A 56922-nucleotide genomic window follows, 5' to 3' on the forward strand; every position below is an offset into this window, starting at 1 on the left:
GGTCATGATCGGCGGCCAGTCATTCACGGTCTTCGATATGGCGGCCATGGGGCCGGGGCGCAAACGGCTGGACTTCGCGTCCGGGGAGTCGTTCGTCATGGGCCGGACGACGGTCCTGTGGGCGGCCCGCCGGGTCTCCCCCCGGCTGCGGCGCCGCTAGCGCAGGGGCGCGGGAGGGGCGCGCGTCGGCTTGTGTGCATGGCTGGCACGCCCCCAAAGTTACCCACAGGGCACCTGTGGACAACGGCCCGCGGCTCGCGAACGGACGAACGCGCAGCGCTCTGACCAGGGGTTCTTTGAAAGGGACAACTTGTCACTTTCAAAAAGCGAGTTATCCACAGGCAGCCGTTCGGCCGCCTCCCGTGACCGTATGACTATCCCCGTCGTTGGGCAGGGTGCGCGGAGGCGACTGGAGTACGAGACGTCGAGGGTTCGTGAAGTGGTGGTAGCCGGCGGCGGCGAGTCCGCGCCGGTAGTGCAGTGAGTGGCGCGTAGGGCAGATCTCCGCTCCTGGGCCCTGGATACGGGCGAATCCCACCATGCCCGTACGAGACCGGAAGGGGTCTCTCCGTCATGCACGAAGAACAAGTGCTGCTGGAGTCGCGCACACTGCGCGACCGTTACACAGAGCAAGTGGAAGTGCTCGACAAGGTCAAGGCACTCGCACTGCTGCCCGATGGACTGCACGTGACGACGGAGGCCGTGGCGGCCTACTTCGTTATCCACAGGTCGGTCATCCGCAAGGTCGTCGAGCGCCACCGGGAGGAGCTGAGCGAGAACGGCCTGACCGTGCTCCGGGGCTCTGACCTGCAAGTATTTGAGAGTGACAACATGTCACTCTCAAAGCAGAGTTATCCACAGGGCAGGGCCCATCTCACCCTCTACACCCGCCGGACGGTGCTCAACATCGCGATGCTGCTGCGCGACAGCGCCGTGGCGCGGCGGGTGCGGAGGTACCTGCTCGACGCGGAGGAGACCGGCATGCGTCCGGGCGGTGACGTCTCGCGGGCCGTTCGGGAAATCGGTGGCGTGCTGGCCGAGTTGGGGCCGGTTATCCACAGGATGTCCGTTCGACTGGAGCGTGTGGAAAGGCGTGTGGACAACACGGAGCGTGTCGTCTGCGCGATGAGCGAGCGCCTCGCCACCCTCCAGGAACGCCGGCTTCCGTAACAGCCGGTCACCGGCCCCGGCCATCCGGCCGGGGCCGGGCCGGGTCCCGGCATTCCGCCCGGCGCTCCAGCGCCGGGCGGATTCTGTTGACCCCGTTGCCCGCGGCGGCCTACAATTTCCATTGTTTTTCCCGGAATTCAGAGACGATCCGGCCGGCGCGCTCACACCCGGAGGACCAGGTGGCGCTACGAGATGTAATCAACGAAAATGACGAAGTCATCGGCCAGGCCGAGAAGGAGGAGATCCAGCAGAAAAAGCTGATCTGCCGGGTCGCGTTCGTCATCATCGTCAACTCTGCGCAGGAGCTCCTCCTCCAGCAGCGTTCCGCCCGCAAGAAGGCGTACCCCCTCTACTGGTCCGGCGCCGCGGCCGGCCATGTGCACAGCGGCGAGACGTACGAACAGGCGGCGGCACGGGAGTTGAAGGAGGAGCTGGGCGTCACCGCCCCCCTCCGCTATCTGGGCAAGCACTTCTCGGCGGAGGACAGGGAGATGGTGGCCTCGTTCCTCGCCTTTCACGACGGCCCCTACAACATCGAGCGTCATGAGATCGAGAAAATCGACTTCTTCACTCTCGAACGCTTGCGGCAGGAGATGCCCGGCATGAAAGTCACCAGCTTCCTGGAAAGGGCGCTGCCGCTCATCGACGGGAAGCTCGGCTAGGTCGCGGGCCGACGCGCGCCGCGCGAGGGCTGCGCCGGTTTCAGCGCCACCATCTTGATGTGGCTGTGCGCGTGCGTCTCCATGTCCTGGTGGGCTACTTCGAGGCGGTTCCGCTCGTAGTAGTGCAGCAGTTTGTCCCAGTCGCGGTACGCATGCGTGATGGCGCCGTCCTCGTCGTCGGGGAACGTGGGCACGACCTGGTGGCCGGGCGGGACGGGCGTGAAGGTGCTCCACGAGGAGACGGCATGGCACCCGCCGGGCGCGGTCATCTCCTGTATGCGGGCGATCAGTTGCTCCTTGGCCGCCACGTAGTGGAGCAGGCCGTTGCACACGACGAGGTCGTAACCGCCGGCGGAGTCGAAGGCCAGCGCATCGGTTCGGTGCACGGTCACCCGGGCACCGGCCTCGTACGCGAACCGCTCGATCTTCTTCGCCCCGACGTCGCTGATCTCCACCGCGTCGACCTCCCAGCCCAGCAGCGCCATGCGGATGGCGTCCGTACCCTCGCCGCTGCCCAGGTCCAGGGCCCGCCCCGGCGGCAGCCCGCGGACATGGCGCAGGACGACCTGCGTGATCAGCGAGGCCGGGTGGTCGGCCGGATCGGCGGAGTACCGCCGCTGTTTCCGCCACCAGTACCGTTCCGTCGCGCCATAGGCCGCGTCGAAGAATTCCCTGACTTCCATCCGGAGCGTTCCTCTCACACCTCGATCGGCAGGGCGGTCACCATGTCCTCGCTCTCATAGCACGACTTGAGGTCGAGGACGGCCCGCCGCCGCACGGGGTCGTCGGCGAGCTCGGAGAGCACGCGGGCGGCGGATGCCACGCCGACCGCGGCGTACACGGGAAGAATGTCGGTGAAGAAGCTGCGGTACTGGAGCCCGGCGAGTCCGGCCAGGTGCAGCTCGCGCCCGGCCGAGTAGCGGCTGAGCTCCGACGCGTCCACGAGGGGCCGCAGCTCGTCGGCGAGCTGCTGCCGCGCACGCTCCCGCGGCGGGCATTCCGCGACGCGTTCCGCGAGCGCCGCGTGACCGTGCAGGAGCAGGTTCAGCGAGGCGATTCTCCCGGCGATGGCCCGCTGGGCGGCCGTGAGGTGCTCGTCGGTGAGAGCGAGCACCGCATTGCCCAGCACCTGGTGCTCGCGGACCCGCAGCAGGTCCCCGACCGTCCACGCATGCATCTGAACGCTCGGCACGAATCCCGTCTCCGCGGACAATTCTGTCTCGAATATGTAGAAGTACAGATTCTCCTTGTCCGGATAGTAGAACGGCACCGTGCCCGTGAGGCGCGGCGCGCCCCTGGGATGGTGCACGCCCAATTCGTCGATGAGTTCGCGGCGGACCGCGGCTTCCGCCGTGTCCCGTCCGAGCAGAAAATGCGACGGTGCACGGCCCGAGTCCGCGCGGTCGCGTGTACCGTGATCCCGCTGGTTGATGTACCCGCTCAGGTGGGAGACCTTACCCAGCTCCCGCGTCGAATTCTTCGGGGTGTTTATTTCGAGCAGCGGCTCGACCTGATCCTCGCGCCTGCGCCAGGTGATGACGATGACAGCGGGCAGCCAGTCGTGGGTGTTCTGGTGGGGAATCATGACGCCCCTGCGAAACCGTGCGCCGTAGCACGAGAAACTCCCGCCGTCCCAGGTGGGGCGCCCCACGAGCACGACCTCGTGGTCCTCTTCGCCGTGCTCCACGATCTCGTTGAATATCGACTCGAAGCGCTGATCGGGCAGGTCCTCGAATTCCACGCGGGGTGCTTCCGGGCCTGCCAGGTGGGAGGGGGAGGCGGCCAGCTGGACGAAGACGCGGCCGTCACCCATGCGCAGGACCGCGCCCTGCAGCGGCATCAGCCCGCGGTGCGCGTACACCTTCCAGCGCCCGGGAACACCGCGCCGCAGGAGCAGCGACATCACCGTCCGTCGTGCGAGTGCCGCGCGCTGCCTGCGTTCCCGCGCCGCCGCCTCCGGGTCGGGGAACTGGGCCGTGAGATCGTCCCGCACGAGGTGGAGCAGATCGTCGGTCAGGAAGACGACGCAGAGCTCGTCCCAGAACGCTGCCTCCCCGTACCGCTCGCGCTTGCGCAGCAGCGCCCGCTCCAGCAGCTCCGCCAGGTCACGGTGGACGGGGTCGACAATGACCACCCGCACGGCGTCGGCGAGCCGGTCGAGGAGGAGCCCAGGACCCACGGCGGTGTGCACGGCACGGCCGCCCGCCTCGGGAGCGGGGCCGGGCAGGGGAACCGGTACGGCGCCTTCCGCCTGCGGAGCAGGGGCCGGCGCGCGGTCCGGTTCTGGCGCCGGGGCTCGGGCGGCCAAAGCGGCCAGGATCTCCTCGGCCACCTGCTCGCAGATGGTCACCTCGTAGGTCTTCCGGAAATGGTCCGTCGTCACCCCGCACTGCTCGGCGGCCTTCTTCCGCCTTTGCTGCGCCGGCCAGGCGCGGGTCCCGGGAGCGAGACCGAAGGTGTACTCGGCGGCATCACCGAGTTCGCCGCCGCCGATGCCGGACACCGCCATTCTGAGCAGATTTTCGATGGCGGTCTGCGACGAAGGCGTTGCCGAGGGAACGAGGCCGCTCAGCCGCGCGGCCTTTTCCAGAGCGTCGAATCGGTGTCTGCGGACTTGGGTGAGCCCCTTTTCCCGCAGTTTCTTCAGGTCGGCGACAAGCCGGGGGTAGTCCGGCCCCCTCGATTCCTCCGGCATATCCCGATGGTCCCCGAATCACCACCGGGTGACAACCGGGTGACGCCGCATCAGGCGTGTTTCGATCGAAGTCGGCGCCTTCCTTTCCACTTGCAGAGAAGGGGATCAAGACCAGATGTCCAGGGAACTCTCAGGTCTCGTCCTGCGGTACGCCGCCCGCACCGTCGTCTGGTACCAGGCCGGCGCCGAACCGGCACACCTGCTGGTGACAGGGCTGTTCGAGCTGGCCGTGCTGCTCCTCCGGCGCCGCGCGCGGGGCGCGCCGCCCGGACCGGGCGGCGCACCGCCCGCATCCGCCGCGGACCGGGACGCAGGCACCGCCCGGTGAACCGGCCGGGCGGGCGGCCCGCACCGGACCGCCCGCCCGGCTACCCGGCCATCCGGCCATCGGCCGGACAGGGCCTAGGTCCTGTCCTGTCGATCTTGTCGGATAAGCCCGCGGCGTCAGATGCGGTGCATCGCAAGGCGCCGGATCGCAGCTCATACCTGTCCGTATTCGCGCGATTCGGTAACGCAGCGAGGTGACGTAGCTGGCGTCGCGGGCCCGGCAAGATCGGCCGGACAGGGCCTAGTCGTCGCCCGCCACCTTCAGGCTTCGCAGGCGTTCGCCCGCGTACCAGGTGCCGAGCACTGTGGCGACCACGAGGAGGATCATCGCGGTGGGCAGGGCGACGTCGGAGGAGATGTCGGCGCCGTCGGCGGCGATGCGCTCGGCCAGGGAGAGCGACCACTGCTGGATGGACAGCACGCGGGCGCCGGGGACGAGGTTGCCGAAGAGTGCCTCCCAGACCATGGCGTAGATCAGGCCGAGGACCACCGCGTTCCGCGAAAGGGTGCCGAGCAGCAGGAAGACCGCGCTGTAGGCGACGGAGGCGACGATGGCGGCCACGGTGAACGCGGTGGCGATCTGCTGGCTGTTGCCGTTGAGGATGATGCCGGCGATCAGGATGGGCACGACCGTGAACGCGAGGGAGACGCCGATCGCCACGAACAGTTTGGTGGTGACGATGGTCCGCCGGTTCAGCGGCTTGGACAGCAGGTAGACGATGGACCCGTCGTCGATCTCCGGGGCGATGGCGCCCGTGCCCGCGATGACGCCGATCAGCGGGACCAGGGTGGCGAGCGCGAGGCCGCCGAGGATCTCGGTCGCGGCCCGGTCGTCGACGCCGGCGAACGCGCGCACGGCGACGGCGATGACCAGCAGCAGGGCGGGCAGCGCGCAGAGGATCAGGGCGCGGCGGCGCCCGAGCAGGGCACGGTAGGTGAGCCGGGCGACGGTGTGGTTGTACAGCATCGTGTCGAGTCCTTAACGGCTGACCAGGTAGGAGAAGACGCTTTCCAGCGACTCGTCGGACGGGGAGACCGTCAGCAGCCGGATGCCGTGGTCCTTTGCCAGCCGGGGCAGTTGGGTGGTGAAGCGGCCGAAGTCGACGGCCTGTACGCGCAGTGCGTTCTCCGCCGTGTCGAACTCGATGCCGCTGGTGGACCTGTCGGCGATCAGCGCGGCGGCCAGGGCCCGGTCGTCGCTGGAACGCACCAGGTAGCGGTGCGGCCGGTCGGTCATCAGGCGGCGGATCTTGCGGTAGTCGCCGGAGGCCGCGTGGCGACCGGCGACGATGACCTCGATGTGGGTGGCGAGCTGTTCGACCTCTTCGAGGATGTGCGAGGAGAACAGCACGGTGCGGCCGTCGTTCCCCATCTTGCGCAGCAGCTCCATCAGGTGCATGCGCTGGCGCGGGTCCATGCCGTTGAACGGCTCGTCGAGCAGCAGCACGGACGGCTCGTGGACGAGGGCGGAGGCCATTTTGACGCGCTGGCGCATGCCCTTGCTGTAGGTGGCGATGCGGCGGTCGGCGGCGTGCGCCATGTCCACCGTGTCCAGGGCGGCGCGGGCGGCCGAGCCCGGGTCGGCCAGGCCGTGCAGCTCCGCGTTGGCCAGGACGAACTCGCCGCCGGTGAGGTAGTCGTACATGCCCTCGCGTTCGGGGACCAGGCCGATCTCGCTGTAGACCGGCGCGTTGCGCCAGATCGTGCGGTCGTCGAGGGTGACGGTGCCCGAGGAGGGGGCGAGGAAGCCGCTCATCATGTGGATGAGGGTGGACTTGCCGGCGCCGTTGGGGCCGAGCAGCCCGGTGACGCCGGGCGCGATCTCCATGGTGACGTCGTTGACGGCGACGACGTTGCCGAACCAGCGGGAGGTCTTGGTGATGCGGATGGTGGTCACTTAGCCCGCCTTCCGGTAGCGGCGCGTCAGCAGGAAGTAGCACAGCGCGATGATGGCGGCGATGACCACGACGTACGCGGCGCCCGCCGCGTTGGTGAGCATCTGGTCGCCGGGGAACTCCAGCTCGCCGCCGAGGAATTTGGCCTGAAAGCCCTCAAGCAGGGAGCCGGGCGAGAACAGCCCGATCCAGCCCACCGCGTCGGGGCTGCCCTGCTCGTCCGCGACGACCATGAGGGAGATCACGGCGAAGTACGGGATGGTGAGCACCGAGATGATCGCGGCGACGCCGAAGCCGCGCCGGGGGGTCATCGAGGCGATCAGCAGGCCGATGGCGGCGTGCAGCACGGCGAACACCGCGGTGGCGACCAGGCCGCGGGCGAACGCGGTGGTCTGGTCCGCGAAGTCCAGCTTGGCGAGGAGGCTGCCGACGTAGGAGATGAGCAGCGGAATGCCGACGAAGAGGAACAGCGAAGCGGTCAGCGAGGCGAACTTGGCGATCACGTAGTCGCCGCGTTCGATCGGGCGGGAGAAGTACAGCGGGATCGTCTTGTACCGCAGGTCGAGCGACACCATCTGCGGCGCGGCGAGCGCGAGATAGAGGCCGAAGATCGGCTGCATGAACACGCCGTAGGCGGTGTACTCGATCGGCAGCTCGTCCCGCCCCGTGGTCATCACGACCGCGACCATCACCACCGCGGGAGCGCACATGATCACGAACAGGCCGATGGGCAGCATCTTGGAGCGCGCGGAACGGCCGAGCCCGTAGGCGCCGCGGAGCGAGTGGACGAACAGGGAGCACCGGGCGTACATGGCGCCGAGCCGCTCGCCCTCGTAGCGGCGGTAGCCGATGTCGTGGATGCGTGCGTCGGGCGCTGGGGGGGCAGTCATGAGCGGACCTCTTCCCGGCCGTCCTGGAAGACCTCGGCGATGCGGTGGCGGCGCTGTTCCATGCGGATGAGCCCGAGGCCCAGGTCCGCGACGACGTCGCGGACGGCATCGTGCACCACGTCCTGCACCGCCTCCTGCGCGGCTTCGGGTCCGGGGCCGGCCGCCGGGGCGGGCTCGGGGGCGTCGATGTGCACGATGTGGCCGGTGCCCGCGGTGGCCGTGAGGCCGCGGGCGGCGAGCGCGTCCAGCAGGGCCCTGGTGCCGTCCGGGTGGGTGTCGCTGTCGGTGACCTCGACCGCCAGGGAGGCGGTCGCCTCGGTGAAGCCGGCGATGCTCTGGGCGCGCAGCAGCTTCCCGCCGTCGATGACGACGACGTGGTCGCTGATGCGCTCCAGCTCGCCCAGCAGGTGCGAGGTGACGAGCACCGATATGCCGAACTCGGCGTGGATGCGGCGGATCAGCCCGAGCATCTCGTCCCGCCCCGCGGGGTCGAGGCCGTTCGTCGGCTCGTCGAGCAGCACCAGCTTCGGGTCGTGCACGAGCGCCTGGGCGAGCTTCACCCGCTGCTTCATGCCGGTGGAGTAGCCGCCCATCGGCCGGTACCGCTCCTCGTACAGCCCGACGTGCCGCAACGTGTCGGCGGTCCGCTCGCGGGCCGAGGTACGCGGCAGCCCCGACATGCGGGCCATGTGCACGACGAACTCGGTCGCCGAGACGTCCGGTGGCAGGCAGTCGTGCTCGGGCATGTAGCCGACCTGCTCCCTGATGGCGCCGCCCTCGTGCGCGGCATTTCTGCCGAGCACGGTGGCGGTGCCGTCGCTGGCCGGGGCCAGTCCCAGGAGGATCTTGATCAAGGTCGACTTTCCGGCCCCGTTGGCACCCACAAGACCGGTCACACCCGGCCCGATGTCCACGGTCAGCCGGTCCAGCGCGGTCACCCTCGGGTACCGCTTGGTCAGGCTCTCGGTCTGAATCACGCTCACCCGGGTGACGCTAGTGTCTTTGTGCGGGAGCGCGCGTCACACTTTGGTAGGGCAGTGGCGAACTTTGGTAGGGCCCTGCCCCGGGTCGATCCCCTAGGGGAGAGTCACTCGGCCCGCAGGAAGGCGCTGGTCGTCACCTTGCCGATCTTCGTCAGCCGGGTGCTGCCGCTCGCGAGGTGCTCGTCGGTGGCCTCCTTCACGCCCGGCCACACGTGGTCGTCGTAGTCGTCGATGACCACGACCGCGCCCGGCGCGGCGAGCTCCTCGACCCACTCCAGGTCCGCCTTGACGCCCTTCGCCGAGTGGTCGCCGTCCACGACGATGACACCGAACTTGCCGCCGGCGAGCGACGCGTGGATGTCCGCGTCCGTGGAGTAGCCGCGCAGCAGCCGCACGCGGTCCGGCAGCACCCCGGCGAAGTGGAGGTTGGCGCGGACGATCTCCTCGTTGATCGGCGTGGCGGAGGCGTCCGCGGTGATCTCCATGCCCTCCTGGAGCTGCACCGGGGCGATCGGGTCGACGATCGTCAGCTGGTACGGGATGCCGGCCCGCAGCATCTGGCGCGCGAGGCAGCCCGCGAACAGCCCGTACAGGGTGCCGATCTCCAGCACGTCCCCGTTCGGCGGCTTCAGCAGCGGGGTCGTGGCCAGCTTCCCCAGGATGTTGGAGGTGCCGCCGGCGAGCCGCCCGACCCCCCGGTTCTCGACCTCGACCAGGGTGCGGTACGCCTGGATGACGGCACGGCGCGCATGCTTTTCACCGGTGACCTCGCCGACCTGCTTGGCCACGGCGCCGAGCTGGGCGGGCCCCGGGTGGCGGTTGAAGCGGCGGCCGTCACTGCCGAGGAGCAGCTCGATGCTGTGCTGCTGCTCCTTGAGGCGCTTCAGCTCGTCCTTGGTATCGCGCAGCTCCTTGCGTACCTTCCGGTCGATGCGCTGGTCGATACGCCTGAGGACAGGGCGAGCGGTTCTGCGGAGGAGACTCATGGTCCGACGCTAATGCGCGCCGGGCCATTCGGCTATCACATCATCCGAACGGAACAAGGCCCTGGAACACTTTTCACCCGGCGTTCAACTTCGCCGAAGATCACGGACGTTGATCATCCACGCGGCGGTCGGCCGTCACCCGGCCAGCTGCGGCAGGCCCTCGGTGACGACCCGCTCGAAAACGTCCAGGTCGGCGGCGAACACCGAGTCCGGGATCGGCCAGTGCAGCACCAGCTCGGTGAAGCCGAGATCGGCGCACGCACCGGCGTAGTCGACGAACGCGGCGACCGAGGCCAGCGGGTCGATGCCCGGCGGGGTGCTGCTGGCGTCGAGCAGGACCTTGCCGAGCCCGGCGGGCTCGCGGCCCGCCTCCTCGCACACGCCCTCCAGGTGCTCGATCTGCCGCGCGAGTCCGGCCATGAAGTCGGCCGCGGAGCCGTCGAACGTCCGCGGATCGCCCGTCGTCACCCATGCCTGCCCGTGCCGGGCGGCCAGCCGCAGCCCGCGCCGACCGGTCGCCGCCACCGCGAACGGCAACCGGGGCCGCTGCACGCAGCCGGGCACCGTGCGCACCTCGTGCGCCGAGTAGAACTCGCCCCGGTAGGAGATGCCGCCGCTGCCGCCCTCGCTCAGCAGCCGGTCGAGCAGCCGGACGAACTCCTCGAACCGGTCGGCCCGCTCCCGCGGCGGCCACGCCTCGTTCCCCAGCGCCGTCGCGTCGAAGCCGGTGCCGCCGGAGCCGATGCCGAGGGTGACCCGCCCCTGCGCCACGTCGTCCAGCGTGATCAGCTCCTTGGCCAGCGTGACCGGATGCCGGAAGTTCGGCGAGGTGACCATCGTGCCCAGGCGCATCCGCTCGGTGACCGCGGCGGCGGCCGTCAGCGTCGGCAGCGCGCCGAACCAGGTGCGGTCGCGGAAGCTGCGCCACGAGAGGTGGTCATAGGTGTAGGCGGCGTGGAAGCCCAGCTCCTCGGCGCGCTGCCAGATCCTTCTGCCCTCCTGGGACCAGCGGTGGACCGGCAGGATCACGGTGGAGAGCCGCAGCGGAAGCTCGGGAGAGGCAGCCATGGGCAGCAAGCGTAGGCCCTTTCCGGCCAGTGTTCCGCCGCTTCACGAAGCACGCCGGGGCGCGGGCACAGCTGAGTGCTCCTCCGCACGCATGTGCGCGCATATGCTGGTGGATTGTGCCCCCTCCCACTCCGCCTTCCCCTCCCTCTCCCCGCCTCATCGCCACCGACCTCGACGGCACCCTGCTGCGCAACGACAAGACCGTCTCCCCCCGCACCGTCGCCGCCCTCGCCGCGGCGGAGCGCGCCGGAATCCACGTCATCTTCGTCACCGGCAGGCCCGCACGCTGGATGGGCGTGGTCAGCGCGCACGTACACGGCCACGGCCTGGCCATCTGCGGGAACGGTGCGGCCGTCGCCGACCTGCACCGCGGCGGCGAGCTGGTCGAGACCCGCCCGCTCGCCCCGGAGAACGCGCTGGCGGTCGTGCACGCGCTGCGCCGGGCCGCGCCCGGCGTGAGCTTCGCCGTCGAACGCACCGGCGGCATCCACCACGAGCCCGCCTACCCTCCGCTGAGCATGGACCCCGCCTCCGAGGTGGCGCCCGTGGAGAAGCTGCTCGCGCCGCCGCAGGACCGCCAGGAGCACCCGGTGCTGAAGCTCCTCGCCCACCACGGCGGCCTCGACCCCGACGAGTTCCTGCGGCTCGGCCGCGAAGCCGCGGGGGAGCACGGCGAGTTCACCCGTTCCAGCCCCACCGCACTGCTGGAGATCAGCGCGCCGGGCGTCAGCAAGGCCAGCACGCTCGCGCAGCGCTGCCGCCGCTACGGCATCAGGCCCGACGAGGTGGTGGCGTTCGGCGACATGCCCAACGACCTGGAGATGCTGGGCTGGGCCGGCACCGGCTACGCCATGGCCAACGCGCATCCCGCGGTGCTCGCGGCGGCGCACCGGCACACCGTCTCCAACGAGGAGGACGGGGTCGCGGTCGTCATCGAGGACCTGCTCGGCCGCACGGCCTGAGCCCGGCCGCCCGCCCCGCCGCCGCGGTCAGTCGCGGTCGGCGCCGCCCTCCGCGGGCGAGGAGAACGTGGGACCTGAGAAGTCCGGGTGCCCGAACCGCGGCCTGGCGCCGTCCCCGCCGTCGGCCGGGCTGGAGAAATCGGGCGAGGAGAACTCCGGCTGCGCCGCGTCCTGATCGTCGTCGGCCGGGCTGGAGAAGTCGGGCGAGGAGAAGTCCGGCGAGGAGAACTCGGTCCTGCCGTAGCGCGGGGCGGCTGACGACCCGCCGCCGCGGCTGGAGAATTCCGGCGAGCTGAAGTCGGGGGAGGAGAACCGCAGCCGGGGGCTGCGCCCCTGCCGCTCGTGGTCGGCCCCCGCGGCGTGCTCCCGCAGGAACGGCGCGATGCCGCGCTCCAGCAGCGCGCGCCGCCACTCCTCGCGGGCGCGGGCCAGCTGGTCCTGCCCGGTGGCGGTGGCGCGGATCGACGTCGCGCCGTTCCGCACGGCGGCGACCACCAGACCGCCGACCGCGACCAGCAGTCCGGCCGCGGCGATCACGGCGAACACCCAGCCGGCACTCCGCATCGGCGCGGCCATCGCGGGCTCGGGGTCGGCGACGCGCAGCGCGTAGCCCAGGAGCAGGAAGACCACCGCGGCGATGGCCGCGAGCACCGGAACCAGCGCGAAGAACACCGTGATCACGCCGCTCCCGCCACCCGGCCCGTCCGGCCCGTCCGGCCCGTCCGGCCGCCCGGACGCGGGCCCGGGCGCGCGGCCCTCGGTCCGCGGCTGGAGGCGCAGCCGCACCAGCCGTTCGTACTCGGGCGCGGCGGCGGCCGTGATCTGTGGCAGCGCGTCGACCGCCAGGCCGCGCAGCGCTTCGATGCGATCCGTGTCGGCGTGCGTGGTGAGCCGGGCCGAACGCAACGCATGGTCCAGGATCTGCTCGTACTCGGTGCGGTCCTCCGGTGACAAGCCGTCAAGGCTGCTCATAGGCGTCCCCCAGATACTTCTCCGGCAGAGAGCTGGTGAGCGGGCCATGATGGTAGAGCCCATCCGGCGTGTTGTGACAGAGAATTACCGGAATCTTCTCAACCTTCAGCCCTGCTCGACAATTACGTCCCCCCTTCCCGCTGACTTCGTTCGCACGCGGGTTGACGCCGAGTTGACCGTGAGGAGAAGACTCCGGATGGGGCTCACTCCGCCAACGGCAGCCGTGCGACCAGGAGTTTGCCCGCCATGGTGACGCCGCCGTCCATCGCGATGGCGAGCGCGTCGGCGTAGACGTGCGGCCCCTCCACGCGTGGTGTGCTGTCCGCCCCGGCCTCGCCCTGGGCGTCCGAGTCGGCCCCGCCGGTCTCGCCGGTGAGGTAGGGAATCGGGCTGTGTCCGTGGACCACGCGCCGCCCGCCGTAGGTGTCGAGCAGCTCCCGCACGGCCTGCGGCCCGCCCTCGTCGCGGAAGGCGAAGCGCTTGGTGAACTTGCGGAACAGGTCCCAGGTCTCCTCCGCGTCATTGCGCTGGAGTGCCTGCCAGATCGCGTCGTTGACGTCGTCGACCGTGCCGCCGTACTCCAGGTAGGCGGTGGTGTCCGAGTGCAGCAGCAGGTGGCCGTCCGCCAGGGCCATCGAGTCCAGCCGCGACATCCACTGGATGTGGTGATCGCGCAGCCGCTCCATGTCCGTCCGCTGCCCGCCGTTGAGCAGCCACGCCGCCTGGAACGTGGCCGTCCCCGCCGCCGAGTCCACCGGGGTGTCGCCGAACCGGCTGGCGCCGAGCAGCAGCAGTTCGTGGTTGCCCAGGAGCGCCTTGCAGTAGCCGCCGGCCGCGGCGGCCTCCGCGGAAAGCCGCATCACCAGATCGATCACGCCGACCCCGTCGGGCCCGCGGTCGGTGAAGTCGCCGAGGAACCACAGGCGCGTCGTGCCCGCGGCCCACCGGTCCTCGGCGTCCGTCAGCCCGGCCTCGCGCAGCGCGACGCGCAGCTCGTCGAGGTATCCGTGCACGTCACCGACGACGTAGAGCGGTCCGGCCCCGTCGATCACGGGCAGGTCGGGCACCGTTGGGGAGTAGACGGCGTCGGGCTCCTCCGAGCCGTCCCGCTCCTCGCCCTGCCACGCATCCGGTCCCTGGCCGGCCCCCTGAGTCATCGACCCCTCCACCACTACGCGCCGCCTCGCCTTCACGACCTGACCGTCCGGCCAGGTCACGGTGCCATTCGCCCATCATAGGAATCCCGGTGCCGGGCGTTGACACACCCGGGGCACCGTCGGCTGCCGGATAACTGTCTACCCGAAACTACTGGTCGACGGCAGGGGGTGTACGAGGGGCTGCCAATGTGGCGTGCGGGAGACGGGGTGCGGGACACCTCGCGCGCTGGGATGAGGCGCGCACGATCAGCTCGGTCGGCATCACCTGGTGGCTGCCCTGTGCCCGGCCGGCGGCCCCCTCGATGGCGTCGATGAGGAGGTGGATGACGGCGGTGCCGATACGGCCCGGCTTCAGCGAGAGCGTGGTGATCGGGGGCTCGGTCGTCGCGTAGACGCCGGACTCGCTGCAGCAGACGAGGAGCAGGTCGTCGGGGACGCGCAGCCCGTAGCGGCGGGCGGCGGCGAGCAGGTCGGTGCCGTTGGGGTCGAAGAGCCCGTACACGGCGTCGGGCCGGTCGGCGCGGGCCAGCAGCCGGTCGGCGGCGACGGCGCTGGCGCACGGGTCGTGCGCGGGGTACGCCTCGTAGACCGGGTCCTGGCGGGCGCGGGCGCACCAGTCGAGGTAGGCGGTGGTGGACAGCCGGGTGTAGGTGTCGGTGCTGGTGCCGGTCAGCAGGCCGATGCGGCGGGCGCCGGCCGCGGCGAGGTGGTCGAGCAGACCGGTGACGGCGGCCTCGTGGTCGTTGTCCACCCAGGCGGTGACGGGCAGGCTGCCGCCCGGCCTGCCGTCGGAGACGACGGGGATGCCCTGGCGGACCAGCTCGGTGACCACCGGGTCGTGGTCGGAGGGGTCGATGACGACGGTGCCGTCGAGCGCCACGTTGGACCACACGTCGAAGTCGCGGCGCTGCGAGGTGGCGGGCAGGATGACGAGCGCGTAGCCGCGGGCGAGGGCGGCGGAGGTGGCGGCGCGGGCCATCTCGGCGAAGTAGGCGAACTCGGTGAAGGTGAACGGCTCCTCGCCGTAGGTGGTGACCGTGAGGCCGATCAGCCCGGATTTCCCGGTCCGCAGGGTGCGTGCGGCGGCCGAGGGCCGGTAGCCGAGGCGGTCGGCGACGGAGCGCACGTGGCGCCGGGTGGTGTCGGGCAGCCGGCCCTTCCCGTTCAGCGCATCGGAGACAGTGGTGATCGAGACACCGGCGGCTGCCGCGACATCGCGGATGCCCGCTCGCCCGCCCGTGCGGCGACCGGTGGCCCGGGTCATCTGATGCTTCGCTGCTGTCATGGCGACCTGATGGTAGGCCCGGAGGAACCGGCGGGCGGCTGGATCAAGACCCGCGTGTGGCAGTACGTTTCTGCAAGGTCATGTGCCCATTTCACCTTGCATACGAAGATCATTCGACCAGATTCGACTCAACAGAACCGATGTGCGAGCGGCTGCTCCGTATGGCCCACGGCCGTTCAACACCGTGGCCGTCACTCTCACGGGTGTAGCGCGCCACGGCGCTCGCCAGGGGCGTGGGCATCGTGGCATGCGCCGTTCGGCGGAGGGCTACGCCGAGACCGGCGTTCCCCATAAAGTGAGGAGGATGAGCACATCTTCTCAGGGACCCGTGGTGCCCGCGGCCTTGGGCCCCCGGCTGCGCGCGGCGCTCGACGGCGTCCCGGTCTACGCCCCCGGCCGGCCCGCAGGCACCGGGCCGCGCTCGTTCAAGCTCTCCTCCAACGAGAATCCGTATCCCCCGCTGCCCGGCGTGCTCGAAGCCGCGGTGGCCGCGGCGGGCTCGTTCAACCGTTACCCGGACATGGCCTGTTCCGCGCTGATCGACGGGCTCGCCGAGCACTACGGGGTGCCGGCCGCGCACGTGGCCGTCGGCACCGGCTCGGTGGGGGTCGCCCAGCAGCTGCTCCAGGCCACGGCAGGACCCGGTGACGAGGTGATGTACGCCTGGCGCTCCTTCGAGGCGTACCCGATCATCACCCGGATCTCCGGCGCGACCCCGGTGCAGGTGCCGCTGACCGCCACCGAGGAGCACGATCTGCCGGCGATGGCGGACGCCATCACGGAACGGACGCGGCTGATCTTCGTCTGCAACCCGAACAACCCGACCGGGGCCGGCATCGGCCGGGCCGCCCTGGAGGCGTTCCTGGCGCGGGTGCCGCCGGATGTGCTGGTGGTCCTTGACGAGGCGTACCGGGAGTTCGTGCGCGATCCGGAGGTGCCCGACGGCCTGGAGATCTACCGGGACCGGCCCAATGTGTGCGTGCTGCGGACCTTCTCCAAGGCGTACGGGCTGGCCGGGCTGCGGGTCGGCTTCGCGGTGGCCCACGAGCCGGTGGCCACGGCGCTGCGCAAGACGGCCGTGCCGTTCGGGGTCAGCCAGATCGCGCAGGACGCGGCGCTCGCCTCGATGCGCGCCGAGGCAGCGCTGCTGGCGCGGGTGGACGCGCTGGTCGGTGAGCGGGCGCGGGTGACGGCCGGGCTCGCCGCACAGGGCTGGCGGGTGCCCGCCTCGCAGGCGAACTTCGTGTGGCTGCGGCTGGGGGAGGCCACGTCGGCCTTCGCGGCGGCGTGCGAGAGCGCGGGCGTGACGGTGCGGCCGTTCGCGGGCGAGGGGGTCAGGGTCACGGTCGCGGAGCCGGAGGCGAACGACGTCCTGCTGGCAACTGCCGCGCAATTCGCGAAACTTCGGGCCGGAGCCGAGGCCGGAGCGGAAACCGGGGCCGAAGCCGAGGCCACGGGCGGCTGACGGCCGGGGGTGCCCCGGGCCGCCAGGGCACCCCTCCGCACACACCCCCTGGTCACGGGCTCGGGAGGAGGTGGTCCATAATGGCTTGTGAATGTGAATACGTTCACAAGATCCGATCCGCGGACCCTGCGGAGGAGCAGAACCATGGACCTCGCTCTTGCCCCGGAGACCCTGGCGCGGTGGCAGTTCGGCATCACGACCGTCTACCACTTCCTCTTCGTCCCCCTCACCATCTCCCTCGCCACCCTGACGGCGTGCCTCCAGACCGCCTGGGTGCGCACCCGCAAGGAGAAGTACCTCAGGGCCACCAAGTTCTGGGGCAAGCTGTTCCTGATCAACATCGCGCTGGGCGTGGTCACCGGCATCGTGCAGGAGTTCCAGTTCGGGATGAACTGGTCGGACTACTCGCGCTTCGTCGGTGACGTCTTCGGGGTTCCGCTGGCCTTCGAGGCGCTGATCGCCTTCTTCTTCGAGTCCACGTTCATCGGCCTGTGGATCTTCGGCTGGGACAAGCTGCCGCCCAAGCTCCACCTCGCCACGATCTGGACCGTCGCCGTCGGCACGGTGATCTCCGCCTACTTCATCCTCGCCGCCAACTCCTGGATGCAGCACCCGGTCGGCTACCGGATCAACGAGGAGACCGGCCGCGCCGAGCTGACCGACTTCCTGCACGTCCTCACGCAGAACACCGCGGTCGCCCAGTTCGCCCACACCATCACCGCCGCCTTCCTCACCGGCGGCGCGTTCATGGTCGGCATCGCCGCCTACCACCTGGTCCGCCGCCGGCACGTCGCCGTGATGCGCACCTCGCTGCGGCTCGGCCTGGTCACCATGGTCGCCGCCGGGCTGCTGACCGCGTTCACCGGCGACCGGCTCGGCAAGATCATGTACGAGCAGCAGCCCATGAAGATGGCCGCCGCCGAGGCGCTGTGGGAGACCGAGGGGCCCGCGCCGTTCTCCCTCTTCGCCGTCGGCGACGTGGAGCAGGGGCACAACACGGTGGCCGTGGAGATCCCGGGGCTGCTGTCCTTCCTCGCCCACGACAACTTCTCCGAGCCCGTGCCCGGCATCAACGACATGAACGAGGCGCTCGCCGAGGAGTACGGCCCCGGCGACTACCGGCCCAACATCCCGCTGGCCTACTGGAGCTTCCGCTGGATGATCGGCTTCGGCATGGCCTCGGCCACCCTCGGCGCCATCGGTCTCTGGCTCACCCGACGCCGCTTCCTGCTCGATCCGGCGCTGCGCACCGGCGAGGACGAACGGCCGCGCCTCGCCCTCACCCCCGGCCGCGAACTCGGCCCTGCCCTCACCGGCTGGTACTGGCGGCTGGCGCTGCTCACCATGCTGTTCCCGCTGATAGCGAACGTCTGGGGCTGGGTCTTCACCGAAACCGGCCGCCAGCCCTGGGTCGTGTACGGCCTGCTGCGCACCGACGCCGCCGTCTCGCCCGGCGTCTCCCAGGGCGAAGTGATCACCTCGCTGGTCGTCTTCACACTGCTCTACGCGGTGCTCGCGGTGATCGAGGTCCGGCTGATCGTCAAGTACGCCAAGGCCGGTCCGCCCGAGCTGACCGAGGCCGACCTGAATCCGCCCACCCGCATCGGCGGCGACAGCGGCGGTGGCGGCGCCGGTGGCGCCGGTGGCGCCGACGCGGACGCCGACCGGCCGATGGCCTTCTCCTACTGACCCACGTGAGGAGTCCGCGATGAATCTGCCCGAGCTCTGGTTCGTCCTCATCGCCGTCCTGTGGACGGGCTACTTCTTCCTGGAGGGCTTCGACTTCGGCGTCGGTATCCTGACCGGGACGCTGGCCCGCGACCGCGCGGAACGCCGCGTGCTGATCAACACCATCGGCCCGGTCTGGGACGGCAACGAGGTCTGGCTGATCACGGCGGGCGGCGCCACGTTCGCCGCCTTCCCCGAGTGGTACGCCACCCTCTTCTCCGGCTTCTACCTGCCGCTGCTGCTCATCCTCGTCTGCCTGATCGTGCGCGGCGTCGCCTTCGAGTACCGCCACAAGCGCCCGGAGGAACGGTGGCAGCGGAACTGGGAGCACGCCATCTTCTGGACCTCCCTGACCACCGCGTTCCTGTGGGGCGTCGCCTTCGCCAACATCGTGCACGGCGTGCCGATCGGCGCCGGCCACGAGTACACCGGAACGCTGTTCGACCTGCTCGGCCCGCACGCCCTCCTGGGCGGGGCCGCCACCGTGGCGCTGTTCGCCTTCCACGGCGCGGTCTTCACCGCGCTGAAGACCGTCGGCGACATCCGCGTCCGCGCCCGCCGCGCCGCGACCGGGCTCGGCCTCGCGGCCGGGATGCTGGGCGCCGCGTTCCTGCTGTGGACGCAGGCGGACAACGGCAACGGCCGCAGCCTCGCCGCGCTCGCCGTCGCCGCCGCGGCCCTGCTCGCCGCCCTGGCGGCGAACGGGCGCGGCCGGGAGGGCTGGGCGTTCCTGTGGTCCGGGCTCGTCGTGGTGGCGGCCGTCGCCATGATCTTCCTGGCCCTGTTCCCCGACGTCATGCCCTCCTCGACCGCCCCCGAGTGGAGCCTGACCGTCGACAACGCCTCCTCCACCCCCTACACGCTGCGGATCATGACCTGGTGCGCCGCGTTCGCCACCCCGGTGGTGCTGCTGTACCAGGGCTGGACGTACTGGGTCTTCCGTAAGCGGATCGGAACGCAGCACATCGCCGGACAGGCGGAACGGCATGCCCCGGCGTCCTAGCCGCGGGAGCGCACACGGACAGGCGAACCGCCGAGCAGGAGGCATCTCCCGGTGACATCAGGGACCACGCAGGCCGCGCGACCGGCCAGGGGAATGAGAGCCGTCGACCCGCGGCTGCTCCGCCATGCCCGCGCCACCCGGGGCTTCCTGATCGCCTCGGTGGTGCTCGGCCTGGCGGGCGCCCTCCTGGTGATCGCACAGGCGCTGCTGATCGCCCGCATCGTCACCGACGCGTTCACCGCCGGGCGCGGCCTCGGCGACCTGGGAACGCCCCTGCTGCTGCTCGCCGCCACCGCCGTGGGCCGCGCGCTGGTGACCTACCTCACGGAGCTGGCCGCCCACCGCGCCAGTGCGGCGGTGAAGTCCGAGCTGCGCCTGAAGCTGCTCGACCACGCCACCCGGCTCGGCGGCGCCGCGCCGGGCGGCCGGTCGACGGGCGAGCTGACGACGCTGGCCACCCGCGGCATCGACGCCCTGGACGGCTACTTCTCGCGCTACCTCCCGCAGCTCGGCCTGGCCGTCGTGGTCCCCGTGGCCGTGCTGGCGCGGATCGTCACCGACGACTGGGTCTCCGCCGCCACCATCGCCGCCACGCTCCCCCTCATCCCCCTGTTCATGGCGCTGATCGGCTGGGCCACCCAGACCCACATGGACCGGCAGTGGCGTCAACTGGCGCGGCTGTCCGGGCACTTCCTCGACGTGGTCGGCGGCCTTGCCACCCTGAAGGTCTTCGGCCGCGCCAAGGCGCAGGCCGAAAACATCCGCCGCATCACCGACGACTACCGGCGCAGCACGCTGCGCTCGCTGCGGATCGCGTTCCTGTCGTCGTTCGCCCTGGAGCTGCTGTCCACCATTTCGGTGGCCCTGGTCGCCGTCGGCATCGGCATGCGCCTGGTGCACGGCGACCTCGACCTCTACACCGGCCTGGTCGTGCTGCTCCTCGCCCCCGAGGCGTACCTGCCGCTGCGGCAGATCGGCACCCAGTACCACGCCGCACAGGAGGGCCTGTCGGCGGCGAACGAGGTGTTCGCCGTCCTGGAGACCGAGGCGCCGGTCCCGGGCACCGCCCCGGCGCCGGATGCGGGGCGGGCGGTGATCGCGCTGGAGGACGTCGTCGTCCGCTACCCGGACCGGGGCACGGACGCCCTCGCCGGGGTGCGCCTGACCGTGGCCCCCGGCGAGACGGTCGCGCTGACCGGCCCCTCCGGCGGCGGCAAGTCCACGCTGCTGGCCGCGCTGCTCGGCCTGGTCCGCCCTGCTGCCGGCCGCATCCTCGTGGACGGCCGGGACCTGGCGGGCCTCGACCCGGCCTCCTGGCACCGCCAGATCGCCTGGGTGCCGCAGCATCCGCACCTGTTCGCGGGCACCGTCGCCGACAACGTCCGTCTGGTCCGTCCGGACGCCGACGACGCCGCGGTGGCCGCGGCCCTGCGCGCCGCGGCGGCCGGCGAGGTCGACCCCGGCCTGCGGCTCGGCGAGGGCGGCTCCGGCCTCTCGGCGGGCCAGCGCCGGCGCGTGGCGCTGGCCCGCGCCTTCCTGGCCGACCGGCCGCTGGTGCTGCTGGACGAGCCGACCGCCGCGCTGGACGGCGAGACGGAGGCCGCCGTCGCCGCGGCCGTGCGGCGCCTCGCGGCAGGCCGCACGATGCTGCTGGTGACCCACCGGCCGGCCCTCCTCGCGGCGGCAGACCGGGTGTTTCACGTGAAACCAGGCCCCGCCCCCGCCGCCGGCCTCTCGCCAGAACGGCCCACCGACGCCGTTCCCGCGGCGGCGTCCTGGCCCGCGACGGCCCCCGCGGCCGACGTCCTGGGGACGGAGCCGGGGACGGAGCCGGAGCCGGACCCGCGGCCCGGGATGCCGGGGCCGCTGGCGTGGGTCCGGGCCGCGGGCGCCGCCCGCCGGTGGCGGCTGATCTGGTCCGCGGTGCTCGGCGCGCTCGCGCTGGGCAGCTCCGTCGGCCTGATGGCCACCTCCGGCTGGCTGATCTCCCGCGCCTGGGAGCAGCCGCCCGTGCTCTACCTGATGATCGCCGTCACCGCGACCCGCGCGTTCGGCATCGGCCGCGCGTTCTTCCGCTACGCCGAACGGCTGCTGTCCCACGACGCGGTGCTGCGCATCCTGGCCGGTCTGCGCGTCACCGTCTACCGGCGTCTCGAACGGCTCGCCCCGGCCGGTCTCGGCCGCGCCCGGCGTGGCGACCTGCTCTCCCGGGTGGTCGCGGACGTCGACACCCTCCAGGACTACTTCCTCCGCTGGCTGCTCCCGGTCGCCGCCGCGGCCACCGTCGGCACCGCGGCCGTCGCGTTCACCGGCTGGCTGCTGCCCGCCGCGGGCGCCGCACTCGCCGCCGGGCTGCTCGTCGCGGGCGCCGCGGTGCCCGCGCTGACCGGCGCGGTCGGGCGCCGCACCGAACGGCGCCTCGCGCCCGCCCGCGGCGACCTGGCCACCCGGACCGTCGACCTGCTGACCGGCACCGCGGAACTGACGGTCGCCGGGGCCCTGCCCGCCCGCCGCGCCGCGGTCCGCGACGCGGACGCCGAACTGACCGCGCTCGCCGCCCGCTCCGCGGCGGCCACCGCGCTCGGCGGCGCGCTGATCACCCTGGCCACCGGGCTGACCGTGACCGCCGCCGCCTGGGCCGGGGTGCCCGCGGTGGCGAACGGCAGCCTGGCGGGCGTGTGGCTGGCGACCGTGGTGCTCGTTCCGCTCGCCGCCTTCGAGGCCGTCGCCGGGCTGCCGCAGGCCGTGCAGCACCGGCAGCGGGCCGGGCAGGCGGCCCGCCGGATTCGCGAGGTGACCGACGCCCCGGCGCCCGTCCGGGAGCCGGCGCACCCCGCGCCCGCCCCGGCCGGGCCGTTCCCGCTGCGGCTGCGCGGGCTGACCGCCCGCCACCCGGGCGGCGCCCGCCCCGCCCTCGACGGCATCGACCTGGACCTCCTGCCGGGCCGCCGCGTCGCGGTCGTCGGCCCCTCCGGCGCCGGGAAGACCACCCTCGCGCACTGCCTGCTGCGCTTCCTCGACGCCGAGGCCGGCAGCTACACGCTCGGCGGCACCGACGCCGCCGCGCTGGACGGCGACACGGTGCGGCGCAGCGTCGGTCTGTGCGCGCAGGACGCGCACCTCTTCGACAGCACCCTGCGCGAGAACCTGCGCCTGGCCGCCCCCGCGGCCGACGACGACGCCCTGCGGGCCGCGCTCGCCGCCGCCCGGCTGCTCGACTGGGTGCACGAGCTGCCCGAAGGCCTGGACACGCAGGTCGGCGAGTTCGGCGCCCGCCTGTCCGGCGGCCAGCGGCAGCGCCTGGCGCTGGCCCGCGCGCTGCTCGCCGACTTCCCCGTGCTGATCCTGGACGAGCCCGCGGAACACCTCGACCTGCCCACCGCCGACGCGCTGACCGCCGATCTGCTCGCCGCCACCCAGGGCCGCACCACGCTGCTGATCACGCACCGGCTGACCGGCCTCGTGGCGGTGGACGAGGTGCTGGTCCTGGACGAGGGGCGCGTGGTGCAGCGCGGGTCCCCTGTGGCACTCGCCGCGGCGGAGGGCCCGTTCCGCCGTCTCCTCGACCGGGAGAACGCACAGGACGCGCGACAGGCCCCGGTCGATACCGGTAACGGAAACCCGACTTTCGCCATGAATCGGGACTGATTACCCTCGGTTCATGGAGGAGATGCCCCGGCTGCTCCAGGCCATGGAGGCCATCGGCGGCGATATCGAGCCCGGCGCCCTGCTGGACCGCATCGTGACGACCGCCGCCGAGCTGGCCGGGACCCGGTACGCCGCGCTGGCCGTGCTCGGCGAGGACGGCGACACCATCGGCCGGTTCGTCACCCACGGCACCGACCACCCCGCCGACGCGGAACGGCTCGCCCGCACGCTGCTCGACGGCGGCCGGCCGCGCCCCGACGCGCCCGGCACGCTGTGCGTGCCGGTCCTGGTGCACGGCGCCAGGTTCGGCGCGCTACTGCTCGCCGGGAAGGCGGACGGCGTGTTCACCCCCGCCGACCGGCAGTTGCTGCACATCCTCGCGGGCGAGGCGGGCATCGCCATCGGCAATGCCCGGCTGCACGAGGCGGTCCGCCAGCAGGCCCGCTGGATGGACGGCAGCTTCGAGCTGTCCACGGCCCTGCTGTCCGCGGACGACGACAACGCGCTGGCCGTCGTCGCCGAGCAGGCGCGGCGGCTGGCCGGCGCGGCCGCCGCGGCCGTTCTCGAACCCGACCAGGACGGCGGCCTCGAAGTCGTCGTCGCCGCCGCCGACGGCGCCGGCCGGCTGATCGGCACCACCGTGCCCGCCGACAACCCGGCCGTGCGCCAGGTGCTGGCCGGCGAACCGGTTTTCGTCGACGACCCGGCCGACCCGGCCGACGCGGCCGGGCCCGTCGCCGGCCTGGTGCCGCACCCGGGGCCCGGCATGCTGCTGCCGCTGGCCGGCGACGGCACCGCGCTCGGCGCCCTGGCGCTGGCCCGCGCCGCGGGCGCCACGCCCTATTCGGTGGCGGAACGCGTGCTGGCCACGCAGTTCGCGCAGCAGGCCGCGGTGGCCGTGGTCCTCGCCAGGGCGCGCCGCGACCGGGAGCTCCTCGCCGTGCTGGCGGACCGCGACCGCATCGCCCGCGACCTGCACGACCTCGTCATCCAGCGGATCTTCGCCGTCGGGATGAGCCTGGAGAGCGCCCGCCGCGCCTCGCCCTCGCAGGATCTGCACGACCGCATCGACACCGCCACCGGGGAGCTCGACGCCATCATCCAGGAGATCCGCACCGCGATCTTCGCCCTGCGCCAGCAGCCCGACGAGGCGCCCGCCGGCCTGCGCGCCCGGGTGCTGCGCGAGACCGGGGCCGCCGCCCGCACCCTCGGCTTCACGCCGTCCGCCACGTTCACGGGACCGGTCGACAGCGTCGTCGGCGAGGCCATCGCGCGCAACCTCGTCGCCGCGCTCCGCGAGGGCCTGTCCAACGCCGCCCGCCACGCCCGCGCCTCCCGCGTCGAAGTCACCGTCGACGCCACCGCGCACCTCCCCGACGGCCGCGACGCGGTACGCCTGACCGTCGCCGACGACGGCGTCGGCCTGCCGCCGGACGGCACCCGCCACAGCGGCCTCGCCAACCTCGCGCACCGCGCCGCGGCCCTCGGCGGCTGGTCCGGCACGGGCCCGGGACTCGGCGGCAACGGAACCGAGCTGGTCTGGCAGGCTCCCCGCCCGCGGGTTACCTTCCGGGCATGACAGGACGCACAGTGATCATCAGCGGCGGCGGCACCGGGATCGGGTTCGCGACGGCCGACTGCTTCGACCGCGACGGCGACACCACCGTCCTCGTCGGCCGCCGCGCCGCGGTCGTCGAGCGGGCGGCGGACCGCCTCGACCACGCGGTGGCCCTCCCCGCCGACCTCACCGACCCCGCCGACGTCGCCCGCGTCGCCACCGTCGTCGCGGAACGCTGGGGGACCGTGGACGTGCTGGTGAACGCCGCGGGCGGCAACGGCAGTCTGGAGCCGGGACCGGAGCCGGGACCGGGGAGCGAGGAGCCGCTCGCCGCCGCCGCGCACGCCTGGACGGTCAACTTCCGGATCAACACCCTGTCCGCCGTGCTCCTCACCGAGGCCCTCCGCGACCGGCTGGCCTCCCCCGGCGGCCGGGTGCTCTTCCTCAGCTCCATCGCCGCCTACCGCGGCTCGGGCTCCGGCGCCTACGCCGCGAGCAAAGCCGCGCTGCACCCGTACGCGTACGACCTCGCCGGGGCCCTCGGCCCGCGCGGCATCACCGTCAACCTGGTGGCTCCCGGCTACATCGAGGACACGGAGTTCTTCGGCGGCGGCATGCCGCCGGAACGGCGCGCCACCCTCGTCGGCCAGACGCTCAACGGCCGCCCCGGCACCCCGGGCGACGTGGCCCAGACGCTGCACTGGCTCGCGTCGCACGCGGCCGGCCACGTCACCGCCCAGTCCGTACAGGTCAACGGGGGTGCGGAGCGAGGCCGTTGACGCCCGCCGCGGCGCTCGGCCCGGCGGCCGCGCCGAGCGCCCGAACGGGCTGCACCGGCTGCACCGGCTGATCCGGCCGAACGGGCTGATCCGGCCGAACGGGCAGCGGGCGCAGCGGGCGCCGCGCGGGAACGCCGCGGACCAGCACGGCCGTGCCGCCCGCCACCGCGCCCGCGCACGCGCCGAGCGCCACCGACAGCCACGGCACCGGCGTGGCCGGCGCCGTCGGCAGCACCGCCTCGGTCAGCGGGATCACCGCGACGCCGGTGTCCGCCTCGGCGCCCGCCGCGTGCGCGACCAGGGCGCGGGCGACCGCGCCCGCGGCCCGCGCCGCGTCCTGCGGGCGCGGTCCCGTGCCGGTGATCCCGATCACCGGCGCGTCCGGCGACGTCACCGCCCGCACCCGGGTGCGCAGCGTCGCGGCCGGGACGCCCGCGTCCGTCTGCGCGGTGCGCAGCACCGCGTCGCCGCCTGCCAGCCGCCCGTAGGACTGCGCGAAGCCCACGGCCGACGCCGGGTCGCCGGCCGTCACCACCACGGCCGCCTCCGCCGCGTACTCCCGGTCGGCCCACAGCGCGTGCCCGCCGCCCGCGAGCAGCCCGAGCAGCAGCCCGCACGCGGCCGGCCACCAGAAGGGCAGCCAGGACACCCGTTCCCGCAATTCCCTCATCGTCCCCGCACCTCTTCCCGAACGTCGCGGTACACGTCCATCAGCCGGTCCGCCGCCCGGTCCATGCCGTAGCGCCGCACCGCCCGCGGCACCGGCAGCCGCCGCACGCCGAGGGCTAGTTCGGCCTCCAGCGCGCCGGCCAGTTCGCCGGGTCCTGCGCCGACCCGCCGGGCGCCGGGCGCCTCGCCGCGCGGCAGTTCCTCGACCGCGGGGCAGGCGACGTGCAGCACCGGCAGCCCGGCCGCCAGCGCCTCCACGGCGGCCAGGCCGAACGTCTCCTCCGCCGAGGGCGACACGAACACGTCCAGCGCCGAGAGCAGCCCAGGCACGTCGGGGCAGTCGCCCGCGAACACCACGCGGCGGGCGATGCCGAGCCGTACCGCGAGGGCGTGCAGGGCCGCGCGTTCCGGGCCTTCGCCCGCCACCACGAGCCACACGTCCGCCGGCAGCCTGGCCGCGGCGCGCAGCAGCACGCCGAACCGCTTCCCCGCCACGAGCCGCCCCACCCCGCCGAGCACCACGGCGTCCGCGGGCAGCCCGAGCCGGGCGCGCACCGCGCGCCGCGCGCCCGGGTCGAACCGGTACCGGCACGGCTCGATCCCGTTCGGCACCAGGTGAATCCGTTCCTGCGGCACGCCCCACGCGCGCAGCCGCCCCGCGACCGCGGCGGACACCGCCACGGTCGCGGCGCCGAGCCGTTCCGAGGCCAGGTACAGCGCGCGGTTCGCCGGGTTCAGTGCCCGGCCCTCGATGCGGTGGTCGCCCAGCGAGTGCTCGGTGGCCACCACGGCCCGCACCCCGGCCAGCCGCGCCGCGACCCTGCCGTACACGCAGGCCCGGTACAGGTGGGTGTGGACCAGCTCGTAGCGCCCCTGCCTGATCAGCCGCACCAGCCGCGGAACGGCGCCCGCGTCGCGGTTGCCCGCCATCCCCAGGTGCGCGACGCGCACCCCGTCGGCCCGCAGCTCGCGCGCCACCGGGCCCGGGTGGGTGAGCGTGACCACGTCGCAGGCCACCGGCAGGCGGCGCAGCAGCGCGCACAGCTGCCGTTCCGCGCCGCCGGTGCCGAGCCCCGTGATGACGTGCAGCGCGCGGCGCGGCGCCCGCGCCGCCGCGTTCACCTGGCCTCGATCGGCTCGGCCGGCGCCGCGGGCGCGGGCAGCGGCGGCACCTTGCGGCGGCGCACCGGGTGCAGCGCCTGCTTCAGGCGCATCCGCAGGCCGGTGTCCCGTTCCCCGATGTGCACGCGCGGCAGCGCGAACCGGCCGGTCAGCCGGCCGGGGCTGATCGCGCAGCCGTAGCCGTAGCCGGCGTCCTCGACCGCGGCGAGCGCGCGCCGGTCCACCGCGCCGTAGGGGTAGCAGAAGCCCTGGACGGGGACGCCGGTCAGGTCGGTGAGCCGCCGCCTGCTGTCCACCACCTCGCGCTCCAGCACGTCGTCCGCGGCGCCTTGCAGCGAAACGTGCCGCATCCCGTGCGAGCCGATCTCCATACCGGCCGCGGCGACCGCCTTGATGCCGTCCGCGTTCAGCAGCCGTTTGCGCGGCCCGTCCGCGTCCCAGGCGTTGCTGCCGTGCAGCCGGCCGGGCAGCACGAACACGGTGGCGGTGCAGCCGTGCCCGCGCAGCAGCGGCAGGGCGGTGTCGAGGAAGTCGCGGTAGCCGTCGTCGAAGGTCAGGCCGACCATGCGGGCCGCACGGCCGGCCGCGCGGGCGCGCAGCAGCTCGCCTACGGACACCCCGCGCAGGCCGCGGCGCCGCAGCCAGCCGAGCTGGCTGTGCAGCCGGTCGGGGGTGACGGTGATCCGGTACGGGTCGTGGTCGGCGTAGGCGACCGAGTGATACATCAGCAGCCACAGCGGGCCGGGAGCGGCGGCGTCAACGGGCATGGTGAGACCTTTGCTTGAGGTTTCCGATGCGGGTGGTGAGAACGGCGGGCAGGAGCACCGCACCCGGCACCCGCAGAACGCGGGCGGCCAGGGCGAACACGGCGGGCACCACGAGGCAGCCGAGCGCGAGGGCCGGCAGCGGCGAGGGGCCCGGCGGCGCGGTGGCCCAGCCCGCCGCCGCCGCGGCCAGCGCCGCGGCGGCGAGCCGCGCGAAGCGGCCGAGAAGCCGCCGGGCGTCGACGGGAACGGTGCGGGTGGCCAGGCCGCGCAGCAGCAGGAGCGCGGTCAGGGTGATGCCGGCCGCGTTCGCGGCGGCGATGCCGGGCGCGCCGAGCGGCCCGACGGCCACCAGGCCGCCGGCGACCGTCACCAGCAGACCGGGCAGCATGGCGGCGAACGGGAACCACGTCGGCCGCCCGGCCGAGAAGAACGGCCGCACCAGCGCGCCGGTCAGCGTGTGCCCGAGCAGCCCGAGGGCGTACACGCGCATCACCGCGGCGGTCGCGGCGGTGGCCTCGGCGTCGAACGCGCCGCGCTCGAACAGCAGCCGGATGATCTGCGGGGCGAGGGCGGTCACGTAGGCCGCACCGAGCAGGACCACGACCCCGGCCGCCACGAGGTCGCGCTCCACGCGCCGCCTGGCCCGTTCAAGATCGCCCGCGGCGACCGCGCGGGCCACCAGCGGCAGGGTGACCGTGCAGATCATCATGGCCAGCACCATGGGCAGCTGAGCGACCTTCTGCGCGTAGTTGAGGCAGGAGATCGCGCCCGGCGGCAGCCCGGAGGCGAGGAAGCGTTCGGCGAGGACCTGGGACTGGCGGGCGAGCGCGAACAGCGCGACGGGCAGGGCCACCGACAGCAGCGCGGGCACCGCGACGGCGTGCGGCGCCGGGCGGCGGCGCGGCGCGCGCAGCCGGATCCGCAGGAAGAACGGCAGCTGCACCAGGACCATCAGCAGCCCGCCGAACGCGACCCCGGCCGCCGCCGCCCGTACCCCCCACAGCGCGTGGCAGGCCAGCGCGGTGCCGATGATGCCCGCGTTGCAGGAGAGGTGGATCGCGGCGGGCGGCAGGAAGCTGCGGTGCGCGCGCAGCGCGGCGCTGAAGTACCCGGCGACGCCGAAGGTGAGAAGAGTCACTGCGGTCAGCCGCGTGCAGTCCACCGCGAGGGCGGGGTCCGGCAGTCCTGGCGCGAGGACACCGACCACGAGCGGCGCGCCCGCGGCGAGCGCGGCGGTCGGCACGGCGAGCGCGAGCAGCAGCCGGGGGAGCGTGGCGCGGATCAGGCCGCGCACCCCGCCGTGGGTGCCGTGCGCCAGGGCGAGGCTGAAGGCGGGCACGAGCACCAGCGCCATCGCCTCGTCGATGAGGAGCGTGGCCGCCACCTCGGGCACGGTCCACGAGACGAGGAACGCGTCCGTGGCGCCGTCGGCGCCGAACAGCGAGGCGACGAGCTGGTCGCGCAGCAGCCCGGCGAGCGCCCCGGCCGCGGTGAGCACGGCGGTCGCGGCGGCGGCCCGCGCCACGAACCGCTCCCCCGCGGGCGCCCGGCCCGTTACCGCGACCGCCGTACTCACCGCGGACCCCGTACTCACCGCGGCTCCCGTGCTCACCGCGGCTCCCGGCGCGCCGTCGGGGAGAACGCCCACCAGGCGGCGAGGCCGAGCGCCACGGCGGTCAGCACGCTGTGCGGGCCGCCGACGTCGGCGTACAGGAAGTTCACCGCCTGCCAGACCAGCAGCCCGGTGGCGGCGAGCCCGACGTCCGGGGCGCCGGCGCGGCGCAGGCGCACCAGGCAGCAGCCGAGCAGCACCGCCCAGCCGCCGACCAGGGCGGTGGCCCCGACGAGCCCCTGTTCGCCGAGCACCAGCAGGTACATGTTGTGCGGGGACTGAAGCTCCTGCAGCCGGAACTCCTCGCCCGCGCCCGCGGTGTCGCTGCCGCCGGACAGGGCGAGGGAGGCGTGGGCGTCCCGGTGTCCGGCGAAGCCCCTGGGCCCGGTTCCGGTCCACGGGTGGTCGCGCCACATGGACAGGGCCGCGTCCCACATGGCGTACCGGTCGGTCACCGACTGGTCGGGGGTACCGGTCACCTCGCCGATGCTGCCGAGCCGTTCGCCGACGGCGCCGCCGCCGACTCCCCCGCCTGCCAGCAGCGTTCCCCCGGCCAGGAGCGTTCCGCCGAGCAGCAGCACCGCCAGGGCCCTGCGCGTCAGGCGGAATGCGACGGCCACCAGCACGACCGCCACCGCCGCGGCGGTGGCCAGCCACGCGCCGCGGCTGAAGGAGAACGCCAGCGGCAGCGCGAGCAGCGCGGCGCAGCCGAGCGCGGCGGGGCGCCGCAGCCGGGAGGCGGCGCGGGGCGGCGCCAGGCCGAGGCACAGCGCGGCGATCAGGCCGTAGGAGACGACGGTGGCCATGCCCATCACGTGCAGCGGCCCGAAGGTGCCGACCGCGCGGACGTTCTCGCCCATGTACGAGGCGCCGGTGCCGGTGAGGTGCTGCGCGGCGCCCACCGCGCCCTGGAACAGAGCGAGCGCCACCATCGCGGCGGCCAGCAGCCTGGCGTCACGACGGTCGCGCAGCACGAGCAGGACGGCGAGCGGCACGAGGACGAACAGCTGGAGGAACCGCACGAACCCGGGCAGCGCGGCGAGCGGGTCGCCGCTCGCCATGGTGGCCGCGGCCAGCGCCGCGGCGGGCGCGGCCAGCACGACGGCGGCCCGCCGCGAGAGCCGCGGCACGGGGCGCCGGACCACCAGGACCGCGCACAGACCGGCCAGGCAGAGCGAGGCCAGGTCGGCGGCGGCGATCCGCCCGCCGGCGGCCGTCCAGCGGCCCGGCACGGACAGCAGCAGCACGACGGCGACGGCGGGCAGCAGGTGCGCGCGACCGCGCAGGAGCCGGAACGCCGTCCGGGGGGCCGGCATCAGCCGCCCCCGGCGCGGAAGCACAGCGCGGTGGTGCGCAGCATGATCTGCACGTCCCGCCAGAGCGACCAGGTATCGATGTACAGGTTGTCGAAGCGGGTCCTGTCCTCGATCGAGGTGTTGCCGCGCAGCCCGCTGACCTGGGCGAGACCCGTGAGCCCGGCGGGCATCCGGTGGCGGTCGGCGTAGCCGGGGTGGGCCCGGCTGAAGCGTTCGACGAAGTGCGGGCGTTCCGGCCGGGGGCCGACCAGGCTCATGTCGCCGCGCAGGACGTTCCACAGCTGGGGCAGCTCGTCCAGGGAGGTGCGGCGCAGCAGCCGGCCGGTGCGGGTCAGGCGCGGATCGTCGGCGATGCTCCAGCGGGTCGCGGCCTCCAGGCCGTCGGCGGGCCGCAGCGTGCGGAACTTCAGCATCACGAACGGCCTGCCGTCCTCACCGACGCGGGTCTGCCGGAACAGGACGCCCGGCCCGTCGGTCAGGCGCACGGCCAGCGCGCACAGCGCGAGCAGCGGCGCGGCGACCGGCAGGGCCACGGCCGCGACGGCGACGTCGAGGACGCGCTTGGCCAGCCGGGCCGCGCGGCGGCCGGGCGGCGGCGCGATGCGCAGGCAGGCGAAGCCCCACAGGTGGCCGCGGGCCGCGGCGGGTCCGGCCGCGGACGGCTCGGCGGCCACCAGCCACACGGTGCAGCCGTGCGCATGGAACAGCCGCAGCAGGGAGCCCTCGGGCGGGTGGGTGAAGACGGCATCGGAGACGGCGTTCCGCACGATGGCGCGCGAGACGTCCCGCGGCGAGGTCAGGACCGGCAGCGGCGACGCCTCGGGCAGCCGCTGCGGAACGGGTCCGACCATGCCGACCGGCCGCATGCCGTACTCGGGGTGCTGGGCCAGCACGGCCGCCACGCGGCGGGCGGTGCGGCCGGTGCCGACGACGAGCGCGGGCCGCGGCCTGGCGCGGGCGGCGCGGCGGCCCAGGTGGTGGGCCAGGGCGCGGGCGGCGGCCGACAGCACGGTCTGCGCGGCGAGCAGAAGCAGCAGCGCAGCGGGGGAGCCGGCGACGCCGAGCAGGATCTCCGCCGCGCACCAGGCCAGCGCGGCGTGGCCGAGCAGCCGGGGCAGTTCGTCGAGTGCCGCGGCGGCGGGCGGCGGGCGGTAGAGGCCGGCCGCGGCGTTCAGGCCGGTCAGCAGCGCGAGCACCGCGGGGCCCGCGGGCGCCGCCGCCGGGGCCGCCGCGGCCAGGACCGCCACGGCGGCCAGGTCGGCGGCGAACAGCCGCCCCGCGTCCCGCCGGCGCGGCGCGCGCCCGCGGCGCGGCGGGGGCGGCGCGGGCCGCGGGCCGCGCGGCGGGCCGACGGCGGCGGGGCGGACCCCGATCGTGCCTTCCATGGTCATGACCGGCACAACTCCCTCGTGCTCTCCGCCGCGTGCGGCGTCAGCAGCTCGCGGTACAGCAGGGCGCACGCGGCAGCGGAACGCCGCACGTCGTGCGCTGCCCGGGCGTGGGCGGCGGCCTCGCGGCCGAGCGCGCGTCGGCGCGCCGGGTCGTCCAGGAGCGCGGCGAGCGCGCGGGCCAGACCGTCGGCATCGCCCGGCGCCACCAGGCAGTGCGGGGCGTGCCCCGGCGGCAGACAGGCGCGGGCGCCGCCGGTGTCCGTGAGGACCACGGGGCGTCCGGTGGCCATCGCCTCAAGCGGCGCCAGGGCCATGCCCTCCCAGCGGGAGGGCAGGACGACGACGTCGGCCGCGGCGTACCAGGGCCCGGGGTCGTCGGTGTGCCCGGCGAGCAGGACGCCGGGCCCGGCCGCCGCCCGCAGCGCGGCGCGCTGAGGGCCGTCGCCGACGAGCGCGAGCCGCGCGCCCGGTACCCGGGCGGCGACCCGGGGCCAGGCCCGCAGCAGCAGGTCCTGCCCCTTCTGCCGGCACAGCCGCGCCACGCACACGACGAGCGGGGCGCGCTGCGGCAGGGCGTGAACGGCGGCGAGCGCGGCCCGCGCCTGGCGGCGGGCGACGCCGTCGGCGACGGGGTGGCGGCCGGGGTCGACGCCGTTGGGAACGACGGCCCAGCGGGCGTCGATCCCGGCGCCGAGGCCGCGTTCCCGCTCGGCTTCGCTGACGCACAGCACGCGGTCCGTCCAGCGCACGGCGAGGCGTTCCCACGCGGTGGCGAGCCGCGCGGCCGGCCCGCCGACGGCTTCGAACGACCAGGCGTGCGGCTGGTAGACGGTGGGCAGCCGGCCGCGCAGCGCGAGCCGGCCGGCGAGCCCGGCCTTGGCGCTGTGCAGGTGCACCAGGCGGGGCGCGGCGCGCCGCACGACGCGGGCGGCGCCCGCGACTTCGGCGGGCAACCGGCGCCCCGGGGCGCGTTCCGCCTCCCAGGGGAGCACGTCGGCGCCGACCGCGCCGGCGAGCGGCCCGCCCGGCGGACAGCCGACGACCACCCGCAGCCCGGCCGCGGTCTGCGCACGCACGAGGTCCGCAACGACCCGCGCCACACCCCCGTCGGCGGGTTGGACGAGATGCAGCACGTCACTGCCCATGGCTCACCCTCCGCAGGCAACGTTCCGGCAGGCGGTGAAAACCATGACAGAAACCAAATCAGAAATCACGCAAAACGCACAGAACGGACACAAGTCTCTATTCTGTGATTTTCACACAAGAAACAACCCCACAAAATGGCAGCACAAAAAACGGGCCCCCTTGATCATCACGATCACGGGAGACCCGTCTTGTCAGTATCTCGTGGTGCGCGAGGGGGGAGTTGAACCCCCACGCCCTTTCGGGCACTGGAACCTGAATCCAGCGCGTCTGCCTATTCCGCCACCCGCGCATGGGCACCGCCGAGAGCGTCGGCCCGGATCTGCCTGCGGCTCCCGGGCCTCTGCCGACATCCAGAAGGCTAACACGCGCCGGACGGTGCCTTCACCCGCCTTCCGCGCCCGCCCGGCCCGCTCCTCGCATCCCCTCCGCATTCCCTCCGCACATGCGCGACACTGTTCCTTGCTCCCCCTTACGATCCGGGGAGCGGAGGACCGGTGCCCGGACGGGAACCACCTGATCGTCTCGCGCGTGGATACGATCAGTAAGCCGTACCACTTCAGCCGCGCGCCGGGACCTCGGAGAAGGAGGTGCACATGGGAGTACTGAAGCGCTTTGAGCAGCGGCTGGAGGGCCTCGTCAACGGCACCTTCGCCAAGGTCTTCAAGTCCGAGGTGCAGCCGGTGGAGATCGCCGGCGCACTTCAGCGCGAATGCGACAACAACGCGACCATCTGGAACCGCGAACGGACCGTCGTCCCCAATGACTTCATCGTCGAGCTGAGCGCCGGCGACTACGAGCGGCTGGCGCCGTACGCCGGCCAGCTCGGCGACGAGCTGGCCGGCATGGTCAAGGAGTACGCCAAGCAGCAGCGCTACACGTTCATGGGCGAGATCAAGGTCCACCTGGAGAAGGCGGACACGCTCGACACCGGCCTGTACCGGGTGCGCAGCCGCACGCTCGCCTCCTCCACCTCCGTTCAGCAGCCGTCCGCGCCGCACAGCGCCCCGCCGCCCTACGGTGCACCGCCGCAGGCCCCCGCCGCCGGCTACCCCACGAGGCCGCCGAGCGCCCCGCCCGCCGCGCCCGCCATGCCGCCCCGCCCCCCGGCCGCGCCCTACGGGCAGCAGGCCCAGGGCCGCATGCGCCGCTGGATCGAAATCAACGGCACCCGCCACCAGATGGCGCGCCACAGCCTCGTCATCGGCCGCAGCACCGAGGCCGACGTGCGCATCGACGACCCCGGGGTGTCCCGGCGGCACTGCGAGATCCAGGCCACGGAGCCCGCCAGCGTCAGGGACCTCGGATCGACGAACGGCATCGTGGTGGACGGACAGCACACCAAACGCGCTACGCTCCGCGACGGCTCACGGATCGTCGTGGGCAGCACCACAGTCATCTACCGGCAAGCCGAAGGGTAAGCGGGGGGCAATGTCAGAGCTGACCCTGACGGTCATGAGGCTGGGCTTTCTGGCCGTCCTGTGGCTTTTCGTGATCGTGGCCGTCCAGGTGATCCGCAGCGACCTGTTCGGCACCCGGGTCACCCAGCGTGCCGTCGCCCGCCGCCCCGAGCCGGCCCCGCAGCAGCCGCGCCGCCAGCAGCCGCAGGCGCAGCCGCGCGGCAGGCAGCGCCGCGGCGCCCCCACCAAACTCGTGATCACCGAAGGTTCCCTCGCCGGAACCACTGTCGCCCTCCAGGGCCAGACCATTACGCTCGGCCGGGCGCACGACTCGACCATCGTGCTGGACGACGACTACGCCTCCGGCCGTCACGCGAGGATCTACCCCGACCGGGACGGCCAGTGGATCGTCGAGGACCTCGGGTCGACCAACGGCACCTACCTGGACCGCGGACGGCTGACCACCCCGGTCCCGATTCCGCCGGGTACGCCGATCCGCATTGGCAAGACGGTCATCGAGCTGCGGAAGTAGGTCCGACCACTATGACGACCGGAGGGTGGGAGAGGCGCGCATGAGCCTGTCACTGAGATTCGCGGCGGGGTCCCACACCGGCATGATCCGCGACCACAACGAGGACTCCGGCTACGCGGGCCCGCGTCTGCTCGCCATCGCCGACGGCATGGGCGGCCAAGCGGCGGGGGAGGTCGCCAGCTCGGAGGTGATCTCCACGATCGTCCAGCTCGACGACGACATCCCCGGCTCGGACGTGCTCACCTCGCTCGACCACTCCGTGCAGCGGGCCAACGAGCAGCTGCGCACCATGGTCACCGACGACCCGCGCCTCGACGGCATGGGCACCACCCTCACCGCCCTGCTGTGGACCGGCCAGCGCCTGGGCCTCGTGCACGTCGGGGACTCCCGCGCCTACCTGCTGCGCGAGGGCGAGCTGACGCAGATCACGCAGGACCACACCTGGGTGCAGCGGCTGGTCGACGAGGGGCGGATCACCGAGGAGGAGGCCACCACGCACCCGCAGCGCTCGCTGCTGATGCGGGCCCTCGGCAGCGCCGACCACATCGACGCGGACCTGTCGATCCGTGAGGTGCGGGTCGGCGACCGCTACCTGCTGTGCTCCGACGGCCTGTCCGGCGTCGTGAGCCACGAGACCCTCTACGACACCCTGAGCGCGTTCGCCCCGCCGGAGGAGACGGTCCGGGAGCTGATCGAGCTGGCGCTGCGCGGCGGCGGCCCGGACAACATCACCTGCATCGTCGCCGACGTCCTCGATGTCGATACCCAGGAGGGCGACACGCTCGCCCGCCAGCTGTACGACGCCCCTCAGGTCGTCGGCGCGGTCGCCGAGTCGCAGAACCAACGCTTCGGCGACAAGCAGACGCCCGCCTCGCGCGCCGCCGAGCTCGGCCGCCCGCCGGCCCCGGGCGGCGGCGGCCAGGCCCCCGGCGTCGCGGGCCCGCCCACCGGCGTCTTCGGCTCGTTCGCCGACGACGAGTACGTGCCGGCGCGGACGCCGCGCCACCGCGCGCTGAAGCGGACCGCGCTGATCGTGCTGGCCCTGGCCATCGTGGGCGGCGGTCTCTACGCGGGGTACCGCTGGACGCAGACGCAGTACTACGTCGCGGCCAACGGCGACCACGTGGCCCTCTACCAGGGCGTCAGCCAGAATCTGGGCCCCCTGAGCCTGCACAGCGTCGAGCGCGACCACCCGGACATCCAGCTGGAGTTCCTGCCCGAGTACCAGCGCAGTCAGGTGGAGGACTCGATCTCGGCCGGCAGTCTCGCCGAGGCCGAGGAGCGGGTCGGCGAGCTGGCCGAGCAGGCCGAGGCATGCCGTCTGCTGGCCGCCGAGCAGGAGGGGCAGAACGGAGAGGAAGGGCAGAACGGGCAGGAGCCCGGCGACGGAAAGGACGGCAAGGGCGGCACCGAGGGGGACGGCGCCAACCCGGAGTCCACCCAGCTGACCGACCGCCAGCGGGAGCTGGCCGGACAGTGCACGCGCTAGGCCGTGTCGATCTAGAGACCACCGGACTTCCAGCAGAGACCAAGGCATGAGCAGCAGCAACACCACCGTCTCCACCGGCGGGCTTCCGAGCCGCCGGAACACCGAGCTGGCGATGCTCGTGTTCGCCGTGCTCATCCCCGTGTTCGCCTACGCCAACGTCGGCCTGGCGAAGGACGAGTCACTGCCCGCGGGCATGCTCGGGTACGGCCTCGGCCTCGGCCTGATGGCCGGCGTCGCGCACCTCGTCGTGCGCCGCTGGGCGCCCTACGCCGACCCGCTCATGCTGCCGATCGCCACCCTGCTGAACGGTCTCGGCCTGGTCCTCATCTGGCGGCTCGACCAGGAGCCGCAGATCACCACCGACGCGCTCGGCGGTCCGATGGCCGCGGACCAGCTGATCTGGTCCACGGTCGGTCTCGCCCTGTTCCTCGGCGTGCTGGTCTTCCTGAAGGACCACCGCATCCTCCAGCGCTACACCTACATCTCGATGGTCGTCGCGCTGATCCTGCTGGCCTCGCCCATCTTCATCGGCGAGGAGATCAACGGCGCCCGCATCTGGGTCCAGGTCCCCGGCGTCGGCTCCCTCCAGCCCGCCGAGTTCGCCAAGATCATCATTGCGGTGTTCTTCGCGGGCTACCTGATGGTCAAGCGCGACGCGCTGGCCCTGGCCAGCCGCCGCGTCATGGGCATCTACCTGCCCCGTGGGCGCGACATGGGCCCGATCCTCGTCATCTGGGCGATCAGCCTGATGATCCTGATCTTCGAGACGGATCTCGGCACCTCGCTGCTGTTCTTCGGCATCTTCGTGGTCATGCTCTACGTGGCCACCGAGCGCACGAGCTGGATCATTTTCGGCCTCCTGCTGTCCGCGACCGGCGCCGTGCTGGTCGCCAGCACCAACGCCCACGTCGGCGACCGCGTCCACAACTGGCTGAACCCGCTGGAGGTACACGCCAACGGCGGCATCACCGAGACCGCGAACGTCATGTACTCCTTCGGCTCCGGCGGCCTGTTCGGCTCCGGCCTCGGCCAGGGCTACTCGCGGCTCATCGGCGGCATCGGCGCCAAGAGCGACTACATCCTCGCCACCGTCGGCGAGGAGCTGGGCCTGGCCGGCATGATGGCCGTCATCCTGCTGTACGCCCTGCTCATCGAGCGCGGCATGCGCACGGCGCTCGCCGCGCGCGACCCGTTCGGCAAGCTGCTCGCCGTCGGGCTCTCCGGCATCTTCGCCATCCAGATCTTCGTGGTCGCGGGCGGGGTCACCGGCCTCATCCCGCTGACCGGCATGACCATGCCGTTCCTGGCGCAGGGCGGCTCGTCCGTGATCGCCAACTGGGCGCTTATCGCCCTCCTACTGCGGATCAGTGACACTGCCCGCAGGCCGGCCCCGGCCCCCGCCCCCAGCCCCGACGCAGAACAGACTCAGGTGGTCCGAGCATGAACAAACCGATGCGGCGGGTCTCCGTCTTCTGCGGCCTGCTCATCCTCGCCCTGCTGCTGCGCGTCAACTGGGTGCAGTTCGTGCAGGCCGACGAGTTGCAGAACGACGCGAACAACCGGCGGGTCAACATCGAGCGGTACGCCCACCCGCGCGGCGACATCATCGTGGACGGCGAGCCGATCACGGGCTCCGAGGAGGCCGACGACCCGGACTACCGGTACCAGCGCACGTTCACCGACGGTGAGATGTGGGCGCCGGTCACCGGCTACTCCTCGCAGGCGTACGCCACGAGCATGCTGGAGGGCGTCCACGACTCGATCCTCACCGGCGACGACGACCGGCTGTTCTTCAACAACACGATCGACATGTTCACCGGCGAGGACCAGCGCGGCGGGAACGTGGTCACCACGCTGAACGCCGACGCACAGCGCGCCGCGTTCGAGGGCCTGGGCGACGCGAAGGGCGCGGTCGCCGCGATCAACCCGATGACCGGCGAGGTGCTGGCCCTGGCCTCCACCCCCTCCTACGACCCGTCATCCTTCTCGGGCAACGACGGGGACGACCAGGAGGCGTGGCAGGCGCTGGAGTCCGACGAGGACAAGCCCATGCTCAACCGGGCGCTGCGCGAGACCTACCCGCCGGGCTCCACGTTCAAGGTCGTCACGGCCGCCGCGGCTCTTGAGCACGGCGCGGTGGAGGACGTCGACACCGAGACGGACACCCCGGACCCGTACTACCTGCCCGAGACCAACAACGTCGAGCTGCCCAACCTGAGTGACACCTCGCCCTGCGAGGACGCCGACGTCCGCACGGCCATCCAGTACTCCTGCAACACCGTCTTCGCGAAGCTCAGCGACGAGGTCGGCAACGAGCAGATGCGGGAGACCGCCGAGGAGTTCGGGTTCAACCAGGAGCACTTCGTCCCGATCAGGACCGAGGCCAGCTCCTATCCCGAGGACAACCGCCCGCAGAACGCGCAGGCCGGCATCGGCCAGGCGTCCAACCGGGCCACGCCGCTCCAGATGGCCATGGTCGCCGGCGCGATCGCCAACGACGGCACGCTGATGCAGCCCTACATGGTGGACCAGCTCGTCGCGCCCAACCTCAATGTGATCGAGCAGCACGACCCCGAGGAGATGAGCGAGCCGCTCTCCGCGGAGAACGCGCAGATGATCCAGTCCGCCATGGAGACCATGGTCGAGGAGAGCGACGCCATCGACACCAGCGCGCTCGGCGACGTCCGTGTCGGCGGCAAGACCGGCACCGCCCAGCGCGGCGAGAACAACGAAGAGATCCCCTACGCCTGGTTCATCTCCTACGCCATGACCGACGAGGGTTCCCCGGTCGCCGTCGCGGTGGTCGTCGAGGACGCCAACGTCGACCGTGAGGACGTGTCCGGCGGCGGCCTTGCCGCGCCCATCGCCCTCGACGTGATGGAGGCCGTCCTGGCCGACGAGGACGCCGGGTGAACGGCAGTCCGGCAACCACCCGGGCCCCGTCACACGTCATACACACGACCGCACGTTCCCTGCGGGTCGCGGTACCGGGCGATACCGGTTGCGTATCGGCCCACGACCGCCGCCCGGCGGGGGACGCCCGGCGGGTACCGTAATCCAGGGCTTGGACCCTTAGCCCCGCGGGTCGGCCAGGGGGCACGGCCCGGGACCGAACGGAGAGGGCTGGAAACATGGAAGAGCCGCGTCGCCTCGGCGGGCGGTACGAACTCGGCCAGGTGCTCGGCCGCGGGGGAATGGCCGAGGTCTATCTCGCCCACGACACGCGCCTCGGCCGTACCGTGGCCGTCAAGACGCTCCGTGCCGACCTGGCCCGCGACCCCACGTTCCAGGCCCGATTCCGCCGCGAGGCACAGTCCGCCGCCTCGCTGAACCACCCCGCGATCGTCGCCGTGTACGACACCGGCGAGGACTACGTCGACGGCATCTCCATCCCGTACATCGTCATGGAGTACGTCGACGGCTCCACGCTGCGCGAGCTGCTGCACTCCGGCCGCAAGCTGCTGCCCGAGCGCGCCCTCGAAATGTGCATCGGCATCCTCCAGGCACTGGAGTACTCGCACCGCAACGGCATCGTCCACCGGGACATCAAGCCGGCGAACGTCATGCTGACCCGCACCGGCCAGGTCAAGGTGATGGACTTCGGCATCGCCCGTGCCATGGGCGACTCCGGCATGACCATGACGCAGACCTCGGCCGTCATCGGCACCGCCCAGTACCTTTCGCCCGAGCAGGCCAAGGGCGAGACGGTCGACGCGCGTTCCGACCTCTACTCCACCGGCTGTCTGCTGTACGAGCTGCTGACGGTCCGGCCGCCGTTCATCGGCGACTCCCCGGTCGCCGTCGCCTACCAGCACGTGCGCGAGGAGCCGCAGCCGCCGAGCGTCTACGACCCGGAGATCACCCCGGACACCGACGCCATCGTGCTCAAGGCCCTGATGAAGGACCCGGACTACCGCTACCAGAGCGCCGACGAGATGCGGGCCGATATCGAGGCCGCGCTCGACGGGCGCCCGGTCGGCGCCGCCGCGGGGCTCGGGGCGGTGCCGTACGGCTACGACGACCGGCCCACGACGGCTCTGCGGGCCGCCGACCCGGCGACCACGATGATGCCGCCGGCCGCCGACCCGGACTACGACGACTACGGCGGCCGGGGCGACCGGCGCCAGCGCAATCGGCACACCTCGACCATCCTGCTGGTGCTGGCCGGCATCCTCGTGCTGATCGGCGCCGTCTTCATCGGCCGCGCCCTGTTCGCGAGCGATCCGCCCGCGGGCAACAAGGCGGTGCCCGACGTGACGGGCTCGACGCTCGAAGAGGCGCGGGCTCAGCTGGAGAACGACGCCTTCGTGCCCGAGGAGGGCGGCAGCGAGCCGTGCGCCGAGGAGGCCGACACCGTCTGCCGCACCGATCCGGCGGCCGGTGAGGAGGTCGAGCGCGAGAGCACCATCACCATCATCATGTCGGAGGGCCCCGAGCCCGTCGAGGTGCCGGACGTCGTCGGCGACTCCTTCGAGGACGCGGAGGCCGAGCTGGAAGAGCTGGGCTTCGAGGTCGAGCGCGAGGAGGAGCAGACCTCGGACGAAGAGGCGGGCACGGTCCTGGAGCAGAGCCCCGAGGGCGGCGAGGAGGCCGAGCCGGAGTCGGTGATCACGCTGACGGTGGCCGCGGAGCCGGACGGCGTCGCGATTCCCGACGTGGTCGGCGACCACGTCGACCAGGCCACGGCCGAGCTGGAGGCCGCCGAGTTCACCGTCGTCACGCAGAACCAGGTGGACGACTCGCGCCAGGTCGGCGAGGTGATCCGCCAGGAGCCGGGCGCCGGCACCACGGCCGAGACCGGGACGGTCGTCACGCTCCACGTCGCGGTGCACTCGCAGACCCCGCCGCAGGTCACCATCCCCGGCGACCTCAACGGACAGCCGCTGGTCAACGTGCGGCAGCGGCTCCAGGACCTGGGCCTGACGGTCTCCATCAACGGCCCCGACACCATCACCGCCGTCGTGACCGCCACCGACCCCGGCGGCGGCACCCAGGTCCAGCCGAACAGCACCGTCACCGTCACCACCGAGGAGCCGGGCGGCCTCGGCGGTCAGGACGGGGGCCAGGACGGCGGCAACGGAAACGGCGGCGGGGGCAACGGGGGCCCCGGCGGCGACGAGGGTGCGTTCGGCGACATCTTCGGCGGCGGTGACTGACACCACACCGCGCCCCGCACCACGACCACCGGGGTGGACCCCGCGGCCTCGAAGCCCGCGGGGTTCACCCCGCGGTGCTTTCCTCCGCCTCCGTCTCCTCGGCCGTGCCGGGCGATGACGGCGTCACCTCGGTGGCGGGCGAAGGCTCCAACAGCCAGTCCGGATTGGTCTGGCCGCTCCACCACCGCCAGGCGGCGAACGCGCCGCCGGCCACCAGCGTCAGCAGCCCGATCCGCCTGGCCATGCGCCCGGTGCGCCGGCGGCGCTCGCGCCGCCGGACGGCGCAGGCGATCTCCCGCGGCGTGATGTCGCCGCGCAGCGCGGCGAGCGCCGCGGCCGACCGCGCCGACGCCTCGTCCCGCGCCGGTCCCGCGGCGGCCCTGGCCCGCGCCACCCGCGGCACGACCTGGGTCGCGTAGCGCAGCCTGGCTTCCGACGCGGCTTTATGGGCACGCGGTTTGAGATAGGTGCCCGCCTGGTGCGCGTAGTGCACAGCGTTGTCCTTGGCCGTCGCGGCGTACGGAGTCACCATGTCCGTGGCGTGCCGCACCCCCGACTTCCCGTTGTGGCTCACTGATTACTCCTTGATTGCACTCTTGATGGCCATTTCTCGCTGCCCATTCGTCTTGTCCACTTGTGCGCAAATCATGCCGGGTAGGACGGGGTGAGGCACGCGAAACGGCCATCCGGGGGCACGGCGTGTCGTCGGCGCATGGCAGGATCGGGGACCGTCACTGACGTAGACGGAAGGTACATCGTGGCCGAGCAGCTCTATGCCACCCTGAAGACCAACCGAGGCGACATCGAGGTCCGGCTCTTTCCGAACCACGCCCCGAAGACGGTCAAGAACTTTGTCGAGCTCGCCGAGGGCTCCCGCGAATGGACCCACCCCGCCACCGGCCAGCGGTCCGCCGAGAAGCTGTACGACGGCACGGTCTTCCACCGGGTGATCAGCGGCTTCATGGTCCAGGGCGGGGACCCGCTCGGCAACGGGACCGGCGGTCCCGGCTACAAGTTCGAGGACGAGATCCACCCCGACCTCGCCTTCACCCGCCCCTACCTGCTGGCGATGGCCAACGCGGGTCCTGGCACCAACGGGTCGCAGTTCTTCATCACCGTCGCGCCGACCACCTGGCTGACCGGTAAGCACACCATCTTCGGCGAGGTCGCGAACCAGGCCGGCCAGCAGGTCGTGGACGCCATCGCGAGCACCGCGACGGACGGCCGCACCGACCGCCCGGTCGAGGACGTCGTCATCGAGTCGGTCGTCATCGACACCCGCCAGGGCTGACCGCGCGGGAACCTTTCCGGCCCTCTGTCCGTAGGATGCAGAGGGCCGGAAGGCTTGCTGGGGACGCGCAGGAGGGGAGTCATGGCGGAGCCGTACGGACAGCCGCAGCCCGGCGCCGGACTGGCGCACTGCTACCGGCATCCGGACCGCGAGACCGGCATCCGCTGCGCCCGCTGCGAGCGGCCCATCTGCCCCTCCTGCATGATCTCGGCTCCCGTGGGCTACCAGTGCCCCGAGTGTGTCCAGGGCGGCTCGGCCGCCGTACGCGCCGCCCGCCCGCGCACGATCGCCGGCGGCAGTGTGGCGGCCGATCCGCGGCTGGTCACCAAGATCCTGCTCGGGATCAACCTGGCGGTGTTCTTCGCCGTCCTGGCCGGCGGAGACCGGATGGTCACCGATCTCGGCATGCTGGGTTACGCGATAGACGGCGAGACGTTCACGTGGATCGGCGTCGCCGACGGCGAGTGGTACCGGATGCTCACCTCGGCGTTCCTGCACGAGCAGATCTGGCACCTCGGGTTCAACATGCTGGGGCTGTGGTTCCTCGGGCCGCCGCTGGAAGCGGCGCTGGGCCGCGCCCGCTATCTCGCGCTGTACCTGATCTCGGCGCTGGCCGGGAGCACCCTGTCCTACCTGCTGGCCGAGCAGAATCAGCTGTCACTCGGCGCCTCGGGCGCGGTCTTCGGCCTCTTCGGTGCGACGGCCGTGCTGGTGCGGCGGCTGCGTTACGACTTCCGCCCCATCGCCATCCTGCTCGCGGTCAACCTGGTGATCACGTTCACCTGGTCGAACATTGCCTGGCAGGCGCACATCGGCGGCCTCGTCGCGGGTGCGGCGGTTGCCTTCGGCCTGGTGAACGCGCCCCGCGAGCGCAGGACGCTGGTGCAGACCGGGACGTGCGTCGTGGTTCTGCTGGTCATCGTCGTGGCCTGTGTGGTCAGGACCGCGCAGCTGCTCGGCTGACCGCGGCGCTCCTGGCTTCCGGCGCTGCTCCGACCGTTCGGAACCCGAAGTTATCCACAGCAGGTGCCCGCACAGGAGCGGGCTGTGGATGACGGTCGGCCGCCTCCGCGTTCGACCGCGTTTCCGCAGGCGAACAGGGGTGCGGGACAGCGGGAGGATCGGACGGGCGTTCCCGTTCTCGCTCAGTTATCCACAGATCTTGTGATGTTCGGGCGAGCTGTGGATAACCTTCGTGACGGCGCCGCGCCCTTCACTTCCACTGTGTGGAGACCACGAAACCCACGGCGATGAACCCGAAACCGATCACAATGTTCCAGTCCTCGAGGGACTTGATGGGGAGATCGGCCTGAGTGACGTAGTACACCACGATCCAGGCGAGGCCGATCACGAACATCGCCAGCATCAGCGGCGCCACCCACCGGCGGCCCGACCTCATGTCGATCTTCGTCGCCTGCCCCTTCTCGGGAGGGGTGAAGGCGTCGCCCTTCTTCTTGCGGACGCGTGACTTCGGCACGAGAGGCTCTCCTGTCGATGCGCTGCCTGATCGCGCCGGACAGCGCGTAACTAAGGGATCGTCCGTTAGCGTAGTGCTTCATCGGCCGATTAAGGAGACCAGGGGTACGGTGAGCATCAATCGCTTCCGCCCGGCACGCCTGGGTTCCGTCGCCGTCTTCGGACTCGCCGGCCTCATATTCTGGCTCAGCTTCAACGTCTCCGGCGGCAACAACATCCGCACTGATGACTCCTTGCTTCAAATGTCCGATCTCATCCGCGAGCGGGCCCGGCAGAACGAGTCCCTGGAGTCCTCCGCCGCGGAGCTGCGCGCCGAGGTCGACGCCCTCGCCGAGCGTGACGGGCCGCCCGATCCCGGCCGTCAGCAGCGCCTCGACGACCTCACCGCGGCCGCCGGCCTCGACGACCTCACCGGCCCGGGGCTGACCGTCACGCTCACCGACGCACCGCCCGACGCGGAACCCCTGGTACCCGACGTCCCCGAGCCCTCGCCGAACGACCTCGTCATCCACCAGCAGGACCTCCAGGCCGTCGTCAACGCCCTGTGGACGGGCGGCGCCACGGGAATCCGGGTCATGGACCAGCGTCTCATCTCCACCAGCGCGGTCCGCTGCGTCGGCAACACGCTGATCCTCCAGGGCCGCCTCTACTCCCCGCCCTACACCATCACCGCGGTCGGCGACCGCGACCGGCTGCGCGCCGCGCTCGACGCCTCGCCCGAGATCGGCAATTACCAGCAGTACGTGACCGCCTACGGCCTCGGCTGGGAGGTCGAGGATCACTCCGCGGTGACCCTGCCCGGCTACGGTGGCAGCGTCGCGCTCCAGCACGCAAGGCCCGTGGAATGACCGCGAATCCCTCTTCCCCCTCCAGCGCGTCGCGGGCGCGTCGTACGCTTGGGGCACGCGGCGTCAGCTGACGCGTCGGACGAAGGGTAGAGAGCAGAGACCATGTACGGGTGGATCTGGCGGCACCTGCCGGGCAACGTGCTGGTGCGGGCACTGATCTCGCTGGTGCTCGTGCTTGGCGTGGTGTACCTCCTCTTCCAGTACATCTTCCCCTGGGCCGAGCCCCTGCTCCCGTTCAACGACGTGACGGTGGACGACGGAGGGGAGGAGACCGGCACGTGAGTGCAACGCGCATCCTGGTCGTCGACAACTACGACAGCTTCGTCTACAACCTCGTTCAGTACCTGTACCAGCTCGGTGCCACCTGCGAAGTCCGGCGCAACGACACGGTCGGCACCGATCACGTCGCCGAAGGCGGCTTCGACGGCGTCCTGCTGTCCCCCGGCCCCGGCACGCCCGAACGGGCCGGTGTCAGCGTCGACATGGTGCGGCACTGCGCCGCAACCGGCACCCCCGTCTTCGGCGTCTGCCTCGGCATGCAGGCGATGGCGGTGGCCTACGGCGGCGTCGTGGGCCGCGCCCCCGAGCTGCTGCACGGCAAGACATCCGAGGTGCACCACGAGGGCGGCGGCGTCTTCGCCGGGCTGCCCTCGCCCCTGACGGTCACCCGCTACCACTCCCTGGCCGCCCGGGAGGAGACGCTGCCCGCGGAACTGGAAGTCACCGCCCGCACGGGCGGCGTGCTGATGGGCCTGCGGCACCGCAGCTTCCCGGTCGAGGGCGTGCAGTTCCACCCGGAGTCGGTTCTCACCAGGGGCGGGCACCGGATGCTGGCCAACTGGCTGGCGCGCTGCGGCGACACCGAGGCGGTCGCCCGCTCGCACGGCCTCGCCCCCGTCGTGGGGCGCATGGGCCAGCAGGGGCCGGCGGCGTGACCGCAGGGCACCCGGACGGGGGTGCGGGGTGGGGCGGCGGCAGTGACGCGTACGCCTACCCGGAGGTCTACCCGGACGTCTACGCCGACCCCTACGCCACGGGCCTGCCGGACGCCCACGGCGACCCCGACCCCTACGCCACCGCGGTCGGCGCGCTGGACGATCCGCTGAACGACCCGCTGCCGGGCGGCCGTTACCCCGAGGAGCAGCAGGCGTACGCGCCCGAGCACCACGCGGCCCACGACGAGTACGACCCGGAAACGGTCGGCCTGCGCCGCCCCGCGGACCTCAACACCGGCGGCCGGCACGCCCAGGGCGAGGCCGACACCACGGCACTGCGCACGACCGAACCGGCCCCGAGTCCTGGCCCGGGCCGGGCCGCACGCCGCCGCGCGGCCAACGCCACCGAGCCGGCTCCCGCCGAGGGCCGCGCCGCACGCCGCAAAGCGGCGGCCGCAGCCGAACCCGCCCCCACCGAAGGCCGCGCCGCACGCCGCCGCGCGGCCAACGCCACCGAGCCGGCTCCCGCGGAAGGCCGCGCCGCACGCCGCAAAGCGGCGGCGGCGGGCGGTCCGCCCGCTGCCGCCGAGGCGGCCGGCGGGGGCCGCGCGGCGCGCCGCAAGGCGGCCAAGACCGCCGCGAAGGCGGCGAAGCAGACCGGCACCGCCATCAGCAATGTCATCGGCGAGCTGTTCATCACCACCGGCGTGCTGCTGCTCCTCTTCGTCGTCTACCAGCTCTGGTGGACCAACGTGCAGGCCAGGGCGCACGCCAACGACGAGGCCGACCGGCTCACGGAGCAGTGGGACGGGAACGGCTCCGGCGGCGCGGGAGGCGAGGAGAACCGCGACCCGGGCACGTTCTCCGCGGGCGAGGGCTTCGCGATCCTCTACATACCGTCCCTCGACGTGCGCGTCCCGATCGCCGAAACGGTCAATCCGGAAAACGTCCTCGACAAGGGCATGGTCGGGCACTACTCGGAGGAGGACCGGCTGCCGACCGCGATGCCCTGGGACGAGGAGGGCAACTTCGGTATCGCCGGCCACCGCAACACCCACGCCGAGCCGTTCCGCTACATCAACCGCCTGGAGCCGGGCGATCCGATCGTCGTGGAGACCGAGGACACGTTCTACACCTACGAGATGGCCAGCCGGCTGGACTCGACCTCGCCCTCCAACACGGCCGTGCTCGACCCGGTCCCCGACCAGGGCGGCTTCACCGAGCCGGGCCGCTACATCACCCTCACCACCTGCACCCCGGAGTTCACCTCCACATACCGTCTGATTGTCTGGGGTCAGATGGTGGAAGAACGTCCGCGAAGCGAAGGGAAGCCGGATGCCCTCGTCAACTGAGCGGAGCACGCCGGCGACGCCGGAGGAGGAGGGGACCCCGGACCCCGCCGAGGGAGCCGCGGACAGCGCGGAGACGGAGAAGCCCGAGCCCGCCGCCGAGGAGACCGCGAAAGCCGAGAACGGCACGGAATCCGCGGACACCACGGACACCACGGAATCCGCGGACACCACCGAATCTGCCGAACCCACCGACACCACCGACACCACCGACACCGAGGAGCCCGAGGGGCGCGCCGCCGGCCGGGTCGGTGTGGGGCGGCGGCGGCTCGCTCTCGCCGTCAGCGTGTTCGGCGAGCTGCTGATCACGGCGGGCGCCGTCCTCGCCCTCTTCGTCGTCTACTCCCTCTGGTGGACGAACGTCCTCGCCAACCAGGAGGCCGAACGTGACGGCAACGCCGTCCGCGAGAACTGGGCCGCCGCCGAGGACGACGACGGCGACGACCGCACGTCGCCCGCCACGTTCGAGCCCGAGGACGGCCTCGGCTTCCTGCACGTTCCGACGATGACGGGTGCCGACATCCTCGTGAAGGAAGGCATCGACCTCGACATCCTCAACGGGGGCGTCGCCGGGTACTACGACGAGCCGGTGCAGTCGGCGATGCCGTGGGACGAGGAGGGCAACTTCTCGGTCGCCGCCCACCGCGACGGTCACGGCGCGAAGTTCCACAACATCCAGCGCATCGAGGAAGGCGACCCGATCGTCTTCGAGACGAAGAACACCTGGTACATCTACCGGGCCTACGCCATCCTCCCGGAGACGTCGCGGTACAACACCGCGGTCCTCGACCCGATCCCCGAGGAGTCGGGGAAGACCGAGGCCGGCCAGTACATCACGCTCACCACCTGCACGCCCGTCTACACTTCCGAGCACCGCTACATCGTGTGGGGCGAGCTGGAGCGCACCGAGCACGTCAATGCCCAGCGCGACCTGCCGCAGGAGCTGCTGGAGTTCCAGGACGACTGACCCACGGCCGCCCGGTTCGGCAGCCCGCGGCCGGCGGCCCGCCCGCCTCGACCCGTCTGGGGGTGTTCATGAACAGCGCTCCGTGGTCGGACGACCATCCGGTGCTCGATGTCCTGCGCCGCAGGCGCGACAAGGGACATTCGCCGCACGCCCCGGCGGACGACCTGAAGGTCGGGCTCGCTGTCGAAGGCGGCGGCATCAGGGGCGTGGTGTCGGCGGCGATGCTCACCGCGCTGGAGGACCTGGACCTCACCCACGCCTTCGACGCCGTCTACTCGGCGTCCTCCGGCGCGATCAACAGCGCCTACTTCCTCAACGGCCACACCTGGTACCCGCTGTCCATCTACTACGACGATCTGGCCACGCGGAAGTTCGTCGACGTGCGGCGGGCCCTGCGCGGCCAGATCCTGGACCTCGACTACGCCTTCGAGGTCGTCGACCGCGTCAAGCCGCTCGACTACGACGGGGTCATCGCTTCACCCACGACGCTGAACGTGGCGGTGACGCTCGTCGACGAGATGCGCACCGAGGCCGTCAGCGACTTCACCTCGCGCGCTGACCTGCGGTCCGCGCTGGTCGCCAGCGCCTGGCTGCCGGTCGCGGTGCGCGGCACCGCCGAGTTCCGCGGCAGGCGCGCGGTCGACGGCGGGGTCCTGACCCAGCACCCCTACCGCCTCGCGCTGGACGACGGCTGCACGCACGTCCTCTCGCTGAGCACGCGGCCGATCAGCCCGCCGAACGACAAGCTGCTGCTCTCGCAGCGGTACGCGATCCGGCATCTCAACCGCATTCGGCCCGGTCTCGGCGCCGGTTATGCCGCGGCCATCGGCCGTTACCGGCACGAACGCCGTGCGCTCCAGCGGTGGATGAGCGCGCCGGGCGAGGAGGCGCCGTTCGTCCTCGACCTCGCGCCGCTGCCGTGGATGCCGCAGGTGAAGCGCCACGAGGTGGACCCGGGCCGCATCCTGGCCGGCGCCCGCGGCGCCTACGAGGTGATGTACTGCGCGATCGAGGGCCGCGACCCCGCGCTGATCCGCAGCGGCGGCGTGCGTGCCGTTCCGCAGCTGACGATCGTGGCCGAGGATGGCCCGGCGTAGGGGCGCCCCCTCACCGGGCGGGATGCTACAAAGGGCGGGCTGCCGCCCGAAGGAGGAGGATTCCATGGATTCTCACATCCGGCCCGCGGCCCGCCTGCGCGCGTTCACCGTCACGACCGCTCTCGCACTGACCACAGCTGCCGCGGTGACCCTGGGCTGCGCCTCGGACGAGGAGCCGGTGGGACGCGAGGCGCCACCGGAGTCCGAGCCGGCGCCGTCGGCACCGTCGGCGCCGGGGGAGCCGTCGACGCCGGAGCCGTCGGCGCCGGGGGAGGCGGCGAACGGTTCGGACATCGGCGCCTGCCTCGACGGCACGTGCGAGGTCACGGTGTCCGCGCCCACCGGCATCCCGGTGGACGGCCGGTTCGGCGCCGACTCCGTCAGCGTCTCCTGGATCGCCGACGGAGCGGTGACGGAGCGGTGATGGTCACCACCGGCCCCGGCCACGTCACGGCCAGCGGCGTCGGCACCGTCAACGGCCTGCTGTCCGAGGTGGTTTCGGTGGAGGAGAGCGTCGCGGTCCTCGCGTTCTCGCCCGCCGGCGGCTGAGCCCGCCCGTCAGTCGGCGAACGCCCCGTCGAGCGCCGCGAGATGCGGCGGCACCAGCGTCGTCGACATCATCAGCTCCCGGATCAGATTGTCGTTCAGCGCATTGCCGACCGGCTGCGGAACCTCCGCCTCGACCAGACCGAACACGCCGCCGTGGGACAGCCGTTCGCGGACCCGGGCGACCAGGTGCGCCAGCACGGGAACGGTCCACCCCGCGGCCGGCTGGAGCGCCTGGAGCTGCGCCGCGGCCTGCTTCCACGTCAGCGGCTGCGGGCACGCCTCGTGCAGCAGGTACCGCTGCCCCAGCACCGTCAGCGCGAGATGCTCCTCCGGCGAGAGCGGCCACGTCTTCGGCGGGCGCGTCGGGTCGTCGGGCCTCGGCTTGGGCAAACTGCTGTCCGCGCCCGACACGAACAGCTCCAGCAGGTGCTCGCGGCTGCTGGAGCCGCGGACGAACAGCGGCGTGTAGCCCTCGCCGAGCGGCACCGGGTCCTCGTCGGTGAAGAGCAGCAGCGAGCCGGGGAGCCGTATCGGCAGCCGCCCGGTGTTGCGCACCCACCACCGGTCGGCGCGGTGCACCACGGTGCCCTGCTTGCGGCTGACCCGCCCGTCGTCCTCGCCGATGCACACGTGCACGCTCTCGCGGTGCCGGCCGAAGAGGATCTCCCGGCCCTCGCCCGGCCGCAGGCGGAAGTCGCCGCCCAGGGAGCGGACGTGGATCGTGCCGCGCTGCGCGGGCGGCACGCCGAGGGCCAGGCTGGCCTTGGCCCGGTTCGACGCTGCTGATGCCATGGGACACCGACCTTTCTGCACTCCGTGCCATGGGCGGGCGGACCCGCCCGCCGCCGGGCCCGCGGCCATGATTCCGCAGCGGCCCGCGACCGGTCGCGGACCCCGTCCACGGGCCGCTGCCCGGCCCCTCAGGCGGCCGGGGGCAGTTCCGCGGCCATCGATTCCATCAACTCGCCCGCTGTCTCGCACAGTACGCCCGGCTCCCTCGGCCCGGAGACGACCAGGAGCAGCTTCTCCACGGCCGGGGCGTTGTCCGAGTCGTAGTAGGTGCGGTACTCCAGGTGCCCCACGCAGGTCTTCGGCCCGTCGCCATCCGCCTCCAGAGCGCCGGAGTACCGGCCGAACCGCACAGGCTCGCCGTCCTCGGCGGTCAGCGGGCCGTCCCGGTCGAAGCGCAGGTCGATCCAGGAGTCGTCCATGCTGCTGTGCCAGCCGCACGACCAGTCGCCGAACCCGACGTCCGCCTCCGCCGCCCTGACCCCGGGCAGCGCGGCGACCAGCGCCTCCGTGGTGGGCAGCCCGCACGCGTCGTGCAACGCCAGGGAGGCGTCGGGGAATGGCGCCGGGCGGCGCGGGAACGGGTCCCCGGAGTTGAGCACGGCGAGGGCGTGGTCCGTGGCCGCGTCGGCCATGCCGCACAGGTCGGGGTCGGTCTCGTAGGAGTGCTTGGCCGCCACCAGGGCCCAGTTGCCGTCGGGCAGCAGCAGGAAGCGTTCGCACGCCGACTCGTCAGCCGGGAAGCGCACGACGCCGGCCTCGCCGTCCTGCTCGACCCGCTCCGCGATCTCCGGTGACGGCGCGGTGTTCAGATCCACCAGCACGTCCACCTCGCCGCCCGCCGCGGGCTCCACCAGCAGGTCGCACCGGTCGAAGTTGCCGTAGTCCCGGTCGAGCCGCACCGCGCCGAAGCGCGCGAGCGCCCGGGGCGACAGCAGGCCGCACGGGTCCGCGGTCCGCTGGTCCTCGATGTGCGGCGCCCCGCCGCCGTTCGCCCGCGCCCCGCCGTCCCCGCTCGCGTCCCCGTCGACCAGCACGTCGCCGCCCAGCCAGCCCACGGCGGCGAGCGCGGCCGTGGCCGCGGCGAGGGTGGCCGTCCGCGACCTCCGCCGCCGCGCGGCGCCGCTCCGGCCCGCCAGCGCGCGTTCCAGCAGCCGGCGCGCCTCGGCCGCGTCCGGCCGGTCCTCCGGCAGCGGCTTCAGCATGCCGGCCAGCACTTCGGTGAGCGGCCCGGCGCGCCGCGGTCCGAGCGGCACGCCCGCCCGGGCCCTGGTCTCCGGGTCCACCCCGTCCTCGCCGTCCCGGCCGTACACGGAACGGCCCTCCAGCGCCGCGAACAGCGCGGCGCCCAGCGAGAACACGTCGGAGGCCGCGGTCGCCCGCCCGCCCCGGTGTACCTCGGGCGCGGCGTACGCCGCCGTGTACGGACACCGGCCGGTGTCCCCGAAGGTGTCCTCGCCGTCACCGCCGCCCGAGGTGCCGAAGTCGCCCAGCTTCGCGTGCCAGTCCGCGGTGACCAGGACGTTCCCCGGCTTCACGTCGCGGTGGACCACGCCCTTGGCGTGCACTGCCTGGAGCGCCCGCGCGATCTGCGCGCCGATGCCCGCGGCCCGCCGCCACGCCGGCACCCCGTCCGCGTCCGTGTCCGGCAGCCGGCGGTCCGGAAGTCCGCGCAGCACCGAAGAGAGGCTCCGCGATTCGACGTACTCCATGACCAGCCAGCACTCGGTCCCCTTGCCGGGGTCCGTGCCGCCGTCCTCGGCCTCGTGCACGTCGTAGAGCACCACGACGTTCGGATGCTGCATGTCGGCGAGGATCTTCGCCTCGCGCTGGGCGTACCGCCGGCCCTGCTCCCCTTCGAGCAGAATCCGCTTCAGGACGACGGTGCGCCGCAGCCGTTCGTCGGCGGCCCGCCACACCTCGCCCTGGCCGCCCTCGTCGAACCGCTCTTCCAGCACATAGCGGCCTCCGACCATGTCCCCGATGTCCACGGATCCGTAGTACCAGCGGTCACGGGCGGGAATCCAGCGATTGCACAGAATGACCACAACAGGGCGACGACAGGCCGGAATATGAGCGCTCCCGCCACCGTACGAACGGGAGGCGGGAGGCGGGGGTGGAGCCTAGGAGAGTCGAACTCCTGACATCCGCCATGCAAAGACGGCGCTCTACCAACTGAGCTAAGGCCCCGGGGCCCGGTAGCGGGCCAGAGCCAAGGTTACCCAATCTTCCTGCCGGATACCGACCGGGTATCGCCCCGGGTACGGGTCCCTCCGTAGGATGACGCGCAACTTCGCTCAGGTGAAGCGATCAGGGGAGAACAGGGGAGACACGATGGACGCAGCTCAACAGGAGTCCACCGAAAAAGCCAGAGAACAACAGACGACGTGGTACGGGGAGCCACTGGGCTCGCTGTTCCGCCGGCTCATCGCGGACCTGGGCCTCAACCAGGCGCGGCTCGCGGTCGTTCTCGGGCTTTCGGCGCCGATGCTGTCCCAGCTGATGAGTGGTCAGCGGGCGAAGATCGGCAATCCGGCCGTGGTGCAGCGCGTCCGTTCACTACAGGATCTGGCGGGGGAGGTCCGGGCCGGCCGCGTCAGCGCGGCGGAAGCCACCGCGGCCATGGACGAGATCCGGCGCACGTCCGGGGGGAACGTGCTCAGCTCGGGCTCGACGCCCGCGAGGACCAGTTCGACGGGCGTACCCGCGAACCCCACCAAGCGGGTGGTACGGGAGATCCAGGCACTGCTGCGCTCCGTGTCCGACGCGACCGAGATCCAGAACGCGTCACGGCTGCTCGCGGACAGCCATCCGGAACTGGCCGAATTCCTGCGCGTCTACGGCGTCGCGCGGACGCGGGAAGCCGTGGAGCACTACGAGAGCCACCAGGGCTGAAACACCCCGGCGGGCCAGGATTTGCGAACGCACACGAAGGCCCCTCGGGCCCCCGTCCGTCGCACGCGGCCGGGGGTCCGGGACTTCCGTCCTTCGATGTGGTGCGTGTCTTCGGGGTCAGGCACCCGTGGAGCCGGAGGGCACGGAGTCGGTCGCCTCCGTCCACAGGTCCTGCTCAGCCTTGTCCGCCTGAATCTGGCGGTACACGAGGAGGCCGCCGATTGCGGCCAGGGCGACCAGGAGGAGCTTCTTCACCGCGCTACCTCGTCCTTCTTGAACGTGATCGGACCATCTGGCGCCCGATGATACCCAACGACCTGAAGACACAAAGGGCTCGGTCCGACCGGATATCTCCGACCGGACCGAGCCGTGCCGTGGGGCTAACAGGACTTGAACCTGTGGCCTCATCCTTATCAGGGATGCGCTCTAACCATCTGAGCTATAGCCCCGCGTGGTGCACAGAAAGGCTAGCGCATGTGCACCCCGGCTCCCAAATCGCTATTCGTCCTCCGCCAGCGTCACTTCGATCCCGCCGACGAAACCGGCCGACAGGTTGTACATGAACGCGCCAAGTGTGGCCAGCGCCGTGGCCAGGACGACGTCGATCAGCGCGATCACCGACGTGAACAGCATGACCCGCGGCAGCGAGAGGAACGCCACCAGGTCGAAGCCGCTGTCGGTGTCCGTTTCGGTGGCCTCGGTCACCGTGTCGCCGATCGTGGCGAAGACGCCCATCGCGTCCATGACCATCCACAGGACGGCGACGGCGATGATCGTGCAGATCCCCAGCGCGATGGACAGCAGGAAGCTGACCTTCATCACCGACCACGGGTCGGCCTTCGCCACCCGCAGCCGCGCCTTGCGGGTTCTCGGCACGGTGCGCGCCCCCGTGCGGGGGCGGCGCATCGCCTGGCCCGTCCGCTGCGCCTGCTGAGCCTGCGTGGCCTGCTGGCCGCCCTGTGGCGGCCCCTGGGGCTGCTGCTGGGACTGGGACTGCTGCCCCACCGTGGGCGCGGCACCCGGCGGGGCCGGGTACGCCTGCGGGGGGTGATAGTGCTGCGGGTCCTGCGCGGAACCGCCGGAGCCCTGCGCAAAAGGCTCCACGGGTCTTGCACTGGTCATCGTGGTCCCCCCACGAGTCGTGTCTTCTGGGGATGTTCTCCGGGAGCGGGAGCTGCCGGAGTCGGTACCGGTGGCGCCCGCGACCGGCGGACCCGAAGGTGAACGCTCCGGGGGCTGCTTGTCGTTCCCCGCGCCGTCCGCGGCAGAGCCCCTGGATTCGCTCACGCCTTACTCCTCATCGCCCGGGGCCGGGGCCGCCTCTCCGGACGACTCGGCCTCGACTTCCTCGGCCTCGCGGCCGGCCTCGGCGTTGCGGGCGATGCCGACGACGGCATCCCGCTTCCCCAAGTTGATCAACTGGACGCCCATGGTGTCACGGCCCGTCTCCCTGACCTCGTTGACCCGCGTGCGGATCACTCCACCGCCCAGCGTGATGGCCAGGATCTCGTCCGTGGCCTCCACCACAAGCGCGCCGACCAGGGAGCCGCGGTCCTCCACGATCTTCGCCGCCTTGATGCCGAGACCGCCGCGCCCCTGGATGCGGTACTCGTCGACCGGCGTCCGCTTGGCGTACCCGCCGTCCGTTGCGGTAAACACGAACGTCCCGGCCCGGACCACGTTCATCGACAGCAGCTCGTCGCCCTCGCGGAAGCTCATGCCCTTGACGCCCGAGGTGGCCCGGCCCATCGGCCGCAGCGCGTCGTCGGTCGCCGTGAACCGGATGGACTGCGCCTTCTTGCTGATCAGCAGCAGCTCGTCGGCACCCGAGACCAGCTCCGCGCCGATCAGCTCGTCGTCGCGGCCGTCCGCCATCTCGCGCAGGTTGATCGCGATGACGCCGCCGGAACGCGGCGAGTCGTAGTCCTTCAGCGGGGTCTTCTTCACCAGGCCCGACTTCGTGGCCAGCACCAGGTACGGGACGGCCTCGTAATCCCTGATGGCCAGGATCTCGGCGATCTGCTCGTCCGGCTGGAAGGCCAGCAGGTTGGCCACGTGCTGCCCGCGGGCGTCGCGCCCGGCGTCGGGCAGCTCGTACGCCTTCGCCCGGTAGACCCGTCCCTTGTTGGTGAAGAACAGCAGCCAGTGGTGCGTGGTGGAGACGAAGAAGTGGTCGACGATGTCGTCCTCGCGCAGCTTCGTGCCCCGCACGCCCTTGCCGCCGCGCTTCTGCGCCCGGTAGTCGTCCGTCTTCGTCCGCTTGACGTAGCCGCCCCGGGTGATGGTGACGACGATGTCCTCCTCGGCGATCAGGTCCTCGATGGACATGTCGCCCTCGAACGGGATCAGCGCGGTCCGCCGGTCGTTCGCGAACTTGTCGACGATCGCCGCCAGCTCCTCGGAGATGATGCCGCGCTGGCGCTCCGGGGAGGCGAGGATCGCGTTGTACTCGTCGATCTTGGCCTGGAGGTCGTCGTGCTCCGCGGTGATCTTCTGCCGCTCCAGGGCGGCCAGCCGCCGCAGCTGCATCTCCAGGATCGCGTTGGCCTGGATCTCGTCGATCGACAGCAGCCGGATCAGGCCCTCGCGCGCCACGTCGACGGTGGCGCTGCGCCGGATCAGGGCGATGACCTCGTCGATGGCGTCGAGGGCGGCGAGCAGGCCGCGCAGGATGTGCGCCCGCTCCTCCGCCTTCCGCAGCCGGTAGCGGGTGCGGCGCACGATGACATCGATCTGGTGCGCCACCCAGTTGCGGATGAACGCGTCGAGCGACAGGGTGCGCGGCACGCCGTCGACCAGCGCCAGCATGTTGGCGCCGAAGTTCGTCTGGAGGTCGGTGTGCTTGTACAGGTTGTTCAGCACGACCTTGGCGACGGCGTCCCGCTTCAGCACGATG

52 protein-coding genes and 3 tRNA genes (1 of these 55 only partly in view) are annotated in these 56922 nt (G+C 72.4%); 27 read left to right on the forward strand and 28 right to left on the reverse strand.

Annotated features, from left to right (window positions below):
• The first annotated feature begins 573 nt into the window (after positions 1-573).
• The gene (locus tag STBA_RS17245; RefSeq protein WP_077060104.1) at positions 574-1170 is read left to right on the forward strand and encodes a hypothetical protein; all 597 of its coding nucleotides are present in this window, start codon (positions 574-576) and stop codon (positions 1168-1170) included.
• Positions 1171-1349: 179 nt separating this feature from the next.
• Positions 1350-1832 carry an NUDIX domain-containing protein gene (locus tag STBA_RS17250; protein ID WP_077060105.1) on the forward strand — a complete coding sequence of 161 codons (483 nt, stop codon included), beginning with the start codon at positions 1350-1352 and terminating at the stop codon, positions 1830-1832.
• On the opposite strand, the gene STBA_RS17255 is transcribed toward STBA_RS17250, so the two are convergent.
• Together STBA_RS17255 and STBA_RS17260 are read right to left on the reverse strand one after the other, a co-directional pair.
• Positions 1829-2515 carry a class I SAM-dependent methyltransferase gene (locus STBA_RS17255; protein WP_077060106.1) on the reverse strand — a complete coding sequence of 229 codons (687 nt, stop codon included), beginning with the start codon at positions 2513-2515 and terminating at the stop codon, positions 1829-1831. The genes STBA_RS17250 and STBA_RS17255 overlap by 4 nt on opposite strands.
• A 14-nt stretch (positions 2516-2529) precedes the next feature.
• A complete protein-coding gene (locus STBA_RS17260; RefSeq protein WP_077060107.1) occupies positions 2530-4527 on the reverse strand; it encodes a hypothetical protein in 1998 nt (665 codons plus the stop codon).
• Positions 4528-4642: 115 nt separating this feature from the next.
• Between STBA_RS17260 and STBA_RS17265 the strand changes: the two genes are divergently transcribed.
• On the forward strand, positions 4643-4855 hold the full coding sequence (locus STBA_RS17265) for a hypothetical protein (RefSeq protein ID WP_077060108.1): 213 nt from the start codon (positions 4643-4645) through the stop codon (positions 4853-4855).
• Positions 4856-5095: 240 nt separating this feature from the next.
• Here STBA_RS17265 and STBA_RS17270 read toward each other — a convergent pair whose 3' ends face one another.
• The 6 genes from STBA_RS17270 to STBA_RS37195 form a co-directional block, all read right to left on the reverse strand.
• Positions 5096-5818, reverse strand: a complete 723-nt coding sequence (locus STBA_RS17270; RefSeq protein WP_077063389.1) for an ABC transporter permease — start codon at positions 5816-5818, stop codon at positions 5096-5098.
• Positions 5819-5833: 15 nt separating this feature from the next.
• Complete coding sequence (locus STBA_RS17275; protein ID WP_077060109.1) at positions 5834-6751, reverse strand: ABC transporter ATP-binding protein; 918 nt, start codon at positions 6749-6751, stop codon at positions 5834-5836.
• The gene (locus STBA_RS17280) at positions 6752-7639 is read right to left on the reverse strand and encodes an ABC transporter permease subunit (protein WP_077060110.1); all 888 of its coding nucleotides are present in this window, start codon (positions 7637-7639) and stop codon (positions 6752-6754) included.
• On the reverse strand, positions 7636-8622 hold the full coding sequence (locus STBA_RS17285; protein ID WP_077060111.1) for an ABC transporter ATP-binding protein: 987 nt from the start codon (positions 8620-8622) through the stop codon (positions 7636-7638). Before STBA_RS17285 ends, STBA_RS17280 begins: the two co-directional genes overlap by 4 nt.
• Positions 8623-8726: 104 nt before the next feature.
• Positions 8727-9608, reverse strand: coding sequence for a class I SAM-dependent methyltransferase (locus tag STBA_RS17290; RefSeq protein ID WP_077060112.1), 882 nt, complete (start codon positions 9606-9608; stop codon positions 8727-8729).
• 135 nt (positions 9609-9743) lie between these two features.
• Entirely contained in the window at positions 9744-10676 is a 933-nt protein-coding gene (locus tag STBA_RS37195; protein WP_077060113.1) for an LLM class flavin-dependent oxidoreductase, read from the reverse strand.
• 116 nt (positions 10677-10792) lie between these two features.
• Between STBA_RS37195 and STBA_RS17300 the strand changes: the two genes are divergently transcribed.
• The gene (locus tag STBA_RS17300; protein ID WP_253194789.1) at positions 10793-11638 is read left to right on the forward strand and encodes a Cof-type HAD-IIB family hydrolase; all 846 of its coding nucleotides are present in this window, start codon (positions 10793-10795) and stop codon (positions 11636-11638) included.
• A gap of 27 nt (positions 11639-11665) precedes the next feature.
• Here STBA_RS17300 and STBA_RS17305 read toward each other — a convergent pair whose 3' ends face one another.
• From STBA_RS17305 to STBA_RS17315, 3 genes are all read right to left on the reverse strand, one after another.
• Positions 11666-12610 (reverse strand): hypothetical protein, encoded by a 945-nt coding sequence (locus STBA_RS17305; RefSeq protein ID WP_077060114.1) that lies wholly within the window; start codon positions 12608-12610, stop codon positions 11666-11668.
• A 203-nt stretch (positions 12611-12813) separates the two neighbouring features.
• Entirely contained in the window at positions 12814-13767 is a 954-nt protein-coding gene (locus STBA_RS17310; RefSeq protein WP_253194791.1) for a metallophosphoesterase, read from the reverse strand.
• 148 nt (positions 13768-13915) lie between these two features.
• Entirely contained in the window at positions 13916-15052 is a 1137-nt protein-coding gene (locus STBA_RS17315) for a LacI family DNA-binding transcriptional regulator (protein ID WP_077060116.1), read from the reverse strand.
• Positions 15053-15356: 304 nt separating this feature from the next.
• Between STBA_RS17315 and hisC the strand changes: the two genes are divergently transcribed.
• The 6 genes from hisC (at position 15357) to STBA_RS17345 (ending at position 25233) form a co-directional block, all read left to right on the forward strand.
• Entirely contained in the window at positions 15357-16517 is a 1161-nt protein-coding gene (gene hisC / locus STBA_RS17320; RefSeq protein WP_077060117.1) for a histidinol-phosphate transaminase, read from the forward strand.
• A gap of 144 nt (positions 16518-16661) precedes the next feature.
• Positions 16662-18206: a cytochrome ubiquinol oxidase subunit I gene (locus STBA_RS17325; protein ID WP_077060118.1), complete on the forward strand. Its 1545-nt coding sequence runs from the start codon at positions 16662-16664 to the stop codon at positions 18204-18206.
• 19 nt (positions 18207-18225) lie between these two features.
• Positions 18226-19248, forward strand: coding sequence for a cytochrome d ubiquinol oxidase subunit II (cydB, locus tag STBA_RS17330; RefSeq protein ID WP_077060119.1), 1023 nt, complete (start codon positions 18226-18228; stop codon positions 19246-19248).
• Between the two features lie 93 nt (positions 19249-19341).
• Complete coding sequence (gene cydD / locus STBA_RS17335; RefSeq protein WP_077060120.1) at positions 19342-22896, forward strand: thiol reductant ABC exporter subunit CydD; 3555 nt, start codon at positions 19342-19344, stop codon at positions 22894-22896.
• A gap of 13 nt (positions 22897-22909) precedes the next feature.
• On the forward strand, positions 22910-24475 hold the full coding sequence (locus STBA_RS17340) for a GAF domain-containing sensor histidine kinase (RefSeq protein ID WP_077060121.1): 1566 nt from the start codon (positions 22910-22912) through the stop codon (positions 24473-24475).
• Positions 24472-25233, forward strand: a complete 762-nt coding sequence (locus STBA_RS17345) for an SDR family oxidoreductase (protein WP_077060122.1) — start codon at positions 24472-24474, stop codon at positions 25231-25233. Before STBA_RS17340 ends, STBA_RS17345 begins: the two co-directional genes overlap by 4 nt.
• Here STBA_RS17345 and STBA_RS17350 read toward each other — a convergent pair.
• The 8 genes from STBA_RS17350 to STBA_RS17385 form a co-directional block, all read right to left on the reverse strand.
• Positions 25205-25903: a lipopolysaccharide biosynthesis protein gene (locus STBA_RS17350; protein WP_143659504.1), complete on the reverse strand. Its 699-nt coding sequence runs from the start codon at positions 25901-25903 to the stop codon at positions 25205-25207. The two genes, STBA_RS17345 and STBA_RS17350, sit on opposite strands and share 29 nt — an antisense overlap.
• Positions 25900-27024, reverse strand: coding sequence for a glycosyltransferase (locus tag STBA_RS17355; protein WP_077060124.1), 1125 nt, complete (start codon positions 27022-27024; stop codon positions 25900-25902). Before STBA_RS17355 ends, STBA_RS17350 begins: the two co-directional genes overlap by 4 nt.
• Entirely contained in the window at positions 27021-27791 is a 771-nt protein-coding gene (locus STBA_RS17360) for a polysaccharide deacetylase family protein (RefSeq protein ID WP_253194793.1), read from the reverse strand. The genes STBA_RS17355 and STBA_RS17360 overlap by 4 nt, the downstream gene beginning before the upstream one ends.
• Positions 27781-29367 (reverse strand): lipid II flippase MurJ, encoded by a 1587-nt coding sequence (locus STBA_RS17365; RefSeq protein WP_366510924.1) that lies wholly within the window; start codon positions 29365-29367, stop codon positions 27781-27783. Before STBA_RS17365 ends, STBA_RS17360 begins: the two co-directional genes overlap by 11 nt.
• 32 nt (positions 29368-29399) lie before the next feature.
• Complete coding sequence (locus tag STBA_RS38845; RefSeq protein WP_077063392.1) at positions 29400-30719, reverse strand: O-antigen ligase family protein; 1320 nt, start codon at positions 30717-30719, stop codon at positions 29400-29402.
• Positions 30719-32110 carry an exopolysaccharide biosynthesis polyprenyl glycosylphosphotransferase gene (locus tag STBA_RS17375; protein ID WP_079252419.1) on the reverse strand — a complete coding sequence of 464 codons (1392 nt, stop codon included), beginning with the start codon at positions 32108-32110 and terminating at the stop codon, positions 30719-30721. Before STBA_RS17375 ends, STBA_RS38845 begins: the two co-directional genes overlap by 1 nt.
• On the reverse strand, positions 32107-33255 hold the full coding sequence (locus STBA_RS17380) for a glycosyltransferase (RefSeq protein WP_077060126.1): 1149 nt from the start codon (positions 33253-33255) through the stop codon (positions 32107-32109). The genes STBA_RS17375 and STBA_RS17380 overlap by 4 nt, the downstream gene beginning before the upstream one ends.
• Before the next feature lie 203 nt (positions 33256-33458).
• A tRNA-Leu gene (locus tag STBA_RS17385) sits at positions 33459-33545 on the reverse strand.
• Positions 33546-33849: 304 nt separating this feature from the next.
• Between STBA_RS17385 and STBA_RS17390 the strand changes: the two genes are divergently transcribed.
• From STBA_RS17390 to pknB, 6 genes are all read left to right on the forward strand, one after another.
• Entirely contained in the window at positions 33850-34674 is an 825-nt protein-coding gene (locus STBA_RS17390) for a DUF3662 and FHA domain-containing protein (RefSeq protein WP_077060127.1), read from the forward strand.
• Between the two features lie 10 nt (positions 34675-34684).
• Entirely contained in the window at positions 34685-35185 is a 501-nt protein-coding gene (locus tag STBA_RS17395) for an FHA domain-containing protein (protein WP_077060128.1), read from the forward strand.
• A gap of 40 nt (positions 35186-35225) precedes the next feature.
• Positions 35226-36674, forward strand: coding sequence for a PP2C family serine/threonine-protein phosphatase (locus tag STBA_RS17400; RefSeq protein ID WP_077060129.1), 1449 nt, complete (start codon positions 35226-35228; stop codon positions 36672-36674).
• Positions 36675-36720: 46 nt separating this feature from the next.
• Positions 36721-38118 (forward strand): FtsW/RodA/SpoVE family cell cycle protein, encoded by a 1398-nt coding sequence (locus STBA_RS17405; protein WP_077060130.1) that lies wholly within the window; start codon positions 36721-36723, stop codon positions 38116-38118.
• Positions 38115-39587, forward strand: a complete 1473-nt coding sequence (locus tag STBA_RS17410) for a penicillin-binding transpeptidase domain-containing protein (protein WP_077060131.1) — start codon at positions 38115-38117, stop codon at positions 39585-39587. The genes STBA_RS17405 and STBA_RS17410 overlap by 4 nt, the downstream gene beginning before the upstream one ends.
• A gap of 218 nt (positions 39588-39805) precedes the next feature.
• Positions 39806-41830, forward strand: a complete 2025-nt coding sequence (gene pknB / locus STBA_RS17420; protein WP_077060133.1) for a Stk1 family PASTA domain-containing Ser/Thr kinase — start codon at positions 39806-39808, stop codon at positions 41828-41830.
• A 64-nt stretch (positions 41831-41894) separates the two neighbouring features.
• Here pknB and STBA_RS17425 read toward each other — a convergent pair whose 3' ends face one another.
• Complete coding sequence (locus tag STBA_RS17425; RefSeq protein WP_077060134.1) at positions 41895-42404, reverse strand: DUF5324 family protein; 510 nt, start codon at positions 42402-42404, stop codon at positions 41895-41897.
• Between the two features lie 183 nt (positions 42405-42587).
• Between STBA_RS17425 and STBA_RS17430 the strand changes: the two genes are divergently transcribed.
• Both STBA_RS17430 and STBA_RS17435 read left to right on the forward strand, forming a co-directional pair.
• Positions 42588-43121 (forward strand): peptidylprolyl isomerase, encoded by a 534-nt coding sequence (locus STBA_RS17430; RefSeq protein WP_077060135.1) that lies wholly within the window; start codon positions 42588-42590, stop codon positions 43119-43121.
• Between the two features lie 81 nt (positions 43122-43202).
• Positions 43203-44084: a rhomboid family intramembrane serine protease gene (locus STBA_RS17435; RefSeq protein ID WP_077060136.1), complete on the forward strand. Its 882-nt coding sequence runs from the start codon at positions 43203-43205 to the stop codon at positions 44082-44084.
• Between the two features lie 250 nt (positions 44085-44334).
• Here STBA_RS17435 and crgA read toward each other — a convergent pair whose 3' ends face one another.
• Complete coding sequence (gene crgA / locus STBA_RS17440; protein WP_077060137.1) at positions 44335-44598, reverse strand: cell division protein CrgA; 264 nt, start codon at positions 44596-44598, stop codon at positions 44335-44337.
• Between the two features lie 109 nt (positions 44599-44707).
• On the opposite strand from crgA, the gene STBA_RS17445 reads away from it, so the two are divergent.
• The 8 genes from STBA_RS17445 (at position 44708) to STBA_RS39290 (ending at position 50342) form a co-directional block, all read left to right on the forward strand.
• A complete protein-coding gene (locus STBA_RS17445) occupies positions 44708-45445 on the forward strand; it encodes a DUF881 domain-containing protein (RefSeq protein ID WP_253194797.1) in 738 nt (245 codons plus the stop codon).
• 102 nt (positions 45446-45547) lie between these two features.
• Complete coding sequence (locus STBA_RS17450; protein ID WP_077060138.1) at positions 45548-45727, forward strand: hypothetical protein; 180 nt, start codon at positions 45548-45550, stop codon at positions 45725-45727.
• Positions 45724-46380, forward strand: a complete 657-nt coding sequence (locus tag STBA_RS17455; protein WP_077060139.1) for an aminodeoxychorismate/anthranilate synthase component II — start codon at positions 45724-45726, stop codon at positions 46378-46380. The genes STBA_RS17450 and STBA_RS17455 overlap by 4 nt, the downstream gene beginning before the upstream one ends.
• Positions 46377-47732 carry a class E sortase gene (locus tag STBA_RS17460; RefSeq protein WP_253194799.1) on the forward strand — a complete coding sequence of 452 codons (1356 nt, stop codon included), beginning with the start codon at positions 46377-46379 and terminating at the stop codon, positions 47730-47732. Before STBA_RS17455 ends, STBA_RS17460 begins: the two co-directional genes overlap by 4 nt.
• Positions 47716-48696 carry a class E sortase gene (locus STBA_RS17465; RefSeq protein WP_079251989.1) on the forward strand — a complete coding sequence of 327 codons (981 nt, stop codon included), beginning with the start codon at positions 47716-47718 and terminating at the stop codon, positions 48694-48696. Before STBA_RS17460 ends, STBA_RS17465 begins: the two co-directional genes overlap by 17 nt.
• A gap of 68 nt (positions 48697-48764) precedes the next feature.
• A complete protein-coding gene (locus tag STBA_RS17470; RefSeq protein WP_079252420.1) occupies positions 48765-49793 on the forward strand; it encodes a patatin-like phospholipase family protein in 1029 nt (342 codons plus the stop codon).
• A gap of 64 nt (positions 49794-49857) precedes the next feature.
• Positions 49858-50217 carry a hypothetical protein gene (locus tag STBA_RS17475; RefSeq protein WP_077060140.1) on the forward strand — a complete coding sequence of 120 codons (360 nt, stop codon included), beginning with the start codon at positions 49858-49860 and terminating at the stop codon, positions 50215-50217.
• Positions 50217-50342, forward strand: coding sequence for a hypothetical protein (locus STBA_RS39290; RefSeq protein ID WP_290443879.1), 126 nt, complete (start codon positions 50217-50219; stop codon positions 50340-50342). The genes STBA_RS17475 and STBA_RS39290 overlap by 1 nt, the downstream gene beginning before the upstream one ends.
• A gap of 9 nt (positions 50343-50351) precedes the next feature.
• On the opposite strand, the gene STBA_RS17480 is transcribed toward STBA_RS39290, so the two are convergent.
• The 3 genes from STBA_RS17480 to STBA_RS17490 form a co-directional block, all read right to left on the reverse strand.
• Entirely contained in the window at positions 50352-51134 is a 783-nt protein-coding gene (locus STBA_RS17480; protein ID WP_077060141.1) for a hypothetical protein, read from the reverse strand.
• A 128-nt stretch (positions 51135-51262) separates the two neighbouring features.
• A complete protein-coding gene (locus STBA_RS17485) occupies positions 51263-53122 on the reverse strand; it encodes a serine/threonine-protein kinase (protein WP_143659505.1) in 1860 nt (619 codons plus the stop codon).
• Positions 53123-53248: 126 nt separating this feature from the next.
• Positions 53249-53321, reverse strand: a tRNA-Ala gene (locus tag STBA_RS17490).
• A gap of 144 nt (positions 53322-53465) precedes the next feature.
• On the opposite strand from STBA_RS17490, the gene STBA_RS17495 reads away from it, so the two are divergent.
• On the forward strand, positions 53466-54026 hold the full coding sequence (locus tag STBA_RS17495) for a DNA-binding protein (protein WP_077060143.1): 561 nt from the start codon (positions 53466-53468) through the stop codon (positions 54024-54026).
• A 117-nt stretch (positions 54027-54143) separates the two neighbouring features.
• Here the strand turns inward: STBA_RS17495 and STBA_RS17500 are convergent, their stop codons facing one another.
• The 4 genes from STBA_RS17500 to gyrA form a co-directional block, all read right to left on the reverse strand.
• Positions 54144-54281 (reverse strand): DLW-39 family protein, encoded by a 138-nt coding sequence (locus tag STBA_RS17500; RefSeq protein ID WP_216355937.1) that lies wholly within the window; start codon positions 54279-54281, stop codon positions 54144-54146.
• 120 nt (positions 54282-54401) lie between these two features.
• Positions 54402-54475: transfer RNA gene (locus STBA_RS17505), tRNA-Ile, on the reverse strand.
• A gap of 49 nt (positions 54476-54524) precedes the next feature.
• Positions 54525-55148 (reverse strand): DUF3566 domain-containing protein, encoded by a 624-nt coding sequence (locus tag STBA_RS17510; RefSeq protein WP_077060144.1) that lies wholly within the window; start codon positions 55146-55148, stop codon positions 54525-54527.
• Between the two features lie 168 nt (positions 55149-55316).
• Positions 55317-56922, reverse strand: partial view of a DNA gyrase subunit A gene (gyrA, locus tag STBA_RS17515; protein WP_077060145.1) — the 3' portion only. Its footprint extends 968 nt past the window's final position; 1606 of the gene's 2574 nt are visible here — the last part of the coding sequence; its start codon lies beyond the right edge, outside the window; the stop codon is at positions 55317-55319.

It is taken from the genome of Streptomyces sp. MP131-18, assembly GCF_001984575.1.
GTDB classification, from domain to species: domain Bacteria; phylum Actinomycetota; class Actinomycetes; order Streptomycetales; family Streptomycetaceae; genus Streptomyces; species Streptomyces johnsoniae.

Excerpts from the sequence above, each read along its gene's own strand:
- STBA_RS37195 (WP_077060113.1), bottom strand. The coding sequence starts at position 10,676 with ATGGCTGCCTCTCCCGAGCTTCCGCTGCGGCTCTCCACCGTGATCCTG.
- STBA_RS17410 (WP_077060131.1), top strand. The coding sequence starts at position 38,115 with ATGAACAAACCGATGCGGCGGGTCTCCGTCTTCTGCGGCCTGCTCATC.
- STBA_RS17360 (WP_253194793.1), bottom strand. The coding sequence starts at position 27,791 with ATGCCCGTTGACGCCGCCGCTCCCGGCCCGCTGTGGCTGCTGATGTAT.
- pknB (WP_077060133.1), top strand. The coding sequence starts at position 39,806 with ATGGAAGAGCCGCGTCGCCTCGGCGGGCGGTACGAACTCGGCCAGGTG.
- STBA_RS17470 (WP_079252420.1), top strand. The coding sequence starts at position 48,765 with ATGAACAGCGCTCCGTGGTCGGACGACCATCCGGTGCTCGATGTCCTG.
- STBA_RS17350 (WP_143659504.1), bottom strand. The coding sequence starts at position 25,903 with ATGAGGGAATTGCGGGAACGGGTGTCCTGGCTGCCCTTCTGGTGGCCG.
- STBA_RS17510 (WP_077060144.1), bottom strand. The coding sequence starts at position 55,148 with ATGACCAGTGCAAGACCCGTGGAGCCTTTTGCGCAGGGCTCCGGCGGT.
- cydB (WP_077060119.1), top strand. The coding sequence starts at position 18,226 with ATGAATCTGCCCGAGCTCTGGTTCGTCCTCATCGCCGTCCTGTGGACG.
- STBA_RS38845 (WP_077063392.1), bottom strand. The coding sequence starts at position 30,719 with ATGCCGGCCCCCCGGACGGCGTTCCGGCTCCTGCGCGGTCGCGCGCAC.
- STBA_RS17480 (WP_077060141.1), bottom strand. The coding sequence starts at position 51,134 with ATGGCATCAGCAGCGTCGAACCGGGCCAAGGCCAGCCTGGCCCTCGGC.
- STBA_RS17465 (WP_079251989.1), top strand. The coding sequence starts at position 47,716 with ATGCCCTCGTCAACTGAGCGGAGCACGCCGGCGACGCCGGAGGAGGAG.
- hisC (WP_077060117.1), top strand. The coding sequence starts at position 15,357 with ATGAGCACATCTTCTCAGGGACCCGTGGTGCCCGCGGCCTTGGGCCCC.
- cydD (WP_077060120.1), top strand. The coding sequence starts at position 19,342 with ATGAGAGCCGTCGACCCGCGGCTGCTCCGCCATGCCCGCGCCACCCGG.
- STBA_RS17450 (WP_077060138.1), top strand. The coding sequence starts at position 45,548 with ATGTACGGGTGGATCTGGCGGCACCTGCCGGGCAACGTGCTGGTGCGG.
- STBA_RS17310 (WP_253194791.1), bottom strand. The coding sequence starts at position 13,767 with ATGACTCAGGGGGCCGGCCAGGGACCGGATGCGTGGCAGGGCGAGGAG.
- STBA_RS17245 (WP_077060104.1), top strand. The coding sequence starts at position 574 with ATGCACGAAGAACAAGTGCTGCTGGAGTCGCGCACACTGCGCGACCGT.
- STBA_RS17400 (WP_077060129.1), top strand. The coding sequence starts at position 35,226 with ATGAGCCTGTCACTGAGATTCGCGGCGGGGTCCCACACCGGCATGATC.
- STBA_RS17435 (WP_077060136.1), top strand. The coding sequence starts at position 43,203 with ATGGCGGAGCCGTACGGACAGCCGCAGCCCGGCGCCGGACTGGCGCAC.
- STBA_RS17305 (WP_077060114.1), bottom strand. The coding sequence starts at position 12,610 with ATGAGCAGCCTTGACGGCTTGTCACCGGAGGACCGCACCGAGTACGAG.
- STBA_RS17380 (WP_077060126.1), bottom strand. The coding sequence starts at position 33,255 with ATGGGCAGTGACGTGCTGCATCTCGTCCAACCCGCCGACGGGGGTGTG.
- STBA_RS17260 (WP_077060107.1), bottom strand. The coding sequence starts at position 4,527 with ATGCCGGAGGAATCGAGGGGGCCGGACTACCCCCGGCTTGTCGCCGAC.
- STBA_RS17405 (WP_077060130.1), top strand. The coding sequence starts at position 36,721 with ATGAGCAGCAGCAACACCACCGTCTCCACCGGCGGGCTTCCGAGCCGC.
- STBA_RS39290 (WP_290443879.1), top strand. The coding sequence starts at position 50,217 with ATGGTCACCACCGGCCCCGGCCACGTCACGGCCAGCGGCGTCGGCACC.
- STBA_RS17375 (WP_079252419.1), bottom strand. The coding sequence starts at position 32,110 with ATGACCATGGAAGGCACGATCGGGGTCCGCCCCGCCGCCGTCGGCCCG.
- STBA_RS17265 (WP_077060108.1), top strand. The coding sequence starts at position 4,643 with ATGTCCAGGGAACTCTCAGGTCTCGTCCTGCGGTACGCCGCCCGCACC.
- STBA_RS17280 (WP_077060110.1), bottom strand. The coding sequence starts at position 7,639 with ATGACTGCCCCCCCAGCGCCCGACGCACGCATCCACGACATCGGCTAC.
- STBA_RS17495 (WP_077060143.1), top strand. The coding sequence starts at position 53,466 with ATGGACGCAGCTCAACAGGAGTCCACCGAAAAAGCCAGAGAACAACAG.
- STBA_RS17255 (WP_077060106.1), bottom strand. The coding sequence starts at position 2,515 with ATGGAAGTCAGGGAATTCTTCGACGCGGCCTATGGCGCGACGGAACGG.
- STBA_RS17345 (WP_077060122.1), top strand. The coding sequence starts at position 24,472 with ATGACAGGACGCACAGTGATCATCAGCGGCGGCGGCACCGGGATCGGG.
- STBA_RS17315 (WP_077060116.1), bottom strand. The coding sequence starts at position 15,052 with ATGACAGCAGCGAAGCATCAGATGACCCGGGCCACCGGTCGCCGCACG.
- STBA_RS17390 (WP_077060127.1), top strand. The coding sequence starts at position 33,850 with ATGGGAGTACTGAAGCGCTTTGAGCAGCGGCTGGAGGGCCTCGTCAAC.
- STBA_RS17475 (WP_077060140.1), top strand. The coding sequence starts at position 49,858 with ATGGATTCTCACATCCGGCCCGCGGCCCGCCTGCGCGCGTTCACCGTC.
- STBA_RS17340 (WP_077060121.1), top strand. The coding sequence starts at position 22,910 with ATGGAGGAGATGCCCCGGCTGCTCCAGGCCATGGAGGCCATCGGCGGC.
- STBA_RS17290 (WP_077060112.1), bottom strand. The coding sequence starts at position 9,608 with ATGAGTCTCCTCCGCAGAACCGCTCGCCCTGTCCTCAGGCGTATCGAC.
- STBA_RS17325 (WP_077060118.1), top strand. The coding sequence starts at position 16,662 with ATGGACCTCGCTCTTGCCCCGGAGACCCTGGCGCGGTGGCAGTTCGGC.
- STBA_RS17395 (WP_077060128.1), top strand. The coding sequence starts at position 34,685 with ATGTCAGAGCTGACCCTGACGGTCATGAGGCTGGGCTTTCTGGCCGTC.